Annotated in this window: 32 protein-coding genes (2 of these 32 cut by a window edge); 16 read left to right on the top strand and 16 right to left on the bottom strand. The window is 47.8% G+C overall.

Features of this window, described 5'->3' with window-relative positions; translation table 11 throughout:
- The 11 genes from HF894_RS06470 to HF894_RS06420 all read right to left on the bottom strand — a co-directional run.
- A protein-coding gene (locus tag HF894_RS06470) for a DUF5054 domain-containing protein (RefSeq protein WP_246593156.1) crosses the window boundary here: on the bottom strand, positions 1-1424 show its 5' portion. It extends 595 nt beyond the left edge of the window; only the first 1424 of its 2019 coding nucleotides appear in the window; its start codon is at positions 1422-1424; its stop codon lies off the left edge, out of view.
- Between the two features lie 16 nt (positions 1425-1440).
- Positions 1441-3672 (bottom strand): glycoside hydrolase family 2 protein, encoded by a 2232-nt coding sequence (locus HF894_RS06465; RefSeq protein WP_394369824.1) that lies wholly within the window; start codon positions 3670-3672, stop codon positions 1441-1443.
- 248 nt (positions 3673-3920) lie between these two features.
- Complete coding sequence (locus HF894_RS06460; RefSeq protein WP_317196537.1) at positions 3921-6290, bottom strand: glycosyl hydrolase family 95 catalytic domain-containing protein; 2370 nt, start codon at positions 6288-6290, stop codon at positions 3921-3923.
- Positions 6291-6317: 27 nt separating this feature from the next.
- Positions 6318-8114, bottom strand: coding sequence for a right-handed parallel beta-helix repeat-containing protein (locus tag HF894_RS06455; RefSeq protein ID WP_204970484.1), 1797 nt, complete (start codon positions 8112-8114; stop codon positions 6318-6320).
- Positions 8115-8123: 9 nt separating this feature from the next.
- Complete coding sequence (locus HF894_RS06450) at positions 8124-9716, bottom strand: glycoside hydrolase family 43 protein (protein WP_204970483.1); 1593 nt, start codon at positions 9714-9716, stop codon at positions 8124-8126.
- Positions 9717-9961: 245 nt separating this feature from the next.
- On the bottom strand, positions 9962-12199 hold the full coding sequence (locus HF894_RS06445) for a glycosyl hydrolase family 95 catalytic domain-containing protein (protein WP_317196536.1): 2238 nt from the start codon (positions 12197-12199) through the stop codon (positions 9962-9964).
- Between the two features lie 295 nt (positions 12200-12494).
- A complete protein-coding gene (locus HF894_RS06440) occupies positions 12495-15326 on the bottom strand; it encodes a M60 family metallopeptidase (protein WP_204971492.1) in 2832 nt (943 codons plus the stop codon).
- 108 nt (positions 15327-15434) lie between these two features.
- Positions 15435-16301, bottom strand: coding sequence for a DUF4959 domain-containing protein (locus tag HF894_RS06435; protein WP_204970480.1), 867 nt, complete (start codon positions 16299-16301; stop codon positions 15435-15437).
- 18 nt (positions 16302-16319) lie between these two features.
- The gene (locus HF894_RS06430) at positions 16320-18122 is read right to left on the bottom strand and encodes a RagB/SusD family nutrient uptake outer membrane protein (RefSeq protein WP_204971491.1); all 1803 of its coding nucleotides are present in this window, start codon (positions 18120-18122) and stop codon (positions 16320-16322) included.
- 13 nt (positions 18123-18135) lie between these two features.
- The gene (locus HF894_RS06425) at positions 18136-21546 is read right to left on the bottom strand and encodes a TonB-dependent receptor (RefSeq protein WP_204971490.1); all 3411 of its coding nucleotides are present in this window, start codon (positions 21544-21546) and stop codon (positions 18136-18138) included.
- 215 nt (positions 21547-21761) lie between these two features.
- On the bottom strand, positions 21762-22844 hold the full coding sequence (locus HF894_RS06420; RefSeq protein WP_204971489.1) for a FecR family protein: 1083 nt from the start codon (positions 22842-22844) through the stop codon (positions 21762-21764).
- Between the two features lie 668 nt (positions 22845-23512).
- Here HF894_RS06420 and HF894_RS06415 point away from each other — a divergent pair.
- Together HF894_RS06415 and HF894_RS06410 are read left to right on the top strand one after the other, a co-directional pair.
- A complete protein-coding gene (locus tag HF894_RS06415) occupies positions 23513-24451 on the top strand; it encodes a hypothetical protein (protein ID WP_204971488.1) in 939 nt (312 codons plus the stop codon).
- A gap of 23 nt (positions 24452-24474) precedes the next feature.
- Positions 24475-24927 (top strand): hypothetical protein, encoded by a 453-nt coding sequence (locus HF894_RS06410; protein WP_204971487.1) that lies wholly within the window; start codon positions 24475-24477, stop codon positions 24925-24927.
- Between the two features lie 71 nt (positions 24928-24998).
- Here the strand turns inward: HF894_RS06410 and argS are convergent, their stop codons facing one another.
- On the bottom strand, positions 24999-26819 hold the full coding sequence (gene argS / locus HF894_RS06405) for an arginine--tRNA ligase (RefSeq protein WP_021846842.1): 1821 nt from the start codon (positions 26817-26819) through the stop codon (positions 24999-25001).
- 201 nt (positions 26820-27020) lie between these two features.
- On the bottom strand, positions 27021-27287 hold the full coding sequence (locus HF894_RS06400; protein ID WP_021846843.1) for an HU family DNA-binding protein: 267 nt from the start codon (positions 27285-27287) through the stop codon (positions 27021-27023).
- Between HF894_RS06400 and HF894_RS06395 the strand changes: the two genes are divergently transcribed.
- From HF894_RS06395 to secDF, 4 genes are all read left to right on the top strand, one after another.
- Positions 27259-28233, top strand: coding sequence for a rhomboid family intramembrane serine protease (locus tag HF894_RS06395; RefSeq protein ID WP_394369822.1), 975 nt, complete (start codon positions 27259-27261; stop codon positions 28231-28233). The genes HF894_RS06400 and HF894_RS06395 overlap by 29 nt on opposite strands.
- Entirely contained in the window at positions 28214-29104 is an 891-nt protein-coding gene (locus HF894_RS06390) for a rhomboid family intramembrane serine protease (protein WP_204971486.1), read from the top strand. Before HF894_RS06395 ends, HF894_RS06390 begins: the two co-directional genes overlap by 20 nt.
- 9 nt (positions 29105-29113) lie before the next feature.
- Entirely contained in the window at positions 29114-30217 is a 1104-nt protein-coding gene (locus tag HF894_RS06385; RefSeq protein WP_204971485.1) for an endonuclease/exonuclease/phosphatase family protein, read from the top strand.
- 132 nt (positions 30218-30349) lie between these two features.
- The gene (secDF, locus tag HF894_RS06380; RefSeq protein ID WP_204971484.1) at positions 30350-33343 is read left to right on the top strand and encodes a protein translocase subunit SecDF; all 2994 of its coding nucleotides are present in this window, start codon (positions 30350-30352) and stop codon (positions 33341-33343) included.
- A 65-nt stretch (positions 33344-33408) separates the two neighbouring features.
- Here secDF and HF894_RS06375 read toward each other — a convergent pair whose 3' ends face one another.
- Positions 33409-34374 carry a sensor histidine kinase gene (locus tag HF894_RS06375; protein ID WP_204971483.1) on the bottom strand — a complete coding sequence of 322 codons (966 nt, stop codon included), beginning with the start codon at positions 34372-34374 and terminating at the stop codon, positions 33409-33411.
- A complete protein-coding gene (locus HF894_RS06370) occupies positions 34371-35741 on the bottom strand; it encodes a sigma-54-dependent transcriptional regulator (protein ID WP_204971482.1) in 1371 nt (456 codons plus the stop codon). Before HF894_RS06370 ends, HF894_RS06375 begins: the two co-directional genes overlap by 4 nt.
- A 231-nt stretch (positions 35742-35972) precedes the next feature.
- On the opposite strand from HF894_RS06370, the gene HF894_RS06365 reads away from it, so the two are divergent.
- From HF894_RS06365 to HF894_RS06320, 10 genes are all read left to right on the top strand, one after another.
- A complete protein-coding gene (locus HF894_RS06365; protein WP_246593158.1) occupies positions 35973-37403 on the top strand; it encodes a TolC family protein in 1431 nt (476 codons plus the stop codon).
- A gap of 54 nt (positions 37404-37457) precedes the next feature.
- Complete coding sequence (locus tag HF894_RS06360) at positions 37458-38705, top strand: efflux RND transporter periplasmic adaptor subunit (protein ID WP_204971480.1); 1248 nt, start codon at positions 37458-37460, stop codon at positions 38703-38705.
- Between the two features lie 71 nt (positions 38706-38776).
- Entirely contained in the window at positions 38777-41173 is a 2397-nt protein-coding gene (locus HF894_RS06355; protein ID WP_204971479.1) for an ABC transporter permease, read from the top strand.
- Between the two features lie 29 nt (positions 41174-41202).
- Positions 41203-43476, top strand: coding sequence for an ABC transporter permease (locus tag HF894_RS06350; protein ID WP_204971478.1), 2274 nt, complete (start codon positions 41203-41205; stop codon positions 43474-43476).
- 18 nt (positions 43477-43494) lie between these two features.
- Entirely contained in the window at positions 43495-45876 is a 2382-nt protein-coding gene (locus HF894_RS06345) for an ABC transporter permease (RefSeq protein WP_204971477.1), read from the top strand.
- Positions 45877-45894: 18 nt separating this feature from the next.
- The gene (locus HF894_RS06340) at positions 45895-48198 is read left to right on the top strand and encodes an FtsX-like permease family protein (RefSeq protein WP_204971476.1); all 2304 of its coding nucleotides are present in this window, start codon (positions 45895-45897) and stop codon (positions 48196-48198) included.
- A gap of 23 nt (positions 48199-48221) precedes the next feature.
- Positions 48222-50546: an ABC transporter permease gene (locus HF894_RS06335; RefSeq protein ID WP_204971475.1), complete on the top strand. Its 2325-nt coding sequence runs from the start codon at positions 48222-48224 to the stop codon at positions 50544-50546.
- Positions 50547-50757: 211 nt separating this feature from the next.
- On the top strand, positions 50758-53124 hold the full coding sequence (locus HF894_RS06330; protein WP_204971474.1) for an ABC transporter permease: 2367 nt from the start codon (positions 50758-50760) through the stop codon (positions 53122-53124).
- A gap of 11 nt (positions 53125-53135) precedes the next feature.
- A complete protein-coding gene (locus tag HF894_RS06325) occupies positions 53136-55529 on the top strand; it encodes an ABC transporter permease (RefSeq protein WP_204971473.1) in 2394 nt (797 codons plus the stop codon).
- Between the two features lie 96 nt (positions 55530-55625).
- On the top strand, positions 55626-56300 hold the full coding sequence (locus tag HF894_RS06320) for an ABC transporter ATP-binding protein (protein WP_204971472.1): 675 nt from the start codon (positions 55626-55628) through the stop codon (positions 56298-56300).
- 86 nt (positions 56301-56386) lie between these two features.
- Here the strand turns inward: HF894_RS06320 and HF894_RS06315 are convergent, their stop codons facing one another.
- Positions 56387-57671: the 3' portion of an alkaline phosphatase gene (locus HF894_RS06315; protein WP_204971471.1), read on the bottom strand. It continues 119 nt past the right edge of the window; only the last 1285 of its 1404 coding nucleotides appear in the window; its start codon lies beyond the right edge, outside the window — the gene reads right to left on this strand; its stop codon occupies positions 56387-56389.

Below are 57671 nucleotides of genomic sequence, written 5' to 3'. Positions count from 1 at the left end.
TTACTCAAATCCTCCAAAGCCCATTGTGGATTATTACGCAAATAATTCTTTAAGAATCTTTTATAATCATTACTATCAAACATTTGATAACACAACCCTCCAACTCTCAAATTACCATCCAACAATTCACATTGCCAAGGGGCGTAATCTCCCTTTGACGCATTTATAGTAAATGATGGAATAGAAATCTTTTCCGTTTCTTCAATTTTCTCCCAAGCCTCGTTCCGCAAATGCTCAGGCAAATAAGCAATGGCCAACCCGATATAATCATCTATTTCTTTCCAAGATTGTTCTACTCGCTGAAACGCCAGTTCTTTCCTCGCAGGTATAAATTTATCCATATCATATTTATCCCAATTCCGCAAATGAGTCTTGATATCCATACCTTGTGTATGTTCCCCAATCAGGCCTAATTCTACTGCAAAATTAAGAGCTTCATCACTCTCTGGATCCAACTTTCCATCTCTCAACCACTGAGAATAAAGCCTGGATAAAGCGCGAAACTTAGCCATACGCACAGGCGAACTACCGTATCCATAAATCCATGTATCACCTATTTCTGAGGTTATGACTGGCAGACGCTCTTTCATGTTGAGTAAATCTTTAGCTATTTCATTAAATGAAGCCGGTATCAACTGAGCATTGGGATAACGCCTTCGTAGATTTGCATAAATGGACTTGATCGCTTCATAACTATGCGGACCGTGATTATCTCCCGTAAAATTCACAGCAATAGCAGTCTTTCCATCTGGCAATATACTCTCCGAACCATATTCTTGCTGATATACTAAGATTACTTCATTGCCTTCTATATCTCGCCAACGACAAAAAGGTGGTACGTCAGGTACCGGACAAGCGAAATTGACCCCAATATGAAGAAAACGGATTCCCGCACGACATAAAGGAGCAATAATACTCCTCGTATGCCCTGGCACGTCAGTCATTTTAGCTGCTATAGTATGCTTACCAAACATTTTATCCAGCCTTTTTGTCAAAGACAAGCAAGTACCGAATAAGTCTAAATTCATCGTTTCTGATTCCATTGTGTAAGGTACGCCATTCCACACTATATCACCATCAGCAATAGCTTTTCTCAATCGTTCTACAGCCTCGGGCGTCGCAGTTTGCAGATAGCGCCATATCAACCAGGAACCTGTAGTCCAAATGTATCGTTCGCCTTTACCATCCTTCTTCAACTGTTCAGCCACCTCCAAAGCCTTTGGAATAAACTCTTCAATATAATTACGTTCCACTACCGAACTTAAATCTGTAAAACCTACGTCAAGATGGGTTTTAAATACCACATATACTTTAGAAACATCTTGATTGGCCCTAATATATCCTGTCAACAAAAAACAGCAACAAAACAGAAGTAGAGGTTTCTTCAAAATCTCATTCATAAAATGATTCAGAATAAATTTCATAATATGATCACTAATATTAATATTTCTCCAACCGTATTTTATGGTCTGCACTTAATCCCTCAGAAAACGCTCTTAAAACCAATGATCTACACATATCAGTCTCTACCAAGAAAGAGGCAACACCTGCTTCAGCCTTAATACGTGACGGACCTGATATCCAGCCACCATCCAAAACCTCAAGACTGACTTCGCGCGTATTCTCACCAAAACAAACGGTTCCGTTTTCATCCTCCAACCTTACGTATACTATGAGCAAATCATGGTTTGAGGCAGGCTTTCCACTCTCAAAATAATCAATCTTCAGATTACATGCCTCATCAGGAGTATGTACTACATGTTCAGCAACAGCCTTACCTTTTTTGTAACCTACAGCCTTCAATTCACCCTTTTCCCATTTTACATTCATAAAAGTAAAGGGAGGGCAATTGATATTCTCGGCATTACCACCGTCTGGACGAGATACATATTCTTTGGTCGAAGGCCTATTATCCGGATATTGACGCGCAACAGACTGACCGTTCAATAACAATTCCACCTCATCCACATTTCCATATACCACCACCGTATCCGAAGAGTCCTTCAGCCAATGACTATTAATAAACACCTCATAAGGCATAGGACCATCAGGAGTAAAACTTCCGGCAGGTATTTGTGAGCGGAAATAGGACAAACTAAACTTCGGCAATCGGAACAAATCAGCCAAACCACTATAACATATATTATCACAACATCCTCGATTATAGTCATACATACTCCATATAGCACCTCCAATTGTCCAAGGATAATATGCACGATAACGATTATGACTCCATTGAGCATTCCATGCATTCTGTACCAAAGCACGATCTCCATCCTTTCTGCTTATTCGAGTAGTACTGTAATGTCCTCCAAACTCATAATCATAATATTCACGTATAAATCCAGGTTTCTTTGTTTTGTTGGGACGATTAAATCCTTCCTCCCAATCGTTATAACATACATCAAACCCATCATAACCATAACTATCTCCTGATGTAAAGCACTGATTACCGGGATATTCTTCATGAGCAATACGTACTGCCCCATCTTTCCATTCCTTGGGGGGCCAAGACTCATTCAATGTCGTTTCCCACATAACAACAGAGGGATGATTGCGATCGCGACGTATCAAATCACGAATGTCCTGATACGTATGGTCGATAAAAGTCTGATTCTTATTATAAAACTGCCAACCGGGAATAGGTTCAATAACAAGTAAGCCTAACTCATCACAAGCATCAAGTACAGAAGGATCCTGAGGATAATGTCCCAACCGCACAATGTTAAAACCGTTCATTCGTATCTGATACATATCTCTATACTGAGCCTGGTCAGACAAAGCATTTCCTACATAAGGATATTCCATATGCCGATTAGTTCCTTCTAATTTCAATGGTTTACCATTAATCACAAATCCCTCCTCACGAGACATCTCTATACGCCGAATTCCAATACGCGTATCTTCACAATCCATCACCTTCTTTCCATCCATTACTTCAGTTCGCAATACATATAATGAGGGCGAGTCAGGAAACCATAATTTAGGTTTATCAACCATAAGATGTTGTATCTGATGCTGTGAAACACCAGCCTGCAAGTTCAACAACGCCTCAACTGAAACAACTTTCTTACGACATCCTTTCTTTTTACTCCATTCATATAACGTATGCCGAACCGTAAGCTGCTTAAACAGGTTGGAGTTATTGACAACATGTGCCTTAACCTCTATTTCAGCTTTTTGATCTGACACTTCCGGATAACTCACAAAAATGCCTCCACCAGCCACTTCATCAGCCATCATGCAGTGACTAATATGTATCGGTTCATTAACTATCAGATTCACATCGCGATACAATCCCCCATAATAGCAAAAGTCAAGCGTATTTTGAGGCTTTCCAGGAGGAATTAAAGAGTTATTTCTATTATCCAATCTGACCAAAATCTCATTATCAGTCAGACGCAACATCCCCGTAAGGTTCAACACAAACGGAGTATACCCGCCTGCATGTTGTACTACATACCGTCCGTTCACCCATACATCGGCCAAATGCATTGCACCCTCAAACTCCAACCACAATTCCTTGTCAACCCACTCAGAAGATATATCAAATTTCTTGCGATAATAACATATCCCCTGCCAAGGGTTCAGCACAACAAGGGGTTCCACAAAAGATGTGTGAGGCAAACGCACGTTTTCCCACTGCCCATTCGACAATTTGTCAAATTCCATACGCAAAGTATCTGGATTTATTGCAAGATTTCCATTCCGCCCCTCTATATGTTGAATATTGAATTGCGAACTCCAATCGGAGCCTTGATTCTTAATTTCAACACCATGTTGCTTCTCACTCAAACGTTGGAATTGCCAGTTCTCATTCATAGAAACCGACATTTGTGCCGACAAAGCCAATGAAAGCCAGACACACCAAACAAACAATATAAAACGATTTCGACCCATAAATATATTTAGTAAGATGATCAATTGTTCAAGCCATTTCTTTTCCATTGATAACAGGTACCCTTTACCAACTGCACCTGATACTGTTTTCCATCACATTTCATCACCAATTTCTCATCGGCTACCGCATAAATTTTCAAAGATTCCAATTTTGCTTCTTTCCATGTCAAGTCCAATGTATGCCCACCATATATACGCATTCCCTTCAAACTCCCATCCGGATAAACAGCCGGCCAAGCTGGCATTATCTCCAGATACCCCTTCTTCGTAAAGGCCAGCATTTCCATGAGCAGACGTGGAAAACTCAAAATAGCATCCAAATTATATATTTGATGATTCGGTTCATGAGACGTCACCAGACTACCATATAAATATCCACGCCTACTGAAACGGTCAATATTTGCCAGTACAATATCCAAACGTCTCAAGCGAACAGCCTGAAGGGCCAAATGAATCAGTCCGTGGGCCGAAGTTGTATCAAAAGCAAAACGTTTATCCAGCGCAATACCAGCTGCTTTCTGTAATTCCACATCAGCATTTTCACCTACAAGCTCAAAACCTGGGAATACGGGATATAAGTGTGAATTATGGCGATGATTATAAATATCAGAATAATTATCATCTATCCATTCTGCTAAGGCCCCATCCGAATTAACACGATAATCAGGTAATTTCTCCAAATATCTTTGCCATTTCTTCATTTCCATAGGCGTAGCCCCACAAACTTCCCCCATTTCACCCAGCAGGTAAAAGACTTCTTTTGCTATCGCCACATCCATCGTTGCATCTTTACTCAACCAAGTATTACTACCAACTGGAGTATTCTCTGGAGAAATACTTGGACTTATATGAAACATACCATCTGCCTCCATACGTAAATAATCCTCATAGAAATTAGCCATTTCTTTGTATAATGGAAAAACCCGTTCTTTCAAGAAGGTTTCATCACCCATCAACATTGCATATTCATACAAAGGTCGTATATTCCATCCAGCCCCTCCAGACCAAAACATCCAAGGGAAACCATGCCCAAAATGAGTCAAATATCCGTTAAGCGGATCATTGTAATGGGCAACAATAAACCCTCTACACCCCAAATAGTTTTGGGCATTCAGCCGCCAGCCTGGCAATAAACGTTCTACATAAGTAGCATACGTTTCAGCACATTCCTGCAAATTACTCATAGAAGCAGCAGAAATAGCCAAATTGAGATTTGAATCCCATACAAATCCACCAATCCAGGCCGGTTTCCAAGTTCCTCCCCAAATGCCTTGTAACGGGGGCGGGTATTTCCCACAAGAAGAAATTAACAAATAGCGCCCCATAGCCGCAACTTGTTCCAAAAAGACTGGACTTATTCCGTTTTCACGTACAGACCGTAATATTTCTTCTACAGAACTCTTTTTCCATTCTTTTGCACCACCTAAATCAAACTGCATCCTACGAAACATTTCCCCTTGTTCTTCTGCATGAGTCTCTAACAATGATCGATAATCCGAGGGCAATTCTGACAAATTCCTTTTTATCGAATTTATATCAGACAATTTCTCTTTTTCCCAAGGAACTATTCGAATCAAAACCAAAACCTCTTTTGCATCCTCTATTTGTAAAGCAGAACCTTTTTGCGACATACGCCCTCCTCGAAGTATCACCCGGGCCACTCCATCATATCCTCCGGAATCCTGGCTATAAGCCGCATGATAGGTCAACCAACCCAAATCGACCTCTTTTTTAATGTCTTTAAAAGCATTTGCCAAATCATGTTCAAAATGCATTCCATCACGCCCTGGAGTTTCTTTTAAAGACAAAAGCAGATTCAGACGTTTTCCATTCTCACCTTTAAAACGTACTACATTCACATGATGAGTCCGAGAAGAGAAATAGGATTCTTCCAAGAAACCACCCGTATATTGCCAGCGGCTCTTCCCTTCTCCAATTTCCAGATCAAGCTGTCGTCGAAAAGCATTCCGCTCCTTTCCTTCCCAATCCACACAAAGGTCAAAAGCCGGATGTGGTATCAATGGCCAACGTTGCAGAGCCCCCATCTCCCGCAGCTGACGTTCAGCCTCCCCTGTCAACAATTCATCTGCTTCATCCGTTTTTCTCATTTCCATTAAATGACGAACTTGAGGAAGCAAATGCGCCGTTTTAGGGACGGCAACTTTGCGACGATCCCAACCGCGAATAAACAATTCTTCATGGGTACATATAAAACGTTCACTTGCAGAATCATTCACAGCCATCATTCCCTGAACGCCATTCCCTACCACGAAGGCATCTTCCCATGCAGAAGCTGCATTCGAAGACCAAACGACCCAACGCCCAGAAGACAGACCTTTTGCATAAACAATACTACAATCCATCACAAACACAATGGATAACAGATACATCCAATACTTAGTAACCCTCATGTTTTTCTATTTACAAAAAATTTTCACTTTTAAATCATTTTCTCCATTTAGTTCCAATGCACCCGGGCAATTCCCTTGACGTTTACGTTTGTTCCCTAAATAATCATGGGAAAAGGTCTTTGCATTCATGGGCAAAATGATCTTTTGCTGTGGTATTAAAGCCATAGGCAGGTCATCAATGGATACTAATTGACATGTACGTTTGGATTTCCAATCCAAAGGAAGAGACATAGTCAAATACCACCCATCCCTTTCTTCTTCAACATTAAAACGAATTTGTTTATCCAACAAATTACCTTTTATTACCACCGGTAACGAAGAATCTTCATAATCTTTCAAATCTTCCCGAACAAAAAGATTGTTCAAATAACCCACATTACCACAAGGGCAATCATGGTAACCGGCAATACGAGTATCATGCGGATAAAGATAAGGCGTCTCACGTTCATCTACTTTACCCGTAGGCCATATTTCCCAAGCTATCAGATTATGAACAAACGCCACACCTTGAGACAACTTCACTTGTGCCAGTTCCGATGACAAAAATAAATTATTATCAACCAATACTGGACCATGATTCACCTCCAAAGAAAAATCCTGAACTTTATTATCATGAAGCAAGTTACGAGTAACCCTTGTTCCTTGTGCCATCCAATCCAGCCAAATGCCACCTTCTGTACGGTAAATATGATTATGTTCGATCAGCACATCAATAGCGGCATGAATCTTTATACCTGCCAATTCATATCCCCAAAATGTTTTTTGCTGGCCTATATCATGAATAATATTATCACTAATTTGACTGAAAATCGCTCCCAAACTACCAGCGATTCCAGCTTGTCCACAATAAGATATTCGATTATTTCGCACTACATGACTTCCAATAAAATCACGATGCCATTTATTATGAAGCGCTCTCTTCGTCGTACCAATATATCCTTCAACACTTTCCGCTCTATTATCCCACTCATCACCATATTTTCCCAATGTAATCCCCACACACTTAGAATGAGTTATTATATTATCTTCTATCACCCAACCCTTACTCCAATGTGTACCAATAGCCCCTGGCTGTTCTGCAGTAGGAGGTGCCCACGGAGTAGCAGCTTGACTAAGATGTAATCCTCTAACCGTTATATAATTTACAAAAGGTTTATTCGGATAAAAAATAGTACGCCGCACATTTATTTCCACCAATTCTTTATTAGGATCCGCCCCACGGAAATCAGCCCATATCCAAGTAGTATCCTCCGCTACCCGGGCATACCATAGAGGAGACTTCTTGTTGTTCAACAAGATATTTTCCAAATGAGGAGTCTCGGTCAAAGCCTCATCATTCAAATAGATTTCACCAGTATGCGCCCATTGTCCTCTTGCCAACCAATCTCCATGAATCGTATCTGAATAAGGATTGAAATCTCCGAACAAGCTATTGGGTACTGCAACTTGCCAAATCGTTCCGGTAATATTTTTCCAATCTTTTATTACTTCTGACCCTTTAATCACAACTTTCTCCCCATCTGCAGCTTGATAGACAATAGGTTTCCCTTCCTCTCCACCACAAACAGGAACTACACTTTCGCGATAAATCCCTTCATGGATAATTACCTTATCACCTGGTTGAGCTTTATTCGCAGCATATTGAATATGCCTCAATGGGAACTCCAATGTCCCACTATCATTATCATTACCAGAAAGCGAAACATGCCATTCCCGTGAAGCTGCCTCAATCGAATTGAGTACCAATATTCCCCAGACCAATACGAAAGATACTATTACCCTCTTTTCAAAAGTATTTTTCATATACACCAATTATTTATCATTAAAATGAAACCAATTAAAATCCGCATGTCCATCTACGCCTTCTGCGGTTTTACTAAAATTAAACAATGCAAAACGATTAGCAGTCCAAGGCAAGCCTAATCCCATTTTCAATGTATCACCTATTCGTTTATAATTTATTCCATCAAGACTATAGTAAAACAAAGCACGAAAGTCCTTATCCATTACTCTGGCGCGTATCCATAATCGAGTATTATTAAAATCATTTATTGACTCCACAATCTTTCCATCATTACACATTACGATACGCCGTTTATTATCCATTTGTTCAACGGCCACATAAGCATAAGGAAATTCAAATATTCCAAAACCTGCTATATTACCATTTTTCAACCCTGAAATATCAATCTCCACAGTTCCTTCAGAAGTAGGTCCTTGCACACGTTGAGTCAGGGTATTCCGAGCCTCCTTTAATGTCCCGGCCTGAGATGCCTTTAAACGCATATACCCTTTACGTTCTTTCAATGTCCATTTGGAATTATCAGGATTATGGTTCCATTGCCATTGCAACCCTAACTTAGGTGCATTGAATTCATCAGATGTGGCTGGACTTTTAAATTTAGAACGTTTTCCAACACTTGGTTTCGGATAAGTTATCAAATCCTTCCCACCCTCCCCTAACATGGGCCAACCGTCAACCCAAGTTACAGGGACTAAACAAGGTACTCGTCCTATCGGACCCCGATCCTGCATAATCATAAACCACCAATCACCATTCTTCAGTTGCACCATCCCTCCTTGATGAAGGCCATTCTTAGGGTAAGAAGAATCATCATGCATGATGAGTTTATGCTCATACGGACCATAAATATTGTCTGAACGCAAACAAATTTGCCACCCTTCTGTTCCACCCGCAGGACAAGTAATATAATATTTACCATTAATTTTATACATGTGCGCACCTTCCATGCCATAGGCACCACCCAATTCATAGGCGTTTTTAAATCCTCCCTCCCAAATCTTAACAGGGCTTCCCTTTACAGAACGAACATCCTCGTTTAATTCTGTCAAATAAAGTGTACCTTGACCATGAACAACATAAACCTTACCATTATCATCAAAAAATAATCCAGGGTCATACATATATTCTGAGAAGATTACTCGTTCCCAAGGGCCTTTTACGTCATCAGCAATGCAAACAGAAAAATTCCCCTTTTCTCTTCCCCATCCATAAGGCGTACAAAATCCCACATAAAACTTGCCATCTTTATGCCGTATAGTGGCAGCCCATGAGCCATTCAAATAAAGAGTGCCTCCTTGCATGTCATACCGCGGATCTTCCTCATATCTTTCCACAGCATAACCAGCCATTTCCCAATTTATCAAATCCTCAGAAACAGCGATTGGACAACCTGGGACATAATGCATACTTGTAGAAACAAAATAAAACTTATCATCCACACGAATAATATCCGGATCCGGCCAATCTCCCCAAAAAATAGGATTGGTAAAAGTCCCATTTCCGTTATCTGGATTCCATACATTATCCTTTTGTGCAAAAACGTTGTACACTCCTAAACAGTTCAATAAAATAACTGTAATAATAAGCCTATCTATTCTCATAATCATTATAATTTTATAAATCAAATCACCCTGTGTTTCTATTTTTCCTCTATCCTATATAGCCATCATATCCATTTGGCCTCCTTTCCGATAAAGTCTTTTATTCTACTCTTCTTCAATGAGCCGAGAAACATCTAAATAAACAACTTCCCATCGGCACTACTATAAATTAAAAGAGCTGTTATAAGCATGTTTATTCCCTTCCTCATATTTTGCACATAAAACATTAATCAATTAGCAGAGTTCTAATCTGCGCAAAAAAGTTCATACGTTCCACCTGTCTCAGTCAAAAATGAAAGAATACGGTTTTCGAGCTTAAAATCAACTTCTTCCCCATTGCACAAAACTTTTACATTTCCCTTATTTGGCCATGGATTATTAATACGGCATATTCCTCCTTTTTCACTTAACAAATTTAAAGAAACGACCTCCTTACCATCATAATCCGCCGAAACGACAAAAGCGCCTTTCGCCCTTAAACGTGTAAAAGATGCCGGCGAATCAATCCAACAAGGAAACAAATATAAAACACCTTCTACAGATTGAAGCATCATCGAATTAATCGTTTCTACAAAAGTGGTCTTTTCAAGACAATGATGCCCGTCCAATATCAAAAAGTTTGTTCCAGCTCTTCGAATCAAGACTTTCATTTTGTTTATCAGAATATTGGGATTAAAACCAATACGGGTTCCCATTATAAAGGCACTTAATCCAAGTTCATTCATAGTCTCTGTCAAACCCTGTTGATCAATTCCGTAATAATACAACGTATTCCGTGCCAATTGTAAGGTTGTACTATCTGAATGTAAATTCAGCACTTCGCAAGGATAAACTGGTTGAAGCTGAATAACATGTGCGGGCCAGTCCCATCCTTCCTCATTTTTAGCATAAATCGGTAAACCTTGGTTAGGAGTTTGAGTAGGCATAATGACCTTATATAAAGGCAAATGATCTACAATATCTTTCCACAAAGCTCGTCTTTCAGAATCTACATCCAACACTTCACTGTAACGCAACAAAAGCCTAAACGTCATTTCTACAAAGCCCAAATCTGAAGGAGGGTTCAAGTCCCACGAATTTTCATGGCCACCAGTTGTAATTGTATAATGATATGTATTATCGGATACATCCTTCTCCAAATAATCTTCATAGAAATCGCCACACTCCCGTATAAAAGGATAGGCCCGTTCCCGCAAAAACTCCTTGTCACCTGTATATTCATAATACCAGCTGAACAATGGTATATTAAAAGGCGCATTTACAGTCTGTTGCCAATATTGACAATAAAAATATCCATTCCCCAAAGCACTGACCGGGAACAACAAACCTCTACAAGATTTTCCTTTCAATGACGGGTGAACTGAACCTAAATCTTCACGCGCTCTCCTCCGCCCTTCTGGAATCATCTTCTCTAAAAATTCATAATAAGGCATTGCAAGTTCAGGACGATTAGCGGAAAAAACGCTGTAAAAACCGGCCTGACTATTATAATTCAAGTGGATGTCACCATGATAATTCATCGTATCATTCATATTCCATACACCATACATACCCCCACAGACCGGACTATGCAAATTGCAAGCCGACGCCATCAGATAAATAGATGACAGATACTGACGATTTAACAACGAATCATTCGTTTCTACATAAGAGCGGGTCCACATATCCCTCCACCAAGCATCCTTGCTTTCTTTGAGCAAAATCAGACTATCCCCGTCCAGCCCACACAACTTTTCGTAAGCTTCAGACAGATTAGCATTATCATTCAGGCTTCCCGACACATAGGTGACAATATGGATTGGATGTCCAGACCGAATCAAAAAAGTAGATGTTACCTGCGAAGAAGAAGCCTGTTCCCAAATAACTTCTGTACCTATGATGCGGGTCGAAATACCCGCACGAGCCGTCCAACGAACTTTTTCCCCTGTTCGAGTGCGCCGCGTCACCTGTCCTATCCCATCATGTATTTCAGCAGTAGTCTCATAATACGTATCCTCACAACCTGCATAAGTTTCTACCGTGACCAAAATGGGGCAAGAGGCTCGAGTAGCCAACTCTGTTACTACATAATTATCGTTCATCGACATCCATGTACGCATTTCCACCGGTTCTACAGTTCCTGTTTTCATATAAAGTTCGGCCTCCAGCAACCGCATCTCGTATAAAAAGTCGTCATCCGTTTCCGCATGAATCTGAATAGATACTCCTCCTACCGGTAAGGCAGCCGGTCCTGTTCCGGTCCAGTCTGTCCAATCATCCGTAATGAAATCCACTTTAGACAATTGTAACGTTTGTCCTTTCTCCGATGTATAGCTCACAAGCCCCACATCGCCGTTTCCAAGGAAAGGCCCTTTGGGAGCATGACTGCTCTCCACATCCTCCTTACCAAATGGGGCAGTCCATCGAGCAGTCAGCATACCTCGTTTGTTTTGGAAATACCGATCATCCAAGTTAACGCCAAAAGGATGACAAGACGTCAACATCAGCAACAGTACCAATATTCCCACTATTTTTTTATACGAATTCATCATCTTTATGCTTTCTATCCATTCTTTCATTCAGTCTCTTCTTCTTGCCTATCCAAACTGGAATCTTATCTTCCCAAAACAGAACTATAAAAAATAATTCTCAACACAGTTGTCTCTATTCATATCCTTCTAATTGAAAAACAAGAAATACAAGAACAAAATCATCCAATCAGGGAAGCAAAGAAGCGGAAGCCGAATACCCGGCTCCCAACTTCTTGTCCCTTTTTGAATAAAAATTTGCGAGATTCTATCAGCGTTCTCCATATACCAATGTTCGGGTACCATCCCAAGCTACTGCTTCAATACGGGTACTACCAGAAGGATAACGTACTAAAGTCGAACTCAAATCGGATGAATCAGTACCAACCAAAGCCACATATTTCAACTCATCTCCCTCATAAGTTTCAAATACTGCCGCATTTTTCCACACATCATGGCTAACAACGATATTCCCGTCACTCTTTATCCGAAGACCTTCGCCATAGGTACCCTCTACCGGCAGCTTCTCTTTGAAAGCTTTCTCACTGTTGCCTGACAGATAATAGAGTACTGGAGTAGCAGGTTTCGGATAACGGGAGGCATAACGTACCATCTCGTCACATTCTTCCTGTGTGATAGTCAGCCAGCCACGCGCATAGTCATCCAATTCCTTATCAATGGGCTTCAACATACCACACTTGATAAAGAAGTCCGTCAAGTCCTCTTTTACCACATCCATCGTATTGCGCATGAAATTCAAATTCAACTGTCCATTACTAAGATTAGTTTCATCTGTATTCCGAACGATTTCAGCTACGTCTCCATACCAATCACGTTTTTCACCACCCACAATTTCACGATAATAAAGAAGTAGCTGCCACAACGGACAAAGTTTCACAAAGTGATCTCCACCATTGGGATAGGAATTGGGATCCATATTGTCCTGCCCCTTTTGGCAAAGCCAATGTTCACCCTTGACAATACCATAATTTAAATAAGAATTAAAGCGACCGCCCAATACGTTATTATTATCTCCATCATTGCAGCGTTCTTGCTCCAAGTTTAAATATTCACGATTGAACTTATATCTGGCACAAACAGAATATACATTATTCGTTACCTCTGTAGTAGAAACCCATTTCAACCCCGGACGAATCTGATTGACATGCCCCAATTCATGAGCAATACACCACACACCTTCTTTTATAGATTTTGTAGGGCTAGCCAATTCGTTCATTGCCCATTCTCCGAATCCGGCCCCCCATCCATCCGCAAACAAACCATCCTTCACTACCCTTGCAAACATGTGGTTCTTAGGAAGTCTGTTATATTTCTTCAGACCCATTATTTCATATTCCAGATCTACAATTGCATCGTAATTCTGAATTAACTTCAGCCCATCATCACAATATTGTTTGAGGCTATTCACACCATAGACAAGATTAATATAATCTCCTTTTATATCCAAACAACCATAGGTAGCACTATTCAAGATCTGCTTCCAATCGGCAGACGAATCACGTTTCTTGTCAAAATAGCCATTTATCTTACCCGAAGCGATATGAACCTTAAGACGAGGAGCTGTTTCCCAGCGAGAAGTGTAATAATCCACATAAGCCAAACCGCCGTGAGATATACGTAATTTGTTTATCCCCTGTTCTAACGGGTAAGATGTCGGTTCTGGCGTAGACAATCCTTGCCGTGTGCCATCAAAATCATAGACTTTAAGTGACAAAACTTCACCTTGCGTTTCACCAACAATAACAATAGCCTCTTCATCGTCTGCAAAATAAATTCCTGTAGGATTTTCAAACGGATTATAGCCGCTCGTTTTCATTTCAGCAGCCAAATCATTCAAATCCCGATAAGGTTCATATTCCTGTACGCGATATTTCAAATCGTAAGTTTTATCAAACAGACTTTGGGCTATGCTACGAAAAAAGGTATTCTCTATACCATCAATCTTACGCTGATTGACATCCGACTTCAATTCAGAATAAAGTTCATCGGCAAACACCTCTTCCAACCCTGCAACAGGAGCTGCCTTTCGGTAAAATTCCATTTCACCACAACTTACCACATCTCCTTTTGCACTTTTGACTGAAAAACGAAAAGATTTCACTCCCTCCAATGGAGAATCAAACATAATCTTCGATGTTTGTGTTGCCCCCCCCAACTGATAGGTTCCAACTTTCGTATAGTTCTCATTATTGGCTGTAGATACAAATAAATCAAACTCATCAAAATTTCCATTATCACCCGAACCACGAGGTTTGTAGATAAAATAATCCACAACTTGTGGCGTAGCGAAAGAATACGTCAATTCAACCGGGAAAGAGGTACTATACCAAGGAGAATGATACCAAGTGGAAGTTGTTCCATCAAAGGACTTTTCTACGCTTTCTTCCTGCGAATTACTTTGGTTTGCCTCAGCGCTTTCTATAGCTATCAAGATATCACCCAATTCAGAAGGGTCTCCCGGTACATAATCCCTGTTACGAAAATCCTGTCGGAACATCAGCTTTCGTTCTACCTTACCATCCGGCGAATGGAATGAAACATTAGCATAACGCACTGTATCTGATTCATTTTCAGAAATTTGAAATCCACAAGTACTTTCTGTCATAGTACGCGTATCAGGCATAAAAGTAATCCAATCAACATCATCTGGAATAGATACTTCATAATCAACATTACTCAAGATCTTTACAGCGACCAATGTGTCACCATAATACAAATCTTGCCGTTCTTTCTCAAACAAAATATCAGGATTTTCTCCCAACTGCTTCACTTCCACCTTTTCAATCAAAGGTCCGGCAGTAACCGTAACCTCGGTCTGACGTACCTCTAATCCTGTATTCTCTTCCAAATCCACTAAAAGCCTGTCACCCAAGTTACTGGCCACACACCAAAATGCATCGCCAGGAACCGAAACCGTCCAGTCCACGTTACTTTCCACTTTCACTTCATACTGAGCTGCTTCTTGGATACAGTTCAATGAAGTCTCCGACAAAGACAATACAGGTTCTGCCGCAACCTTGTCTTCACATCCCAACACAGGTAACAGCAAGCCCAATAGGCTCACACAAATATTTTTTTTCATTGTGTATTCATGATATAATTAATAAACCAACTAAGTTTAGAAAAACAGGCAGAGCCTTTCAGCAAACCTCTGCCTGTTATATACAAATAGACGAAGTCCTACAACACGCTAATCCGTCTCATTCTCAGGATCATAAACAGTTTGAGTTACTTCATAGAAAGTCCAATCCATTTCAGCCATATTCCAAAAACTATTACCTCCGTTGCCTTCTATCGCATTATAACGGAAATATGTATAAGATGTGTTCAAATCATAAATTAACGGACTGTCATAACGACCTTTATCTGTTTCCGGAATATCATCTGTACCAGAAAATTCATACAATTTGGTCCAAGTCTCACGATCATTACTAGCTAATATCTCCACATAGCCGGGACGACCTGAACCATTTCCACGATTAACCGTATAAAACATTACACCATTGACAGGTTGTGACACCTCTATCTCTACCCATTGAGGCCAAGGGGCACTAAAAGTCCATGGAGTATGAAAGAATGTATCATTATCCCCATCAAACAAATCGTCCAATGGACCTTCGGACGGTTCTTGAGCATTTGTTTCATAATGAATCATATCGGCATCAACTTCCTTTTGCGAAGTGGTGACCACCGGCTGTACAGGAAGACAAGTACAAGAAACTTCTGCAGACAAAGCACTCTCTTGTCCATTCGCATTAACAGCTGTCAATCGAAATGTATAAGCTCCATCACGTGCCAAAAGGCCATCTATGACCAAAGAATCTGCAAAAACGCTTTTATTCACAACATAATCCTTCTTCTGACGAATATTATAATAATCGATTCTCACATACAGCAGATTTGAGTCTTGAGGAAGTTCCCAATTGAGCTTAATGGCCCCCTCACGAGCTTCAGCCGTCAAATTAACCACTTGAAATGTATAATCAATTGAGTCATCCTCACTACAAGAGACACACAAACCAATACACAAACACAAATAAAATATCAGTTTCTTCATAAAATCACATTTTTAAGGTTAATAACCAGGATTTTGTACCAAACGTGAATTTATATTCAATTCACGGGTTTCAATAGGCAACAAATAATTGGCGGGACTAGTAAACGCCCAACGCATAGAAACCTCTACAGGTTGAGAGAAACTTTCATCATCTTCCCCATAAATGTTCAAACCATGAGGATTATGATTCATTGCAGCTTCCGATTCCAGCCAGCGGTTCATATCCCAACGATAATGTCCTTCCAAGAAAAGTTCAATATTACGTTCCCGATGTACAATCTCCCGTAACTTGTCTTTATCCAAGGTTGCAATACCTTTCCAAGCCACTTCCACATCCGGTACACCCGCACGTTGACGAACTACATTCAAATACTCCTTGCCTTTATCCAAATCACCTGATTCAATGGCAGCTTCAGCTGCATTCAGATAAAGCTCGGCCAAACGAATCAAGGGCCAAGGATATTTCGTAAAGCCATTGCGCGTACTATAAGCAAGGCCTACACCTTTTTTAGCCAAATAACCTGATTTTGAAAAATTACGCGAACGGTTTCCCACACCTTGTTCATCGTCCTTTCTAAACTTTACACGGATCCGGCTTTGGTCATTCCGCTGCATCTCATACCAACTGTTATGAAAAGCAATCCAAGCATAAAAACGGGGTTCACGTTTCAAATGCAGATTGCTGGTAGGTTCACCATCATATTCACCCAACTTGAACCAGTCACCTTCCGGGAAATAAGCCGGATCCTCATCAATCGGCAAACCATTCTCGGAATAAAACATTTCAACTGATTCCAACGACGGGCCATTGTTATTCCACGATGGATCACCCTGTTCCGGATCTCGAGGAGTAGATTCATTCTGCCAATCATAATACCCTTCCTCACGAGCATCCCAGAAAATGACCTCCTTATTCTCACGATCCACAAATGTCATGCGCAAAGCGTATTCCGTCTGATCTTCGGGATAAGGCAGGTCACTACTACGATCATCGCCTTTATATAACTCAAAACCTGCATCCAATGCGCTCTTAATTGCAACTTCGCTGGCATCCAACGCCTTTTTCCATTTATTCTCATCATATTCCAAAGGCATCAATGGTTCACCCGTTTCAGGATCAAGCAAAGTATTCTGAAAAAAAGTCTTATTCCCATTAAACAAAGGAGAAGCGGCATACAACAACACACGCGAACGTAAAGCATCGGCTATCACCTTCGTTGCACGCCCCTGAGCAGAAACAGACTGTGCATCCAACAAATTGGGATAAGCCTCATCCAACCGGTCCAAAATCCATTGCACACAATCATCAAATTTTGCCCGTTTGGGATAAGCATCTGACGGCATGTTATAATCAAATACACCATCTGGAATAATAAACGGTCCATAAGACTTCAATAAATAAAAGCCATAATAAGCCAATAAGAATTGAGCTTCAGCCTTATAAACGAGTTTGGTTTCTTCTTCCAAACGAGGAACTGCATCTACATTATCCAAGAAGGTATAGCACCGCCTGAAGGCGCCATACATTCTAGACCAATATTGAAGATTACCCAAATTAGCTGCCGAGATATTCCCCAACAGAATATGGGTAGCCTCATTTTTGGTAGAGGAAACTGTCTGGCCATGATTTACAATATTATCTATCTGCCTTTCCTGAGGCATAAAAGCATAACAAGAATACAAATATCGTTCTGCCGCATATTTATCCTTGAAAGCATCTTCCTCTGTAGGCCTTTCATCCGGTACCACATCCAAATAGTCACAGGAAGCAAATCCCAGCAACATTGACAAAACAACAACTATAATATAATTTTTCTTCATAGCTTTTCTTATCTTATTTATTTAAAGAGAACTGAATTCCCACATTAAAACTCTTTTGAGTAGGATAAAACAAACCATTACCATTCCCTTGTTCCGGATCCCACAAATCAAACGGAGAGAAAGTCAACAGATTGGAGCCACGCAAATAAACGCGGAACATTTTAAACGAATAACCCAATTCGATATCCTTCAGTTTCAGGAAAGCGCCATTACGCAGCCAATATGTAGACCCAACAGTATTATTCTGATTATACTGCTTGCTCAAACGAGGATAGGCCGCATAAATGTTCTGATTAGATTCACTCCAATAATCATCCGCGATGAACTTCTGCACATTGCGCAAACCGTCCGTTCCAAAAGGATGAATATCGCCTACAACAATAGAAGTCCGTGCCGCCCCTTGGAAGAAACAGGAGAAATCCCATTTCTTGTATTGGAAAGAAGGACCAAACCCGTAAACGATTTCCGGCACCGTAGGGTGTCCTGTATACACGCGGTCATTGGCATCAATAACGCCGTCACAAACGCCTTCTGCATTTGGAATATCCTTATACTTAATATCACCGGCCTGTACAAAACCTCCCAAATTCTGTTTGGGACTATTGGCAACCTCTTCATCGTCTATAAACAAACGCTCGGCGACATACAACAAAGGTTGATTAATAGAATGACCTACACGTGACAAATTCGGATACTCTTGATAATCAGGCTCATCATATTCCAGCACTTTATTTGTCGCATAGGTGAATGTACCTTTAAACGACATGGAGAAATTCTTATTGAAGGTATGGTTATAATCAATGGAAAAGTCCAATCCTTTGTTTTCAACCTTACCTAAATTTCCATACAACTTGGTAGAAAGGTCCATCCACATGTCCGATGGAGAAGTGCCTATAAAGCTTGGAATACTTTGACGCTCCATAAATATGTCATGACGGATTTCCTTAAACACGTCGAATGTCAGATTAAAATCATTGAACAATGTCAAATCCATACCAATGTTGAATTTGCTGCCTACTTCCCACGTGATATCCGGATTGGGATAACGCAAGTACTTGGGTCCCCAATAGGTTGTATTCTGATCTTTACCTGTCGTAAAACCAAGATCACTATTCTGCAATTCTATGTTGGACATATAAATATAGCGCTCAGCTCCAATCTGGTCATTTCCTACCAATCCCCAAGAACCACGAATTTTCAGGTTGGTGATGACATCATTCAATGGTTCAAACCATTTCTCTCGACTTATGGTATAGCCCAATGCCAACGACGGGAAAAAGCCGAAACGGTGTCCTTCCGCAAAATTCTCCGACCCATTGTAACCAAAATTAAATTCTGCCAAATAACGATAATCGTAACTATAAGTCAAACGACCGGCCAATCCCTGCTTACGCTGTGGTAAAGATGCAATCAGATCACCCGGGTTATTCACATTATACTGATCCTGATTATAAAGTAACATGGCACTCACATTGTGTTTACTTCCAAATGTACGATCATAATTAATCATAGCTTGCAAATAGATACGACGGTCTCCCGTAGAACTACTACTCGTACTCAACGTAGGATCCTGCTCCTTACCTACACGCCGAAGCGTATAGCCCGTATAATTACCAGCGTCATCATACTGATACTTATCCACTTCGAATTGATTATAACCGCCCGAACGTTTGGTTTGAGTTTGTGACCAGTTCTTGAACGAGAACAGCACATTGGCAGACAACCCCGGTGTGATAAAATCCAACTTCTGATCAAACTTCAAGTTGGAAACAACCGTACTCTCGAACTGTGATTTATATCCACGGGCCATTTCCGCATAGGGATTACGAAAACCATTATTGAACTTACCACCTGACTTACCTCCCCAAAGGATATAGTCCATTGTGGGATCAGACGGCCAACGGACAGGAAAATCAACAGGATTAGCCTCCATAACCATGCCATATACCTCACTGGCACTGCTATGAGGCCCATTATAATCACGTAATTGAACATTCAGACGCAAAGACAGCGTACTGGTTTTACTCAAATGAGCATTAATGTTGTTTTGAAAAACATAACGCATGATATTGATATTGTTGTCGTATGAGAAGTCGTTATTGTTCTTCAACACGCCACTATCGTGATTAATGGATACACTACTGAAATAATCGATACGTTGACTACCTCCACGGATATTAAAATTAAGGTTCTGATTCATAGCTCCTTTACGGAACAGTTCATCATACCAGTCCACATTAGGAAATGCATATGGATCAAGGCCAGCCCGTGTTCCGTCTATTTTGCTTTGCGGATAAAGCACTTCTCCCGTTCCACGAGTAGTTACCGCCTCATTATACATCTCCATATAGCGCACACCATCTACAAACTCAGGAACTTGAATTGGCGTATTATAGGTATTCTCCAAACGAAAGTTAATTGTGGCCTTTTCCTGGTTCCGTCCGCTCTTGGTCGTCACAATCATCACACCATTGGCACCACGCGAGCCATAAAGAGCCGTAGCTGTAGCATCTTTCAAGATTGAAAAGCCCTCAATGACTTCTGGATCCAAAGCATTCAAGTCTCCCGAAGAAGCCTCAACACCATCAATTACGATCAAAGGAGACGTCACCCCACTGAACGTTGACACACCACGTATCCAAAAGTCCGCTCCATCAGCACCCGGCTCACCAGAACGCTGTACTGCTACCACACCGGCCAGACGACCTGCAAATCCAGAGGACAGATTGGAACTCGGAACTTTCAGTTGTTCAGGCTTTACCATCTGAACCGAACCGACCAGACTTTCTTTCTTTTGGCTACCATAACCCACAACAACGACTTCGCTCAACATCTCTGTGTCTTCTTCCAACACTATATTTAGTTCCTTTTTACCTTTTACTGAAATGACTTGTGCTTTATAACCTACAAAGGTTACTTTTATTTTTCCATTCTCTGGAACATCCGACAATTCAAAACGCCCGTCAATGTCGGTCATCACACCATTGGTTGTACCGTCTACCACAACATTAGCACCGATGATAGTTTCACCCGTCTTGTCAAGCACCTGACCTTTCACCGTTTTACCTTTTTGTTGTTGCAATACAGCTTGTACATTAGTCTTGGGTTCCTTTACAATAATCTGCTTCCCATCAATCTCATAAACTAGCCCAGTATGTTCCAACACTTCGTTCAAGATCTGTTTGACATTCTTATCCTTCACATCCACATTGACCTTCTTCGACAAGTTTTTATTAGAAGCATAGAGAAAAACATATTCACTGTTCTTCTCGATGTAACGGAACACATCTTTGACAGTGACATCGCGCAGTTCGAATGAAAAGTTCTTGTTATATTGTTCCGCAGCAGGAAGTGCTAGCGGGAAAAGCAATGCAAAAAATACTAACATTGCTGAAATCAGTTGTTTTCTTACAGAAAAATCCATATTTTTGCATGATTGATTAGATACTTACAGCTAAGTATCACACTTTAAGGGCTCGGACAATGGGGGTTGTCCGGGCTTTTTTATGGAGTGAGACTCTGCCATAAGGGTTAATAAAAAGTTTTTGTATAAGATTAAATAGACAGAACCAAACCTTGGGTTTCTCCTGTCAGATGTGTGCATTTCATATTTCCTTTCTCATAGGCAGTCTGTGCTTTTTAAAGATTAGTATTTGGGGTTATAAACAAATGGTAACCATCGGTCGTCTGGCGAATGCCGATGGGATGTATTTTAGCAATTCGTTCGAGCACCTTGGGAAGGGGAACGCTCATATCAATGGTACCCTGTAGCGACAAGTCTTTGACAGAAGGATCACAAGTCAGGTCACAACCGTAATAGAACGACAAGCGCTGAAGAATGCTTTCCATGCTGCGTCCCTGCAAAGGGAAATATCCTTGTGTCCAAGCTGTATATTCAGAAGCATCGACCTGACGTTTGGAACGGGCCACACCGTCGGTCAGGCGAAGAAGTTCATTGGGTTTCACAGCTGTTTCACGCTCGGCATGGTCGGTCACAATGATGGAACCACGCACCAGCACCACTTCCGACTCGCTCATCGACTTATAGGCATTCACGTTGAAGGCTGTACCCGTCACACGAATATCGAAGCCGGGAGTTTTGACAATAAACGGCTGCTCTGTATTCTTCTTGACGTCGATATAGATTTCGCCTTCCACATAGATTTCACGGGTCTTGCCTGCAAATACGCTTGGATAGACCACTTTCGTACCGGCATTGACATACAACGAAGTTCCATCGGCCAGTAACAGCTGGGACGACTTGCCCTTGGGCACAATCAGCTGGTTGTATTCCAACTTCTGTGGAGCCTCTTTCACCTGGCGCTGGTTCACCGAAACCTTACCTTTCTCCGAATAGGCTATGCGGGCATTCTTACCGGCTTCGATACGCTGTTCGGCATGAGTGATAAGCAGCACCTGACTGGCCGTATCGATGGAACACTGGTCAAGCTGGGCAATAGCCTGTTCCAAAGAATGGGACTGACGGTCCATATAGAGTTTTCCACACCAAAGCACACCCGCCAACAAAGCGGCCGCACAGGCCACTTCGGCATACAAGCGCCACACCTTACTCCGACGGGGAGCGGATTCACGCTGCAAGCGGCGAGCCAGATCGTTCCAGCGTCGGTCGATCTCTTCCTCGGGCACTTCCTTTTCCCGAGACTTGAAGTAGGATACCAACGGATGGCGCCGTGCTTCTTCTATGGGGTCTTGATTCTGCATAATTTCAGATTTCGTTCTGTTATAAAGACGGACAGGAGAGAAAAACCTAATCCTATTTTTGAAGATTTCTTTGTAAAAAATCGCAAAACGCTGAAAGCCAGCTACAAGGAATCATCCAAATAGACAATTTCAACAAGGGTGTGACACCTTGTCACGCAAAAAACAAACTTTTATTATATAAATAACAAATTCACTACTCAACTGTTAATGTTAAATTAGAATTAACAGTCACTCTCGCCCGCGCGCGCGTGGATTCTATAAATATAGGGTGTCAAGGTGTCACAGAAAAATATCCTTCACAGGTGTGAAGGATTATCTTTCACAATTATCCACTGTAAAACAGCAGCTTATACTCTCGTGAAAGCATGAAACCAATTTAAAAGGAAACACAAAAAGTCTGTACACCCTTCACCCATTCATGAAATTCCTTTAAGAAAACGATGTTTTCCCCCATAAAAAGCAATGCTTTACACACGAGAAAACGATGTTTTACCGAAAACGATTGGCAGAAAAGAAAATGCCAAAGCCTACTTTACGACGCTAACTATGGACTTGAGCGGGCTAACTATGAACTTGAGGAGCGTAAAGAGGGATATTATTAAGCCTTCAAGCGCTTGCAGGTATTTGCTTATTTCTGTACATTTGTAGTAATGAAAAATAATTCTGTCATGAAACAATTCATAAACACTTTGCTTCTATTGATCTTTCTTGCCTTTTGCTCCCATCCGTCCAAGGCTCAAGAACAAAGGCCAGCCGCCACAATCGACTCGCTGCTCAAAGTAGTCTTACACAACGACCAGAAAGTGAGACACGATTACAATCAAAGCCATGACCCGAAAGAAAAGGAGGCCTATTTGCGCCAATGGGACAGAACCGACTCCATCAACCAATCGATAGTCCTGCCCATCGTCAACTCCATCATCAACGGCCGGCTTGAAGGCCTGTCGGACAGCAGCTGGAGAGCCTGTTTCATGGTGCTGCAACATGCCGATTCCCAAACTCAACTCAAATACCTGCCGTTCGTAACCGAATACTACCGCAAGGGCCATATCCTGAACTACGAATACCTGATTTATGTGGACAGAATCCACGCCAACCAACGAAAGGCACAACCCTTTGGCAGCCAAAGCGCCGAGTTCCCTAACGGGAAACACATCTTTCTCCCCATGCTTCCCAAAGCCAAGCGTGACTCCTTGCTACAGACACTCGGCATCGCTCCCAAGAGCGTACAAATCAGAAACGGGAAATTCACATTTACCTCCACCATAACAGACGCATCCCTCTCCGCCCTCTCCGCTTTCCAAAGCCAACCAACCGACACTTGTACAACCCGGCAAGAGGTCAGCTGGCTCGAACTAGAGGACAATGAAAGAGGCTTCATCCTGATGGTCAAAACCAGCCCTTCCCGCCCCCAAACGGGAAACATAAAAATCTATGCTAACCGGCAATACAGAGGAACAACGGACAAAGACGGCCTCCTCATGTTCAAAACCGATAAAAAGGAAGACATCCAGTCCCTGCGATTGGTTTCTTCCGACGGAAAGGAATGGACACATACGCTGAAACCCTTCTCCCAAGAACAAGACTATATCATAGAAGGTATCTGACAGAAACAATAAAAAGAATCAATATGAAGAAGTTATTCAAAACAGAAAAACGTAGAGACCAGGCAATCGTTCTTTTCTTAGCAATCCTGCTGGCAGGGATATTCTGGGGGATAGTAGGGCCTTTCAATATGACTCACTTAGATAACGTTACTATAAGCCAAGAAACAATCACACTGGAAGGAGGAGATGCAATCCAAATTCCGACCTCCGACATTGCCGAGGTATCCTTAATAGACAAAATGCCACCTGTATCCTTCCGACTGAACGGATCCTCGTTCAAAGGAATCAATACAGGATACTTCATGCTGGGAAACGGAGAAAAATGCTTTCTTTTTTTACGAAATGGCACTCCACCATTTATTCACATCCGTTGCAAAACAGGTGTACCCGCATTCTTCAACCGCAAGAAACCAGATGAAACCAGACAAGTGTACCAAGAAATACTATCAGTCTGCAATCCTAAGAGCAACATTTAAAACAAGAAAAAAGAGGGTGTGCTATCCGCACACCCTCCCTGCTGAAAACTATATCAAATAAGCACTACGGCTTACATACGTTCGGGAACTTCGATACCCAGCAGTCCCATGCCCAGACGGACTACCTTGCCCACCTCGCGCGACAGGGCGAGACGGAACACCTTGACGTCGGCATTCTCCTCGCGCAGGATACTGAAGTCGTGGTAGAACTGGTTGTACTCCTTCACCAGGTCGTAGCAGTAATTGGCAATGCCTGAAGGACTGTAGTCCTCGCCTGCCTGCTTCACCACGCCGGCAAAGTCGGCCAGCATCTGAATCAAACCTTCTTCCTTCGTACTCAGTTCAATGCCCGAATGAAGCTGTTCGGGGATAACAATGCCTGCTTCGGCCGCCTTGCGCAGGACGGACTGGATGCGGGCGTAAGTATATTGGATGAAAGGACCGGTATTGCCGTTGAAGTCGATGGATTCCTTGGGGTTGAACGTCATGTTCTTGCGGGCATCTACCTTCAGAATGAAATACTTCAGCGCACCCAAACCTACGATGCGGGCGATGTCGTCGGCCTCGGCCTGCGTCAGACCGTCCAGCTTACCCAGCTCGCCACTGGTTTCCTTGGCGGTGTTGATCATCTCCTCCATCAGGTCGTCGGCATCGACTACCGTACCCTCACGGCTCTTCATCTTGCCTTCGGGCAGTTCCACCATACCATAGGAGAAGTGTACCAAGCTCTTGCCCCACTCAAAGCCCAGACGGTCGAGCAGGATGGACAGCACCTGGAAGTGATAGTTCTGCTCGTTGCCCACCACGTAGATCATCTTGTCAATGGGATAGTCGGAGAAACGCTGTTCGGCCGTACCGATGTCCTGCGTCATGTAGACCGACGTACCGTCGGCACGGAGCAGCAGCTTGTGGTCGAGGCCTTCGCCCGTCAGGTCGGCCCACACGGAGCCGTCTTCCTTGCGGTAGAAAAGACCTTTCTCCAGTCCTTCGAGCACTTTCTTCTTGCCTTCCAAGTATGTGTTCGATTCGTAGTATATCTTGTCGAAGCTGACACCCATCATCTTGTAAGTCTCGTCGAAGCCGGCATATACCCAGTCGTTCATCTTTTGCCACAGGGCACGTACCTCAGGGTCACCAGCCTCCCACTTCACGAGCATCTCGCGAGCTTCCTTCATCAGGGGCGATTCGGCTTCTGCCTTAGCCTTGGCTTCTTCCTCGTTCATGCCTTCGGCCTGATACTTGGCCATCAACTCCTTCACTTCAGCCTTGAAATGTTTGTCGAAAGCTACGTAGTAGTCGCCGATGAGGTGGTCGCCCTTCTTGCCACTCGACTCGGGCGTCTCACCGTTGCCATACTTCAGCCAAGCCAGCATGGACTTGCAGATGTGAATACCGCGGTCGTTCACGATGTTGGTCTTCACCACACGGTTGCCGTTGGCGGCGATGATGTTGGCCAAGGCGTTACCCAACAGGTTGTTGCGCACGTGCCCCAAGTGGAGAGGCTTGTTGGTGTTGGGCGACGAATACTCGATCATCACCAGCGGCGACTGATCTGTAGCTTCAGTCAATCCGTAGTGCGGATCAGCCTGAATGCCGTTGAGCAGCTCGATCCATGCCGACGAAGCAATGGTGAGGTTCAGGAAGCCCTTGATGACGTTGAACTTGGCCACGAGTGAAGGCTCGTTTGCCAGCAGATATTCACCGATTTCCTGCGCCGTCTGCTCGGGTCCCTTCTTCGACATGCGGAGGAAGGGGAACACAACCAGCGTCAGATGTCCTTCAAATTCTTTCTTGGTTTTCTGCAACTGCACCTGTGCGGCAGGCACATCCTGCCCATAGAGTGCTTTCAGTCCGCTGATGACGGACGCTACCAGTTTCTGTTGTATATCCATAGTTTCTAATTATTTCCTGCTGCAAAGATAGTGCAAACCGAGAGAAGCGCAAAGCGGAAAACGAAGTTTTCAAGCTTTCCCATATAAGCGCACCCTAACCCTCAAACAAGAATGGGTCACAAGCCCTCCACAGAAAGAACCGCGAACAAGCCAGCAACCCATATTTCCCTAAAAAACGATACGATCCAATAAATACCTTTATCAGTCGAACGATAATTCCGAACCTGCCTTAAATTTGACAACTTTCTTCGCCGGAATCTCAATCATCTGCTTCGTAGCCGGATTAACTCCTGTACGAGCCGCCCTCTCAGTCACCGAAAAAGTCCCAAATCCCACCAAAGTCACCTTATCGCCCTTCTTCAACGCATCGGCCACTGCCTCCATAAATGCATTCAAAGCCTTTGCAGCATCCGCCTTCGCCATTCCACCACTGGCAGCCATGGCAGCAATCAAATCAGTCTTATTCATAACCTTAGTTCTTTTGAAATGTATATTGTTTAACAAGAAAAGTATTCCGAGCCAGTCCCCACAAAAATATAGCAAATATTCTGAATATCAAATAAAAAGAGAAGAAAAAAGAGCCCAAAAACTGAAAAAGAATCAACAAGATACACTTTTCCTGTTGCATAACAGAATTTATTCGTATTTTTGCAGTCTTGATAAATCAAAAGAATTCTATATGAACAACATTCCGACAGTTACCAAAAATCTGCTGATTATTAATGTACTGATGTTTCTTGGTACGCTTGTAGCCGAAAGCTATGGAATAGATCTTGCCGATTACCTGGGACTGCATTTTGTATTATCCGACCGGTTCAATGTCGGCCAGCTCATCACCTACATGTTTATGCATGCCGGCTTCACACATGTTTTCTTCAATATGTTCGCCGTATGGATGTTCGGACGCATCCTGGAGCAGGTATGGGGTCCCAAGCGTTTTCTGGCCTACTACATGATTTGCGGTATTGGCGCTGGCCTGATACAGGAAGCCGTAACAGCCGTCCGCTACTTCACCATCGAATCGGGTATGAGTCCGGAAGCAATCCAAGCCGTTTTTGAACAGGGATCTAAAGCATTGCAATCGAACATGAATTTTGTAGATCCTGCGATGGCCAGCCTGAATCTGGTGCTAAACTCATCTACGGTAGGAGCTTCGGGAGCGGTATATGCCATCCTGCTGGGTTTTGGCATGCTGTTTCCCAATCAACCCATGTTCATCTTCCCCTTGCCTTTCCCCATCAAGGCCAAGTATTTCGTCATGGGCTACGCACTGATAGAACTCTACTCGGGACTGGCCAACAGTGCCGGCGACAATGTTGCCCATTTTGCCCACTTGGGTGGAATGATTTTCGGATTCCTTTTGATTATGTACTGGAGAAACAAAAACAGAGGAAATGGCTACTATTATAACTGATTTAAAAGAAAAGTTCCGTAGAGGTAACATCTGCCTGCGGTTGGTCTACATCAACGTTGCCGTCTTTGTTGTAGTCACGCTGGTCAGAATCCTGTTCCAGTTGTTCAACCATTCATTAGGCAGCTGGATCAGTTGGTTGGAACTTCCGGCCTCGTTCAGTCGCTTCATCATGCAACCCTGGACGATCCTGACCTACATGTTCATGCATGCGGGACTACTGCATATTCTGTTCAACATGTTGTGGCTCTACTGGTTTGGAACCCTTTTCCTGCAATTCTTCTCTGCCAAACACTTGCGTGGCGTATATTTGTTGGGAGGTATCTGCGGAGGATTGCTCTATATGGTGTCTTACAATGTATTCCCCTATTTCCAATACATGATAGAAGGCTCTTTCCTACTGGGAGCATCGGCATCGGTATTGGCCATTGTTGCCGCTACCGCATATAGAGAACCTAACTATCCGATACAGCTCTTCCTGTTTGGAACCGTTCGGCTGAAATACCTGGCCCTGATTGTTATCGGTATGGACCTGCTCTTCATCACCTCCAGCAATGCAGGAGGACACATTTCCCACCTTGGTGGAGCATTAGCAGGTTTGTGGTTCGCAGCTTCCCTTAGCAAAGGAAAAGACATCACCGCATGGATCAACCGTTTGCTGGATAGCATAGAAGGTCTCTTCAGTCCCCGCCCTCGCAAACCGAAGATGAAAATAAACTATGGCGGAAACCGTCAGAAAGACTACGAATACAACGCACGGAAGAAAAGCCAGTCGGACGAAATAGACCGCATCCTGGAGAAGCTGAAGAAATCGGGATACGAAAGCCTGACTGCTGAAGAAAAGAAAAGCCTGTTCGATGCCAGCAAAAGATAAACAACGCACATGAAACTTCTCCGAAATGTTGCAGCACTCACAATCGGAGCCGTGAATGCCGCTTTCACAGTGGCATTTCTGCTCACGGCCTACAGTCCTTATATTCAACCAGTCGAGCATCCGTTGCGATCCTGTCTGGGCCTGGCTTTCCCTATTTTCCTGATAGCAAACATCTGCTTTTTGTTTTTCTGGCTGATCATACGACACTACAAGCTGGCTCTATTGCCGTTGGCTGGAATGTTGCTGGCATATCCGCAGATACGCAGCTACATGCCCGTCAATTTCCATACCGACCACCTGCCGGAAGAAAGCCTGAAAATCCTTTCATACAATATCATGGGCTTTGACGGATGCACGAAAAAAGACGGGAAAAACCCTATACTCACCTATCTTCAAGAGAGCGGAGCTGACATTCTGTGCCTGCAGGAATATGCCACTTCCAACTCCAAACAACATCTGACACAGAAAGATATCGACCACGCCCTGAAAGATTATCCCTACCACCGTATCGACAAATTGGGAAATTCGCAAGCTACCACGAACCGCATAGCCTGTTACTCAAAATACCCCATCCTATCCACTCGCAAACTGGACTACAAAAGCAACTACAACGGCTCGGTCGTCTATGAACTGAAAATAGGGAAAGACACACTGACCCTCATCAACAACCATCTGGAGTCGAATAAACTGACCAAAGAAGACAAAGTCGTCTACGAAGACATGCTGGCCTCTCCCCAACGCGATAAAGTGGAAAGCGGTGCGCGCCTGCTGCTGGGAAAGCTGGCCGAAGCCTCAGCCCTGCGCGCCCCACAAGCCGATGCTATAGCTCAGGCTGTCGAACAGTCGAAATATTCCACTGTCATCGTCTGCGGCGACTTCAACGACACCCCCATCTCGTACACCCATCGCGTAGCCAGTCAAGGGCTGAACGATGCCTTCACCCAATCGGGACAAGGACTGGGCATTTCGTACAATCAGAACAAGTTCTATTTTCGCATTGACCATATCCTGACCAGCAAAAACCTGCAAACCTATAACTGCACAGTGGACAAAAGCATCAAAGATTCTGACCACTATCCCATCTGGTGTTACTTCACTTTCAAAGAGAAATAACAGCGTCAAGGCTTCTGAGATTTAAAAAAATAAGGCCACGAAGTAATATATTGTGAAAAAAGAACTATATTTGCAGCCTTGTAAATGCGTAGAAATTAATCAATAAAGTAATCATAATAAACTAAAAGTAACATGCAAAACAAAGGATTTGTAAAGGCTTTTGCCATACTGCTGACCTTGGTATGCGTGTTCTACTTATCGTTCTCTTTTGTTACCCGCCACTACACAAACAAAGCACGGGAGATAGCAAACGGAGATCCGAGAGTGGAGCAAAGCTACTTGGACTCACTGGCCAATGAAAAGGTTTGGTTATGGAACTGGAGCCTGAAAGATTGTAGAGAGATGGAAATTGGTTTAGGTCTGGACCTGAAGGGTGGTATGAACGTCATTTTGGAGGTGTCTGTACCTGATGTCATCAAAGCTTTGGCTGACAACAAGCAGGATGAGACATTCAACCAGGCATTGGCTACAGCCGCCAAGCAAGCTACTACCAGCCAAGATGACGTCATCACGCTTTTCATCAGAGAGTATCACCGTCTGGCTCCGGACGCTCCGCTCGCACAGCTGTTCGCTACCCAGCAACTGAAAGACAAAGTCAATCAGAAGTCGACTGACGCAGAAGTAGAAAAAGTACTGCGCGAAGAAGTAAAAGCCGCTGTAGACAATTCATATAATGTACTTCGTACCCGTATCGACCGCTTTGGTGTGGTTCAGCCCAACATCCAAAGTCTGGAAGACAAAATGGGACGTATCATGGTAGAACTTCCGGGTATCAAAGAACCTGAACGTGTAAGAAAATTGTTACAAGGTTCTGCAAATCTGGAATTCTGGGAAACTTACAACGCCAACGAAATCGCTCCTTATATGCAGTCGGCCGATGCCAAGCTGCGCAGCCTGCTGGCCGCCAACGACACGACCAATACAGCCGCTGCCATCGACACAACTGCTGCCGTTGCCGCAACAAGCGCAACCGACAGTCTTGCAGCTGCTCTGAAAGGTGAAAGCACTGCTGCACAGGAAGCTGACCTGGCTCAGTACAAGAAAGATCACCCACTGCTTGCTATTCTGCAAGTAAATCCCAATGTTGGTCCGATTGCAGCCTATGCGCTGGCTAAGGATACAGCTGAGGTGAACCGCTACCTGGCTATGCCCGAAATACAAGCCGAGTTCCCGAAAGATCTCCGCCTGAAATGGGGTGTATCCGCCGCTTCTTTCGATCCCAAGAAACAAACCTTCGAACTGTATGCCATCCGGGCCACCGAGCGTAATGGTCGTGCTCCATTGGAAGGCGATGTTATTGTAGACGCCAAGGACGACTTCGACCAATATGGTAAGCCGTCTGTAAGTATGTCTATGAATACCGACGGTGCACGCCGCTGGGCACAGCTGACCAAGAAAGTGGCTGTTACGCAAGGTTGCATCGCCATCGTATTGGACGGTTACGTATATTCTGCTCCGACTGTATCGAATGAAATCACCGGCGGTAACTCACAAATCACCGGCCATTTCACTCCCGAAGAAGCCAAAGACTTGGCCAACGTGCTGAAGTCCGGTAAGATGCCTGCCCCGGCTCACATTGTTCAGGAAGATATTGTAGGACCGTCACTGGGTCAGGAGTCTATCGAAGCCGGTATCATTTCCTGCATCGTCGCCTTCATCCTGCTGATGGTATACGTGTGCTCCATGTACGGTTTCACAGCCGGTATGGTTGCCAATGGCGCCCTGCTGCTCAACTTCTTCTTCACCCTCGGTATCCTTTCTTCCTTCCAGGCCGCATTGACCATGTCCGGTATCGCCGGTTTGGTATTGTCACTGGGTATGGCCGTGGATGCCAACGTGTTGATTTTCGAACGTACCAAGGAAGAACTTCGTTTAGGCAAGAAAGTGAAAGATGCCTTGAAAGACGGTTATTCCAACGCCTTCTCCGCCATCTTTGACTCCAACTTTACGTCTATCATCACCGGTGTCATTCTGTTCTACTTCGGAACGGGTCCTATCCGCGGATTTGCCACGACGTTAATTATCGGTATCGCCATTTCGTTCTTTACCGCCGTGTTTATAACCCGTCTCGTGTTCGAGCATTTCATGAACAAAGACAAGTGGTTGAACCTTACGTTTGAGACTCCTCTGTCCAAAGGCGTGCTGCAAGATACGAAGTACAACTTCATGAAGTATAATAAGACATGGCTTTCCAGCGGATTGATAATCGTCCTGATTTGTGTAGGCTTCCTCTTCGTTCGAGGCTTGAGTCAAAGTATTGACTTCACTGGTGGCCGCAATTATCAGGTGCGCTTTGAACAGTCCATCGAGCCCGAACAAGTGCGCGAACTCATAGAAGGCCAATTCGAGGATGCCAACGTAACGGTTATCGCCATCGGCACCGATGGTAAGACAGTGCGTATCAGCACCAACTACCGCATCAACGAAGAAGGCAATAACGTAGACTCTGAAATCGAAGCCAAGCTGTATGAAGTATTGAAGCCGTTGCTCACGAAGAATATCTCGTTGGAGACCTTCATCGACCGCGACAATCACACGGGCGGCAGTATCATCAGTTCGCAGAAAGTAGGTCCGAGCATTGCGGATGACCTTAAGGTAGCAGCCGTATGGGCCGTTATCTTTGCCGTGCTGGGTATCGGTCTTTACATTCTCTTCCGCTTCCGCAACATCGCTTACAGTGTAGGTTCCATTGCAGCATTGACATTCGACACGATTTTGATATTGGGTGTTTACTCCATGTTCTGGAACATTCTTCCGTTCTCCATGGAGATTGACCAGACCTTTATCGGTGCCATTCTGACTGCTATCGGTTATTCTATCAACGATAAGGTGGTTATCTTCGACCGTGTACGCGAATACTTCCACCTCTATCCCAAGCGCAGTACATTCCAGTTGTTCAACGATTCACTGAACTCTACGCTGACCCGTACGTTGTTCACCGGTTCGTCTACGTTGATTGTGCTGGTTGTAATCTTTATCTTGGGTGGAGAAAGCATCCGCAGCTTCTCGTTCGCCATGATTTTGGGTGTCGTATTCGGAACCTTCTCCTCTTTGTTCATCGCTTCGCCGATTGCTTACAAGCTGATGAAAAAGAATGCTGCAGCACCGGAGGACTCTAAGAAATAAGCAAATTATTTCTAAATATCAGAAAGAACGGGGACACTCTGCGAAAGAGTATCCCCGTTCTTTTTTCATCCGAACAGGAGGGTGAAACAGGAGCCCTGCCCCACGGCAGACTGCACCGTGATATTCCCGCCATGACGGTTCATGATTTGTTTACACAAGCTCAGTCCGATGCCCTGCCCACCGGATTTAGTGGTAAAGAAAGGAACAAAAACTTTGTCCAACACCTCAGGTAAAATTCCCTCACCGTTGTCACTGACCGCAATGCGGCATTGCCACGACTGTACAGGCAGCACTTTAATCTCAATTAAAGGATGCTCACACTTGGCACATGCCTCACGCGCATTCTTTATCAAATTGATAAGCACCTGTTCAATCTGTGTACGATCTATCTGCAAAGTACGGTCTTCGGTCGGGAGTTCGATGTGGATGTAGTCCTCAGGAAAGAGCTTGCGCAGGTCCAGCAACAACTCAGTAAGTAATACCGGACGACGCACGGGAGCGGGCAGGCGAGTCAGTTTGCGATAATTCTCTACGAACTCCAACAAGCCCTTGCTACGCCGGTGGATGGTCTGCATACCCTGATACATCAGGCTGTAACTACGCTCGTCTACCTCACGTTCGCACAGCGTCTCGGACAGGGAAATGATGGGCGTCAGCGAATTCATGATTTCGTGTGTCAGCACACGTATCAACTTCTGCCAGGCAGCCATCTCGTTGTGTTCCAACACGTGGGTACGGAAGTTCCGCATGGCTTCACACAACTCGTCCACCATCTGCTCCATCGAACGGTTGCGATAAGGGGAGCGAAAAGAGAGCATCATGTCATCGAAACGCAGGCTTTCGGCCAGGTGACGCATCATGCGTATCTGGACCATCTGCATACGGTAGAGGTTGAAACCTACAGCTACCAACACAAGAAACACCATCAGGGCACTGAACCACAGCTCCCTGACAGCCAACAAGTAGACGCCTACCGCCAGCAGAGCGATGGCAAGAACGTGAAGAACAACGATGAATGAATAGCGTCTCATAAGCCTAACTTTTCAATTTTTCGGTATAGGGCAAACCGCGTAATACCCAAGTATTCGGCCGCCTTCGTCATGTTTCCCTCGCTCAGACGCATGGCACGCTCCACAGCCTGCCGTTCCAATTGTTCCAAGTTGAGCACTTCCTTTTCCTCCTTATGCGGACGAGCGACAGAAGAGGCCTGAAATACGAAGTTCTCGGGGCGGAGCAAGGAACCATCGCCCAGGATGACGGCGCGCTCCATCGTATGTTGCAGCTCGCGCACGTTACCCGGCCAAGCATATTTCAATAGCTTGTTCTTGGCCTCGCGCGTCAGACCACGCATCTCCTTCCGGTACTTGCGGGCATAACGTTGCAGGAAGTGATCGGCCAATAGCAAGATGTCGTTGCCTCGCTCGCGCAAAGGCGGAATGTGTAGTTCAATGGTATTGATGCGGTAGAGCAAATCCTGCCGGAAACGCCCTTCCTCCACCATTCGTCGGATGTCGGCATTGGTGGCGCAGATGAGCCGCACGTCGATGGGCGTACTCTGTGTACTGCCCAACCGACTGATTTGTCGCTTCTCGATGGCGGTGAGCAACTTGGCCTGCATAGGCAGAGAGAGGTTACCTATCTCGTCGAGAAACAGCGTACCGCCTGTGGCTACTTCCATACGTCCTGCCTTGGCCTTGCGGGCATCGGTAAAGGCGCCTTTCTCGTAGCCAAACAACTCGCTTTCGAACAGTTGTTCGGGGATACTACCCAAGTCGATGGTGACGAAAGGCTTTCCCGAGCGAGGTGAATGGCGGTAGAGCAGGCGGGCGATGATGTCTTTTCCCGTACCGTTCTCACCAAGAATCAGGATGTTAGCATCCGTGTCGCGCAGCTTCTCCACCGTATCAAAGATGGCCCGCATGGCATCCGATTCGCCGATGATGCGTTCGTCGGCATTGCCGTCGCTCAGGGCTTCCACCTGCTCCTTCAGCAGGTTTACTTCGCGTTGCGAGCGGCGCAGCTTCATACCCGAAGACAACGTGGCCAGCAGCTTTTCCTTCTCCCACGGTTTGGGAATGAAGTCCGTAGCTCCCGCTTTGATGGCCCGTACAGCCTTGTCGGTGTCCGAATAGGCGGTCATGAAGATAACCACCGCCTGCGGGTCTATGTGCAAGATTTGCTTCAGACAGTCGAAGCCTTCCTGTCCGCTCACCACATCGCGGCTGAAGTTCATATCCAGTAGCACGACATCCGGCTGAAAGGTCGTCATGAAATATTCCAGCCGCTCAGGACCGGTGATGACCTTTATCTTCTCGGCGTAAGGCTCAAGCAGTAAATTGAGGGCGAAGAGTACATCTTCGTTGTCATCTACAATCAATATCTTACCAAATTTCTCCATAATCATGATACATTGTGTGTCGGGACAAAGATACGTATAATATCCGTGTGCTGTACGTGCGCTTCCGCACTATTTTTGTGCGATAGTGCACGTAAGCCCCCACAGAATATTTCGCTTAATTACTGGTCAACAGTCAGTTAACCATTTGGCACGGATTTTGATATCTATTTATAAAATAATGGAAAAACTATGTTCAAACGTATCCTTTTACTGATAGCGGCCACTTGCGGCATGGGGACAGTCCTCCACGCCCAGGAGGCCCTGGAACTGACCCTGCAACAGACTATCCACCATGCGCAGGAAAAGTCGCCCGATGCACAGAGTGCCCGCCACAGCTTCCGTTCCTCCTACTGGAACTATCGCTACTACCGAGCCAACTACCTGCCCAACCTGACGCTGACGTCCAACCCCTACCTGGATCGCGCCATCAACAAGGTGACAATGGGCGACGGCAGTGTGAAGTTTGTGGAACAGAATCTGCTCGCCAGTGACCTGACCCTGAGCCTGACGCAAAATGTACCCTGGACAGGCGGTACCTTCTTCGTGGAGACCTCGGCCCAACGCATCGACCTCTTCAGCGACGATAGTCACTCTTACCAGACATCACCCGTCAACATCGGCTATCGTCAGTCACTCTTCGGCTACAACTCGCTGAAGTGGGACCGCCGCATCGAACCCGTGCGCTATCGCGAGGCGCGCAAACGTTACGTCGAAACGCTAGAACTGGTGGCGGCTGCTGCCACACAGAAGTTCTTCGCCCTGGCTACGGCACAGAGCAACTACGAGATAGCCAGCACCAACTACGCCAATGCCGACACACTGTATATGTATGCACGCGGCCGCTACGACATCGGCACCATCAGCGAGAACGAGATGCTGCAACTCGAAATCAACAAGCTCACTGAGGAGACCAACCGCATGAACGCCCGCATCGAAGTGGACAACGCCATGCAGGAACTCCGTTCGTACCTGGGCATCCAGCAGGACGTGGAACTGAAGGTCCGAATTGAGGACTTTGTGCCCGATCTTCAAATCGACCTCAACGAGGCGCTGCTGCTGGCCGCCCAGAACAGCCCCGACATCGAGAACATGCAGCGCCGCAAGTTGGAAAGTGAAAGCACCGTGTCCCAGGCTCGTGCCAACGCCGGCCTAAAAGCCGACATCTACCTGCGATTCGGCCTGACGCAGACAGCCGACCGCTGGAAAAACGCCTGGCGCAACCCCATGGATCAGCAATACGTCAGCCTCGGCATCTCGCTGCCTATCCTCGACTGGGGGCGTGGCAAGGGCCAAGTACGCGTAGCCAAGAGCAACCGCGACCTGGTACATACACAAGTGGAACAGGACAAGACTGATTTCGACCTGAACATCCGCAAACTGGTGAAGCAATTCAATCTGCAAGCCCAACGCGTACACATTGCCGCCCGTACAGACGCTACCGCACAGCGCCGTGCCGACGTAGCCCGCCGCCTCTACCTGCTGGGACAGTCTACCATCCTCGACCTCAATGCTTCCATTACCGAAAAAGATTCTGCCCGCCGCAATTATGTGACAGCCCTCTACGACTATTGGAGCCTGTACTACACCCTGCGCAGCCTTACGCTCTACGACTTTGGGCAGGACCAACCGTTGGAGGAAGATCTGGAACGACTTATCAAATAAATTCTCACTACAAAATACTATCCCATTATCAATTTTCAATTATCAATTAATAAAATGGATATCAAACTCGAAAAGAAACCCTGGTACATCCGTTACCGTTACTATCTGGCAGGCGGAGTGGTATTTGCCACCTTCCTGATTTATGTCATCATTCTCTCGGCCGGACCGCGCAAGCTGCGTATCGATCCCGAGAGCCTGCAAATGGCTGAAGTGAAGAACGACAAATTCATGGAATATGTCGACGTCGAAGGACTCGTGCAGCCCATCCTCACCATCAAGGTCAACGCCCGTGAGGCAGGTAGTGTGAGCCGCATTGTGGGCGAAGAAGGCAACATGATGAAGAAAGGCGATACCATCCTCGTGCTGGAGAATCTCGACCTGCTGCGCACCATCGAAGACCAGCGCGACGAGTGGGAGAAACAGCTCATCACCTACCGCGAAAAGGAAATCGAAATGGAACAACAAAGCCTCACCCTACAGCAGCAAGCCCTGCAAACTGACTACGAACTGGAGAAGCTGCGCAAGAGTTTTGAACTGGAGAAAGAAGAGTTTCGCATGGGTATCAAGAGCAAGGCTCAGCTCCAAGTCTCCGAAGACGAGTACCGCTACAAGGAAAAGACAGCCCGCCTGCAACGCCAGAGCCTGCGCCACGATTCGGCTGTCTCCATCATCCGCCGCGACCTGCTGCTGAACGACCGCGACCGTGAACAGAAGAAGTACGAACGTTCGCGTCAACGCCTGAACGACCTGGTAGTATGCGCCCCCATCAGCGGGCAGCTCAGCTTCGTCAGCGTGACGCCTGGCCAGCAGGTACAGTCCGGCGAAAGCATCGGCGAAATCAAGGTACTCGACCAGTTCAAGGTACATACCTCGCTCAGCGAATACTACATCGACCGTATCACCACCGGCCTGCCCGCCACCATCCTTTATCAGGGAAAGCGCTATCCGCTGAAGATCACCAAAGTGGTGCCCGAAGTGAAGGACCGCATGTTCGACGTCGACCTCGTTTTCACTGCCGACATGCCCGACAACGTCCGCGTGGGCAAGAGCTTCCGCGTACAGATCGAACTGGGGCAGCCCGAAGATGCCCTCGTCATTCCCCGCGGCAATTTCTACCAGGCTACGGGTGGGCAGTGGATCTACAAGCTGAACAAGGACAAGACGCGTGCCGTGCGCGTGCCTCTCACCATCGGCCGACAGAACCCACAACAGTACGAAGTTACCGACGGCCTCCAGCCTGGCGACTGGGTAATTACAACCGGATACGATAACTTTGGCGATGCCGAGGAGCTGGTGTTGTAAACGGGACATACCTTTTCGATTTTGACACTTTTCAGAAAAAGGACTATAAGAAGAATATTGCAGAATAGAATATGATACTACATTACCTTACACTTGCCATCAGAAACCTGCTGAAATACAGAACGCAGAATATCATTTCCATCATCGGACTGGCCGTGGGCCTGTTCAGCTTCTGCGTCTGCCTGTATTGCAGCCGTTTCATACAGTCTACCAACCATTGTTTCGACAATTACAAGCGGATTGTACTGGTTAGTTTGTATGATAGCGAACAGAACCATTATTTCTCCGGCACACCCGCACCGCTCTGCGAGGACATGCACGGCTGGGCAAAGGGGGTAGAGGCCCTTTCGTTTGTCACCTATCCCCGCCAAATGCCCTTCGACATCGAGGTAAGGCCAGGCAAGACCTTGCCCTACGAGCTGAAGCGGATGGAGACGGACAGCCTCTATGCCCGCATCTTCACGCCCCGCATCGTGGCCGGAAGCTGGCAGACGGCCAGCCATACGCCCAACGCGCTGGTGATGAGCCGTTCGACAGCTGTCCGCATCTTCGGCAGCGAGGCCGAAGCCATCGGAAAGACGTGTGTCATGACCCGCCGGCTGCCCACTTCGCCGTCGACCACTCCCCGCGACGGAGGCATCACCTATACCGTGCAGGCCGTCATGGACGACACGCCGCTCAACAATTCCCTCCACTTCATGGAGACGATGGACATGCTGGTGCTGAACGACAGCGAAGGCCTGCTGCAAAGCAACAGACGCCACGAGATGACGGGAGGCAACACATTTGCCCTGCTGGCACCCGATGCCGACATCCGTCAGTTGGAAGAGCAGTTCATGCAGCGCGACTACCGCTGGCGGCTGTACGACAGGGACTATGAAGCACAAGTATTTCCCATCGGCCGCTTTCCCTACGAGCACAGGCAACTGTCCGTCACCAGCTGGATTACAGGCACCATGGGACTGCTCATCCTGCTGGTGGGTCTGCTCAACTTCTTCCATTTCCTGATCGGTTCCTACTTCAACCGCACGAAAGAGTTCAGCGTGATGAAGGTGAACGGATGCAGCGGCGGGCAGCTCTTTACCCTGCTCTTCGTACAATCCTTGCTGGTGGTACTGGCAGCCTCGCTGCTGATGCTTTGGGGCATCGAAGTGACCGACGGACGGCTGGACTATTCCGTCGAATTCATGTCGATGACGTTCAGCAAGTCGCTGCTCATGCGTCATGCCGTCCAATACATCGGGTTGCTGGTACTGCTTTGCGCAGGTATCTGCCTGGTGGCCACGCTGCGCATCCGCCGCATATCGGTGCAGGACGGACTTGGCGGCGGACGGCGCAGACGGCAGAGCCATCGGGGGCGCAACTTCATGCTGGGGGTACAGTTCTTTCTCTGCTGGCTGTTTGTCGCGCTGTCAGCAGCCCTCTACCTGCAGTCCGAGAAGACAAGCGGCACCCTGCTGCACACCCTCTCCATGCAGGAGAAGGCTTCCATCCTCAGCATCCCGCTGGATTACTCCTGCCTGAACAATGCGGAAAAGCAGAGCCTGGTCGGCCGCTTCAAGAGCCTGGCTGCAGTGAAAGATGCCCTGCTGGCAGACGTCAGTTATCTGGGAGGTTCGTCGGGCAACCTGATGATGACCGAGAAAGGCAACGACAACTCATGGATAGAAGTTGAGGTGATGCGTGTCCCCGCCAATTTCTTCTCCTTCATGAATATCCCGCTGGAGCAGGGACGCGCTCCGAAGACGGAAGCCGACATCGTGGCCGACCGTACCTGGCAGCAACGGATGGAGAAAGACATACTGGGGATGCCTCTTTACGACTCGCAACGCGACTATAGCGTATGCGGCATCTGTGCGCCTTTCCAGACCGACACCTATTCGAAGAGCATCGGTTACGTCTTCCTCCCTTACAATCCGTCCGACTACATCGGTCACTGCTATCTGAAGTGCCACAGTGGCCAGGTACAGGAAGTCCAGGCGCGGGTGGAGCAACTGCTCCGTGAGGCTTTGCCCGAAAGCGTGCCTGTGCGGGTAGGCACGCTGCTCGACGACATCCACGACCGTCAGCCGCTGGAATACACGATGAAGAACATCGTGCTGTTCTTTGCCGTGGTCAGCATCCTCATCACGCTGCTGGGCGTCTATTCGAGTATCACGCTCGACACCGAACGCCGGCAGAAGGAGGTAGCCATCCGCAAGGTGAACGGAGCGGGAGTGCCGCAGATCATGCTGCTCTTCGCCCGCCTGTACATCGTGCTGCTGGCCGTCAGTGCCCTGCTGGCCTTCCCGCTGGTCGGATTCGCACTGCAGCAATGGAAGCGGATGTACATCGTGTTTTTCGACTGCGGTTTCTTCTATTGGGCCAGCGTATTTGTTCTGGTGGCAGCTGTTACGGCGCTGACGGTTATCTTCCGCATCCTGCGTACGGCGCGACAGAATCCGGCGGAGGTGATAAAGAGAGAATGATAAACACAGAATAAATAATGATACAAAGAATGATACTACATTACCTGAAAGTGGCTGCCCGCAGCCTGATGAAATACAAGATGCAGAGCCTGATATCGGCTCTCTGCCTGGCTGCCGGCATTGTATGCTTCAGCTATACCTATCAGTTTGTGGAGACGGTAGCCCCCACCGACCACCGTCCCCACTACGACCGCCGGTTGAATCTTTCGTTGGCAAACAACTGGGCGTTTTCCATCAACCAGATTACCCGTATGGAGGAAGAACTCCGGCATGCGGGTGTAGAGGCTGTGACAGCCTATTCCAAAGGATTGCATACCCGGGAAGTGGTATTCTTCGACCCGGAAGGGCGGGAGCGTCCTTTCCTGGTCCGTTATCGCAATGCCGATGCCTATTACTATACCTACAACGGCATTTCGATAACGGGGGCAACGAATGAATTCGGACCTACGGACGTCGTGCTGTCCGAAGCCTTTGCCCGGAAAGCTTTTGGTAACACCGATCCGACAGGCATGACCTTGCGCGTCGTCAACGACCAGTCGGGCCAATTGTTCAAGGTAGCAGGTGTGGCCACGGGGAAAGATCCGAATACGGTTCCCGACTGTTACTTTCCTGTAACAAAGCCGTCAGACAACCATATCCTGTACGCCAGTTGCTACCGGCCCGAAAATATGGACCTGAACAGCTTCCGAGCCTTGATGGAAAAGATTGCCTGGCCCGATTCGCAAGGCAAACCGATAAAGTTTCAAGTCGAGTCGGAGAGCAGCCAGCACAGGCAGACCTTGCTTGCCAAGCTGTTGTTTCTGCTGGTCGTCTCCCTCATTCTGGTGTCTGGACTGATCAACTTCCTGAAGTTCACCATCCAAATGTTCTTCAACCGCCAGCGCGAACTGGCCTTGCGCAAGTGTCTGGGTTCCGATACCAAAGGCCTGTATGGCCTGCTTGCGTCGGAAGTCATCCTGATGATGACGGCTGCCCTGCTTCTTTCGTTCCTGCTGACGGAATGGACATTCGGTCTGGCATACAGCCTTCTGCCCATGGACGAAGTTCCCGATATCCGTTTGCAGGATGTCTATCTGACCCAACTGAAGGTTTACCTGGTCGTCGTGGCGGTCTGCCTGCTCATTGTCAGCTTCCCGCTGCGTAAGCTGCGTCAGGTATCCCTGTATGCCTTCCTCCAGCAGAGCCGCAAGAGGCACACGTTCCGCAATGCGATGATTGGTCTGCAACTGGTCATCTCCATGTTCTTTGCGGGTGGTGTCGCACTGACCTGGCTCGCATCGAACGAATTGCTGTTCGACAAGATGTACAATCCTTTGTCCGAAGGAGAACAGGAACGGATTGTGGTGCTTCCCCTGAAGACCCAATACCTGGAAAACAACATACAACCCATTCTGACAGAGGTACGCAAGATGCCCGAAGTGGAAGACATCATCAGTTATTGCATTTCCAACCCAATCAATTTCCACGTTTACACCGAATACGAACGTAAGGACAAGAGCATAGCCCGTATCGTCATGTCCAGCGGCAGTCCCCGTTACTTCCGTTTCTTCCATATACCGATGCAAGGGAAGGTAGTCCCCGATGATGCTTCAGGCGAGGTTTATGTAAGCGAAGCCTTCAAGCGGCTGCTGGATGCCGACGGCAATGCGGGAACTGTCCGCCTGGATAACAAGGATTATCGGATAGCAGGCATTTACAAGGCATTGTTCAACGAGGTGGAAGACCCCAAATACACGGGTTCTGTTTTTATGCCCAGTACCGATGCACAACTCTATTATATAAAGGTAACCGAAGCGACCGACCTGCCTGCCTTCCTGAAGCGGCTGGACGACCTGTGCCGCGAATTTGTACCGTCCACCCTGCCGATTGACCTGATGATGTTGGATGAGTCCGACGAAGGTCTGAATATCATCAAGACCATGCGCGTGGCCATGTCGGTACTGGCAGTTGTCAGCCTGCTGTTAGTGGTACTCAGTATTTTCTCCGCCATCTCCATGGACACGGTAGCCCGCCTGAAGGAAGTGGCCATCCGCAAAATCAACGGAGCCACTCCGAGAAACATTGCCTGGATGTTCGGCAAGGTTTACATCCTGCTGTTTGCCTTCACTTTCCTGCTGGTCTATCCGCTGCTTTTCCTCTCCATGAAAACGGTGCTGGGCCGTTATACCCTGGACTGCATTTATCGTTGGGAATGGCCCTTGCTGATGTTCATTTCGGTAGGCAGTCTGGTAGTCGTTACCTTAGGTATGAAGATTTGGCAAGTCATGAGACTCAATCCGGCGGAGGTGATAAAGAGAGAATGATAATTAAAAAACAAAGATATGATACTACACTACCTGAAAATCGCCTGGCGCAACCTGCTGAAATACCGCACACAGAGCGTCGTCAGCATCCTGGGACTGGCTGTGGGCCTGGCCTGCTTTGCCCTTTCAGCCTTCTGGGTGCATTACGAGATGACTTATGACAGTTTTCACCGCGATGCCGACCGCCTGTATCTGGTCGGGGTGAACGATGACAGTTTCGGAGGCTCCTCCGCAAGCTACACGCCCCAAGCGCTGGGCCGTTACCTGAAAGAACACTATTCGGAGATTGAGGACTATTGTCTGTTTGAAACAAGTATGCTTTTTGTCGTAAAAGACAACCGGATGCTGGAGCTTCCCATGCTCATGCCCGACACAACCGCCCTGCGTATGCTGGATATCCGGACGCTGGACGGTGACGAGAGTTTCCTCCGCTCCGCCGGTGCGGCAGGCAACCGTATCGCCATTACTGAGAAAACCGCACGCCTGCTGTTCGGTACAACGGATGTCATCGGCCAGACTGTGACCGACGCCAACTGGAACAAGGAATACACCATCGGCTCTGTCGTGAGCGACTGGGGAGTACACACCAATTTCCCCTACGCCTTCCTGGGAAACGGAAGCAGCCGGGCAGGCTGGGACGACTACACCTACCGGACGCTTGTCAAGGTGAAGCCGGGTACGGATGTCTCCCGTCTGCTGGAGAAGATGAATGCCCACTTCCCCGAAGAGCTGACCAAAAGCAAGTACCGGGCAACTACAGGACTGACCCGTTTCTATCTGGAACCGCTGACGGGTCTTCGTGCCACGGAGGGCTTTATCCTCAAAAACAATCAGACGGTGCAGTTCCGTTACATCACCTGGTTTGCCGCCGTGGGTGTGCTCATCATCGTCTGTGCCTTCCTCAATTACCTGACCATCTACGCCGACCGCTTCCGTACGCGTCGCAGGGAAATGGCTTTGCGGCAAATCTGCGGAGCAGGCCTGCGTTCACTGGTGGCCCTGCTCTGCACCGACTTTCTGCTCACCGTGCTGGCCTCGCTGGTAGTGGGCATGGTGCTGGTGGAATTGCTGATGCCGGCTTTCCTGCGCTATTCTCTCATTCAGGACGCCGATTTCTCGGTCTATCGTTCGGCGCTGCTCTACATTACGTGCGTCTCGGCAGTCATGATGGCTGTTGTCGTCCTGTCGGTGTGGCTGTTCCAGAAGCGGTCGTTGCACGGAAACATCCACACGGGTAACGCCCTCTCGGGCACGGTCTGGCGCAAGGGAAGTGTCGTCCTTCAGCTGACGGTCTGCCTGGCCTTCATCTTCTGTACGGTGGCCATGCAGATGCAGCTGCACCATTTGCGTAGTGTGGATACAGGGCTGGACTATCGCGGACGGGCGGCCATGAGCATCTGGACGGATGTGGATATGAACGTATGGGCCGAGAAAATCAAGGCCTTGCTTATGGTGACGGAAGTGGTACGCCCGGCCTATTGGCCGCTGCTGGGCGAGGGGGCCTATTCGTCGTACCAGATAGATGGATACACGGGCATGGAAGGCCGGCTGGAGCAACCTTTGACTTTCGACGAAGTGCTGGCCGGTGAAGAGTTCTTCCGTTTCTACGACATGCAGCTGCTGGCCGGTGAATGGGTATCGGCCAAGTCGGAGTACCGGCAGGTGAACATCATGGAGAGTACGGCCCGCCGCATGGGTTGGAGTCCCGAAGAGGCAGTGGGCAAGCAGCTGTTCTTCGTCAACCGCAAAGTGGAGCCGATGACCGTCATCGGCGTGCTGAAGGACTGTGCCTACAAGTCGCCCACCGCCGAACTGCCCAACACGGTATTTGTCAACACTGACCGGATGGAGTGGATGCATGCCCGTTGCTTCGTCCTCTTCAAATACCGTCCGGGTACGTGGGACGAATGTCGCCGTTGCATCGAGGAGATGCAGCGTGCCGAACTGCCCGACCGCAAGCTCTTCCTCTTCAGCGAGGAAGAACGCTACAACGACTACTTGAAGTCGGAAGACGCCCTGTCATCGCTGCTCGGGTTCTCGTCGGTGGTGTGCATCCTCATCTCCATCTTCGGCATCTACTCGCTGGTGACGCTGGCCTGCGAACGGCGCCGCAAGGAGATTGCCATCCGCAAAGTGAACGGTGCCACGGTGAGAGACATCCTCGCCCTGTTCTTCCGCGAATATGCCCTGCTGTTGGTCGTTTCCTCGCTGATCGCTTTCCCCGCCGCCTGGTGGGCGATGAAGCGCTGGATAGAGAATTATAACCGTCAGGTGGAAATCGGCGTACTACCATTTCTGCTTATCTTTGCCGGCATTGCCGTCTGTGTGGCTGCCAGCATCGGTCACCGCATCTGGAAGACGGCGAACGAGAATCCGGCTGAAGTGATAAAGAGTGAATAATAAGAAAGATAAACAAATATGATACTACACTACCTGAAAATCGCCTGGCGCAACCTGCTGAAGTACCGCATGCAGACTGCCATCAATGTGGCGGGACTGGCCGTGGGCTTTGCCTGCTTCGCCTTTGCCAACCTGTGGATGCGATACGAAGCCTCGTTCGACAGCCGTTACGAAGCGGCCGACCGCATGTATCTGCTCTACGCCGAAACGGCCATCGAGGCCGGAGGCCTGTCACCCCATGTGCCTTACCCCGTCTCTACCCTGCTGAAGCAGGAGTTTCCCGAGGTGGAGGCGGCCTGTGCCTTCACCCGCTATACGAAAGCTGACAAATTGGAATTGGAGGGACAACCTGAGGTGGAGCTGCCCAGCATACAGTTGGACTCTTGCTTCATGAACCTCTTCGGCATCCGTGTATTGGCAGGCACGAACGATTTCCTTTATACCAACGGACAAATAGCCCTGACGGAGCGAACGGCCCGACGGCTGTTTGGCACAACGGACGTGCTGGGACGCACCGTAACGTGCAATGATGAAGAGGTTACCGTCTGCGCCATCGTCAGCGACCTGCCACACAGTAACTTCTCGTTTGGCTTCATCTGCGAGGGAGCTTACTTCCGCAAATGGCAGGACGTGTGGTACAACGCAGGCTTTGAGGTGGTGGTACGCCTTGCCCCAGGTGTATCACCCCAGGCACTGGAAGAAAAGTTCCGTGCTTATGCCGAGCAGACAGACGACCGTTACCGCAAGATTACCGGTCGCCTGCGCCTGATGCCTCTTTCCGAAGTCCGTCAGGCTCCGTTCAACGAGGAACGGCTTGTCAGTTTCTCCTACCTCGTGCTGTTTGCTGCGGCGGGTGGGCTGGTCATCCTCTGTTCGCTGTTCAACCACCTGGCCCTGTTCCTCTCACGCATGGACATCCGCCGTCGCGAGCTGGCCTTGCGGTGCACATGCGGTTCTTCCGGCAGGGGGCTCTTCGCGATGCTCACCACCGAATATTCCCTGCTTGTCCTGCTTTCGGGCTTCCTGGGCTTTATGCTGGTCGAGCTGTTACAACCATCCTTCCAGCGGCTTTCGGGCGTGGAAGGCAATGTATATGGCGAGTCGCTGCTCTATTTCCTGATGGTGCTGGCGCTTTCTCTGGTATTGTTGCTGCCTTTCGTTTTCCGCTATTCTTCCCTACGCCCTGATCGCAGCCGATCGGGCCGCCGCCTCAAGGCGATGGTGGGCCTGCAGCTCTTCATCAGTCTGCTAGCCATCTTCTGTACGGTGGCGCTGATGAAACAGTTGAACTATCTGCAACACACCGACCTGGGCTGGGAACGCCGCAACATCGCCGCCTTTACCTTCCTCTATCCCGACAATGCGAAAGATGAGATTGTGGACCGTGTCCGCCAGATGCCTTTTGTCAGTCGGGTACTTACGGACTATACAGGCCTTTTGCCCGAAGGAGCTGTGGCCGCCACTTCCATCGACTGGGAAGGAAAACCGGAAGGCCTTGAAATCAAAAACATGCGCATGGCCTGTATGGACGATACACTGGCCTCTTTCTATGGCATCCGCTTAGCGGCAGGCAAATTTATCCGACCTAATAGCGGCAGGGGAGAGATTATGCTGAACGAATCGGCTGTGCGGGTGATGGGAATAGCCAATCCGGTAGGAATGACCGTTACTTATCGCGACAAACGGCAAGCCACAGTAATCGGTGTAGTACGTGATTTACATATTACTGCTCCTACCATTCCTATACAACCGACGCTTTATGTATGTCAAACTGAATGGATTGCCCATGACGATATTCTGTTGAAGTACCACGAAGGAGCCTGGCCCGAACTTCGTCATCGCGTAGACAGCCTCTTTGCCAAGGACTATCCCGAAGTGCATTACCGGCTGGTGAACGTCATGGACGAGTATAATGCCTATCTCAAGGCCGAACACCTGCTGATGCGTTTGCTGGCCTTTGTTTCCACCGTCTGTATCCTGGTATCAGCTTTCGGCATCTTCTCCATGATTACCCTGAGCTGCGAACGCCGCCGCAAGGAGGTGGCCATCCGCAAGGTGAACGGGGCACGGGTGGGCGACATCCTCGGCCTCTTTGCCCGCGAATACCTGTTGCTGCTCGCCGCAGCTGCCGTGGTAGCTTTCCCCGTGGGCTACGTGCTGATGAAACGCTGGCTGGAGAGTTATGTGGAGCAGACACCCCTCAGCTGGTGGCTCTATGCCGTCATCTTCCTCGGCATGGCGCTGCTGGTAGCCCTCTGCATCGGCTGGCGCGTGTGGCGGGCGGCGAACGAGAACCCGGCGGAAGTGGTGAAAAGAGAATGATGCCTACTAAATAAAAAAAGAATATGATACTACACTACCTGAAAATCGCCTGGCGCAACCTGCTGAAGTACCGCATGCAGAGTTTCGTCAATATATTTGGATTGGCTGTTGGCTTTGCCTGCTTTGCCTTGTCAGCCATGTGGATGCGTTATGAACTGAGTTACGACAACTACCATGAAGGCGCAGACCGAATCTATTTGGCCTATCGAATCAGTACAACACACACGGGTGGATATGATTTGCAGACAACAGATGTTATCCCCCTGCTAAAAGAGAATTTCCCAGAAGTAGAAACTGTGTGTGGTATCAGCCGAACAAAGAATCGGGAGTTGGAGGTTGAAGGACAAGTACCCATCAAAGTGACTGGCCTGGTAGCAGACACTACTTTCATGAATTTGTTTGGTATTAAGGTCTTATCGGGTGATACAGATTTTCTACATAACGACCGGAAAATAGCAATAACAGAAGAAACAGCTTTGCGTCTGTATGGTACAACTGATGTCATAGGAAAAGAATTAAGAATTTTCCGAAAAGTGACTGTTGGGGCTATCATCTCTGCACTACCTCACAGCAATTTAACCTTTGATTACTGGACAAGCGAAGGGAACAAATATTTCGCCAGTTCTGGCAATCCACTCCTCATCCGCTTACGGGAAGATGCAGATATAGAGACACTAAGCCGTAAGCTGGAAGCGTTTCGACAAATAAAGGATGGAAAGGAGGCATTTCCATTTAAGAATATACAATGGATGCCATTAACGAAATACCGTTGTTCAAAGATCAATACGGAGCAGACAGTCAGATTCACGTATCTGTTAATGTTCTCCACAATCGGAGGACTAGTAATCATTGTCACCTTGTTCAACTATTTATCGTTGTTCGTAGTACGCATGAGGATACGCAACCGCGAGATACAGCTTCGCCGCGTCAACGGTTCTTCCCGTAGAAGTCTATTCCTGCTTTTTGGAACAGAATATACAGCATTGGTATTGTTTGCCGGATTGTTAGGGATGGTATTGGTAGAAATCATCTTACCCTCTTTCCGCAGTATGTCAGGCATCAGTGGAACGGTCTATCAGGAAGCCTTTTCTTTTTTCCTGCCGGTGCTACTGTTGTCTTGGTTAATGCTATTGCCATTCATTGTCCGTATTCGAAATATCTGTCAAACCGGACGTAGTTTCTTCCGTCCATTCAGTATAGGCTTGCAGATGAGCGTCAGTATCTTTTTCGTCTTCGTGACGGCTGTACTGATGAAACAATTATATTACTTGTCCAATACAGACTTGGGATGGGAACGCAAAAACATAGCCTCGCTCCTGGTAGTAAGAATGAACGACACGGAAAACATCTTTAAAAATATAGCAGCCTTGCGAGATGATATAGCACGTCTTTCCTACGTTACTCAGACTATGGACAATCATTGGAGTCTTCTCGCACAGCCAGCAATTATGCGGGGTGAGGTAACAGACTGGGACGGACGTCACCCGGATGAAGCCCCCATACAAATGGTGATGCCGCAGGAAAGTGGTGTCTTTACCGACTTTTATGGCATGAAGTTACTGGAAGGGCATATGATGACACCAACCGACAAACGCTATGCCGTTATCAATGAAACGGCAGCACGTATGATGGCCATACGCCAACCAATAGGTAAACACCTTACGGTAAAAGGAAAGACATTGGAAATCGTAGGGCTGTTGAAGGATTTCCATATCAATGCGCCCACAATGCCTGTCCAACCTATGTTGTTTATTGGTGAAAATGGTTTGGGATGGAAAGAGGAAATGGCAGCAATGGGATTCATGGATTCTCATAACGGACGGATTCTCATCAAATATCAAGACGGATACTATAAAGAACTACAAAAAGATTTGGAGCTGTTGTCACAGAAACATGGACTGCAACGTTACGACCTGGAACGTACTGAGGACTTGTATCAAGAGTACTTACAGTCGGAACATCTGCTTCTCCGTCTGCTGGCCTTTGTTTCCACCGTCTGTATCCTGGTATCAGCTTTCGGCATCTTCTCCATGATTACCCTGAGCTGCGAACGCCGCCGCAAGGAGGTGGCCATCCGCAAGGTAAACGGGGCACGGGTGGGCGACATCCTCAGTCTCTTTGCCCGCGAATACCTGTTGCTGCTCGCCGCAGCTGCCGTAGTAGCCTTCCCCGTGGGCTATGTGCTGATGAAACGCTGGCTGGAGAGTTATGTGGAGCAGACACCCCTCAGCTGGTGGCTCTATGCCGTCATCTTCCTCGGCATGGCGCTGCTGGTGGCCCTCTGCATCGGCTGGCGCGTGTGGCGGGCGGCGAACGAGAATCCGGCGGAAGTGGTGAAAAGAGAATAACTGCATGCCTGACAACAACACGCTTCGTGGCACCAGTACAACCCGTTTAAACCGGCAGTTTACTCCGTTTAAACTGATAGTTTAGTCCGTTTAAACTGATAGTTTAGTCCGTTTAAACTGGCAGTTTAAAGCCATTAAACTGACAGTTTATTTCGGATAAACAAAAATAAACTGATTAACGACTGAATAACAACATATTACAATAACGACTATGATACTGAACGTAACACTGAAAATGATTCTCAGGAGCTGGTGGCGGAACAAGGTGTTCTTCCTCGTCTCCGTAGCCAGTTTGGCCTTGGGGTTGGCATGTACCAATCTGCTGATGACGTATTTCGTACATGAACACGGGCTGGAGGGGCGCAACCCCGACCGCGACCGCATCGTCTTCCTGCGGCAGGACGACCCGATGACTGAAGGAAAGCGCGTGGCCTACGCCGCTGCCGAAATCCCCCAGCGGCTGAAGAACAGCTATGCCGAAGTGGAAGACTACCTGCGCATGGGCACGCTGCACCTGCTCAGCTGCAAGGTGGACGGGCAGAAGGTGGAAAGCAACTTCATCGTCCTCTCGACCGACACGACGCTGACCCGTTTCTTCGACTACCGTGCGGCGGAAGGAAACCTGGAGCAGGCACTTCGCCAGCCGAACAAAGTGGCCTTGAGTGCAGCCTGTGCCCGCAAGCTCTTCGGAAGCAGGGAGGCCGTGGGACAGCACATCGAGGTACAGATGGAAGGCGGGGACAGGCAGACGTACGAAGTGGCGGCGGTGCTCAAGGAACGTGAGCAGTCGCTCCTGCGCTTCGACATGCTGACGGCTTCGGCCGCCAACTACTGGGGCGGCCCGACGCTGCTGAAGCTTTCGAAAGGAACAAACGCCGCCCGCCTGGCCGACAAGATAAACGCCGACAAGGTGCCCACCATGCTGCCCGACCAGACGAAGTATTACCTCGACCCGCTGGAAGCCGTCTGCTTCACCACGCCCGACGACGCTTCGCAGCAAGTCCTCAGCTACATCAGCCAGACGCCCGTGCAGACGCTCTACATCAGTCTGCTGGCGGCGGTGCTGATACTGGTCATCGCCTGCTGCAACTACACCAACATGAGTCTCTCGCGCCTGCTGCAACAGCTCCGCATGATCCACGTGGAGAAGCTGATGGGCAGCACGCTGCGCAACATCCGCCTGCAACTCTTCGGCGACGCCTTCCTGACGGTGGTGCTGGCGTTCCTCCTCTCCATCCTGCTGGTGAACGACTGCCTGGCGGTGTTCAACGGCCTGCTTGGCTCGCGGCTCACGATGGGCTTCTTCTTCAGCAGCCAGATGCTGCCCTGGCTGTTGGTGTTCATTCTGGTGATGTCCGTCATACCGGCCTGGTACATCAGCCGCCGCCTGTCGCGCCTGTCGTTCAGCCAGTACCGCACGCTTTATGGCGGACGACGCAAGCAGCGCTTCGTGGCCGTGCTGGTGACGGTTCAGTTTGCCATCTCCATCGGCCTGCTGCTGGCCACCCTCGTGGCGCGCAACCAGATGTCCCTGACTGAACGGCAGGCCTCGCGCTACGAGAACTGCATCGAGATAGGGGATGCGTTTGGCGCCCCACTGGCACCCTTCAAAGCCGAGTTGGAAAAACGGGTCAGGAATATTGAGTCTATGACCCTTTCGAAATCATCCATATTGAATGCCTGGATACGCCAGCTGAGTATTCAGACCGCCGGTGGCGAAGAAGTACGTACAAACCTGCTGACGTTGGAAGGCGATTCGACCTTGCTTGGTACCATACGTATCGAACAGTTGAGTGGTGACCGGCCGGACCGTCTGCTGGATCGGCAAGCCCGCCCGATACTGGTAAACGAAAGTTTTGTCCGTTTGCTGATACCTGCGGGTACAGAGTTTATCGGTCATTCGTTGCGTGAATTTGATGCGGAGGCGTCTGACAGCTTAGCGGTGATAGCTGGCGTGGCACGTGACTTTCCTGTAAACTCGTTGGAAGAATCTGTAACGCCGCTTATTATCAAGCTGCTTTCAACAAATGATTTACAAAAAGGATTTTATGTACAAATCCGCCTGCGCCCCGAAAACCGTGCGGAGACACTACAACAGATTGAAGCCGTGTGGGACGAGCTTCATCCCGGCCAACCCTTCCAATACACGGACATGCACCAGGACTTCATGAAGCGTAACGGGAAGGTGCTTTCGCTGTCGCGCATCCTGACGTTCTACGCCCTCATCGGCTTGCTGCTGACGGGCTTCGGCCTGTTCGGCATCGCCTGGTATGCCACCCGCCAGCGGATACGCGAAATCAGTATCCGCAAGGTGCACGGCGCCACGCGCGGACAGATCATCTGGCTGCTCAACAAGCCCTTCTGCCTCTACGCCGCAGTGGCCTACGTGCTGGCCATGCCCGTCGCCTGGTGGCTGATGCAACGCTGGCTGGAGCAGTTTGCCTACCGTGCCTCACTCTCGGTTGGTATCTTTGTGTGGCCGTTGGTTGTGGTGTGGGGCGTGTCGGCCCTCATCGTCTGCCTGCAAGGCTGGATGCTGAGCCGGGTGAAGCCGGTGGAGGCGATGAAGAATGAATAAATAATGAATATATGAAAGCATTACTCTTATCCATCCGTACCATCCTGCGCTTCAGGACCTACACCGCCATCAATGTGCTGGGACTGGCCCTGAGCTTGGGTTGTGTCTTTGTGCTGGTGCGCTACATCCACCAGGAGCGTACCGTCAATCATTTTGTGCCCGAGGCCGACCGGACCTTCCTGACAGCCGTTTTCAAGGAAGGAGAACCGAGAGGGTCATTGGGCGAGAGCGGGGACCGGAACAACGACCCCAATTACCGCAATCCGCTGGATCATCCGGCAGTGGAGGCGTTCAGCCGGTTTATGATGTTTGACGATGACTTTGTGACGAAGGACGACTATCGTTATGCGGTAAACACCATGGTGGTGGACAGCCTGTTCTTCGACCTGATACCTTACGGCTGCAAGGAAGGCAGCCTGCAACTGAAACCCGACGAAGCCCTGCTGACGCCACAGGCCGCCCTGCGGATATTCGGGACCGAGCATGCGGTGGGCAAGGAGCTGGTTACGTCGTCGGGCAAACCCGTCCGTGTGGCAGGCATCCTGAAGGAGCCGTCCACGAAGTCCTCTTTCCAGTTCGATGTCGTCTTGTCCGTGTACCTGATGAAGGACTGGAGCCGGGTGGCCTACGAAGTGGTACGCCTGCATCGTCCGGAGGACGGGGACGAGATAAACCGGGCCAACCGCACGCCCATGAAACTGTTATGCTATGGGCAACAGGCCGTCTATTACCAGCTCGTCCCGCTCAAGGACTTCTACCTGAGCAGACAGATATCTGCTTATGCCGACTCGGTAACCCAGGGCCGGCCGGACGTGCTCCGACTGCTCGGACTGGTGGCGGGGCTGATTCTGCTGGTGGGCCTGCTCAACTACATGAACCTCTATTCGGTCGTGATGCTGAAGCGGGGACGCGAACTGGGCATGAAGAAGGTGTTGGGAGCCGGCAAGGGACAAATCTTCCTCCAGCTCTATGCGGAGAATGTCTGCCTGAACGCGGCGGTCGTCTTCCTGGCCTGGCTGCTGGTAGAGGTGACGCGGCGGTTGGTGGACGCGTGGTTCGACATCCCCGTACAGGGCGAGCTGCGCTTCGACCTGCTGCTGTCCGCGGCTGTACTGTTCCTGCTGCCGCTCTTCACCATGCTGCCGCCTTACTGGCGCTATGCGCATGCCGCACCCATGCGTTCGCTCAGCCAGGTGGGGGTAGGAGGTAAGGCAACCCGCTCGCGCACGGTGTTCCTCTTCCTGCAATACGTCATCGCCTTCTGCCTGACGGTGGCCGCCATCTACCTGAGCCGCCACTTGCAGTTCCTGCTGCATACGGACGTGGGCTACCGCACGGAGGACATCATTCAGTGCCCGTTCTGGAAAGAGAATCCGGCAGCCACAAACGACTGGGAAATCAGACAACAGGAGACGAAGAAGAAGGAGGCCGCCTTTGCCCTGCTGGAAAAACGCATCGGGGAGTCACCCTTGTTTACGGGGATGACTTATGGCATCCCGCCCTACAATCTGCAACCGGATACCCGCTTCCGTACGGACGACGGTCAGGAAGTGGAGGCCTGCTACCTCTGGGCTTCGCGTGAATACATGGACTTCTTCGGCTTCCGGCTGCTGGAAGGCCGGGGATGGAACGAGGACGAGGACGAATATGCCTGCAAGCTGATAGCCAACCGGGCTTTTCTCCAGGCCCTGCACATCCGGGACTGGCGGACGGAGAAGGTCACGCCGAACCAACGCTTCTGGTACCGTTCGGGTGACGACTGGAACAAGGTACCCTCCTACGACATCATAGGCGTGGTGGACGATTTCCGCACCGGCCACTTGTCGGGCGGGAACCAGCCGGTTGTCTTCATTTATCAAGACGGCTGGCGCGACTTCACGTTCCTCTCCATCGCCCCCGGCAAGCGGAAGGAAGCCATCGCCTTCCTCAGCGACCTCTACCAGGAAGCTGTGGGTAGGGGCGACTTTGAGTATTCGTTCATCACGGACGAGATAGCCCGCCTGCACGAGGATGACCGGAAGGTGACGCGCATCGTCATTACTTTTGCCCTGATAGCCATCGGTATCTCTTGTCTGGGACTGTTCGGTCTGTCGCTCTACGACATCCGCCAGCGCTACCGCGAGATAGCCCTTCGCAAGGTGCATGGTGCACAGGTGGCCGACATTTGCCGCCTGCTGCTGCGCAAGTACTTCGTCTTGCTGGGAGCTGCCTTCGTGACGGGTGCCGCTGTTGCCTACGTCGCCATCCACCGCTATATGGAGGACTTCCCCCATCATGCCCCGCTCTCGCTGTGGATTTTCCTCGTGGCAGGTGTGATAGTGGCCGTCATCGCCCTGCTCACCGTGCTGTGGCAGATACGCCGGGCGTCGCAGGTCAATCCGGCGGAGGTGATGAAGAGGGAATAAAAAAGAGAACATTGAAGAACTGATAATTATAAATTAACCAGTATATTTAACCCGTCTTTCCCCACCTGAACGGGAAAGACACAAAACTTTAAGATTATGATCAAGACAGTAAACTTGCAGAAAGTATTCCGTACGGAAGAAGTACAGACATTGGCCTTGAACAATGTGAACATCGAAGTGAACGAAGGCGAATTTGTAGCCATCATGGGACCGTCGGGTTGCGGTAAGTCCACCCTGCTCAACATCCTGGGCCTGTTGGACAACCCCACGGCGGGAGAATATTACCTGAACGGCACGGAAGTGTCGAAGTACACCGAAGCCCAGCGCACCAGTCTGCGCAAGGGTGTCATCGGCTTCGTATTTCAGAGCTTCAACCTGATTGACGAGCTGAACGTGTATGAGAACATCGAACTGCCACTACTCTACATGGGCGTGCCTGCCAGCGAACGCAAGCAACGCATCGAGCAGGCAATGGAGCGCATGGCCATCAGCCACCGTGCCAAGCACTTCCCGCAGCAGCTCTCCGGTGGTCAGCAGCAGCGTGTGGCCATTGCCCGTGCCGTAGTGGCCAACCCGAAACTGATTCTGGCCGACGAACCGACCGGTAACCTCGACTCGAAGAACGGTAAGGAAGTGATGGATCTGCTGAAGGAGCTGAACAAGGAGGGTACTACCATCGTCATGGTGACGCACTCGCAGCACGATGCCGGCTTTGCCGACCGTATCATCAACCTGTTCGACGGGCAGGTAGTGGCCGAGGCAAATCTGTAACAACAAAAAAACACTGCATGTTTCCCTGTCTGATTTCTCTTTCAGGGACATGCAGTGTTACATGAAACAAACATATAATTATTATGCTATTTGTATCTTCCAGCCTTGGCTATGCGTTTGGGAATATCCGTATTATCCATCTTACCCATAAATAATTGAGATCCGGCTCCTATGGCATAAACAGGAACATACTCTGCCGTATGACTTCCACTGGTCCATCCCAAATGAGCGATCTGACTCATTACTTTTTTGGCTGCTGCAGCCAAGGGTTCGGTCTTGGAATAAAGACTTTCCTCAAAAACGACCTTATTCTTTACAAACGAATTTTCGAACTCGTCACGCAACAGTCTTTCTTGCTCCCAAGTCAGTTCCAGATCTTTCCAAAAGCCCATACGCTCCGTCAACAAAGCCTTCATTTCTTCCCATGTCACCTTGTTGCCTTTAGCTTTGCGCAAATCGGTCATGGCACGCGACAATAAATCAACAGACTGTTTCTGATAATCCAACGCTTTCAGGTTCAGTGTGTATGTACCGGTACCCATACCCAAGCCACCAGTTTCATGATCAGCAGATACGACAATCAGGGTTTCCTTCGGATGTTTCTGATAGAATTCGTATGCCACACGAATTGCATTGTCCATGTCGATCACTTCCTTCACGACTGTAGCTGGATCGTTGCTGTGGCAAGCCCAGTCTATCTTTCCGCCTTCCAACATCAGGAAAAATCCCTTGTTATTATCCTTAGTCAGAAAATCTATCGCATTTTTCGTAATATCCGCCAAAGCCAAATCACCATCTTTACGGTCAATGGCATAAGGCAGACAATCCGCTGAAGCTCCTTCGGCTTGAAGGAGTATCATTTTTTTAGCAGAAGCAACTTTTTCTTCATACTCTTTCAATCCACGTGCAATGGTATAACCGGCCTCTTCCATGATAGGATAAATAGAAGGAGCTTCCTGCTTGTCATAAGTCGTCGCAGGCTTCAAGAAACCAGCACCGGCAAAAAAATCGAAACCGCTCTTAGGCAATTCCAAAGCAATCTCATAATACATGTTACGATCGGGCTGATGTGCATAAAAAGCTGCCGGCGTAGCATGGTCTACACTAACCGTGGTGACAACACCAACCTTCTTTCCACTCTTTTTAGCCTTATAAGCCACACTTTCCAGAGGTTCTTTATCAACGCCTACACCGATGGCACCGTTATAGGTCTTCGAGCCTGTAGCCAACGCAGTACCGCCTGCCGAAGAGTCTGTTACCGAATTACTAGCAGAATAAGATGTAGCAATACCGGCAGCAGGAAACGAGCCGAACAAAAGCTTCTGAGTACCGATACGTCCATTTTCCATTTCAGCCTGAAACATTTCAGTG

The organism is Caecibacteroides pullorum, assembly GCF_019239235.1.
Taxonomy (GTDB): Bacteria; Bacteroidota; Bacteroidia; order Bacteroidales; family Bacteroidaceae; genus Bacteroides; species Bacteroides pullorum.
This window is presented reverse-complemented; position numbering and strand designations above follow the sequence as displayed.

Bases quoted from the DNA above. Each gene is read 5' to 3' on its own strand.
- HF894_RS06465 (WP_394369824.1), bottom strand. From the start codon at position 3,672: ATGGAATTTGACAAATTGTCGAATGGGCAGTGGGAAAACGTGCGTTTG.
- HF894_RS06460 (WP_317196537.1), bottom strand. From the start codon at position 6,290: ATGTATCTGTTATCCATTGTGTTTGTGATGGATTGTAGTATTGTTTAT.
- HF894_RS06455 (WP_204970484.1), bottom strand. From the start codon at position 8,114: ATGAAAAATACTTTTGAAAAGAGGGTAATAGTATCTTTCGTATTGGTC.
- HF894_RS06450 (WP_204970483.1), bottom strand. From the start codon at position 9,716: ATGAGAATAGATAGGCTTATTATTACAGTTATTTTATTGAACTGTTTA.
- HF894_RS06445 (WP_317196536.1), bottom strand. From the start codon at position 12,199: ATGTTGACGTCTTGTCATCCTTTTGGCGTTAACTTGGATGATCGGTAT.
- HF894_RS06440 (WP_204971492.1), bottom strand. From the start codon at position 15,326: ATGAAAAAAAATATTTGTGTGAGCCTATTGGGCTTGCTGTTACCTGTG.
- HF894_RS06435 (WP_204970480.1), bottom strand. From the start codon at position 16,301: ATGAAGAAACTGATATTTTATTTGTGTTTGTGTATTGGTTTGTGTGTC.
- HF894_RS06430 (WP_204971491.1), bottom strand. From the start codon at position 18,122: ATGAAGAAAAATTATATTATAGTTGTTGTTTTGTCAATGTTGCTGGGA.
- HF894_RS06425 (WP_204971490.1), bottom strand. From the start codon at position 21,546: ATGGATTTTTCTGTAAGAAAACAACTGATTTCAGCAATGTTAGTATTT.
- HF894_RS06420 (WP_204971489.1), bottom strand. From the start codon at position 22,844: ATGCAGAATCAAGACCCCATAGAAGAAGCACGGCGCCATCCGTTGGTA.
- HF894_RS06415 (WP_204971488.1), top strand. From the start codon at position 23,513: ATGAAACAATTCATAAACACTTTGCTTCTATTGATCTTTCTTGCCTTT.
- HF894_RS06410 (WP_204971487.1), top strand. From the start codon at position 24,475: ATGAAGAAGTTATTCAAAACAGAAAAACGTAGAGACCAGGCAATCGTT.
- argS (WP_021846842.1), bottom strand. From the start codon at position 26,819: ATGGATATACAACAGAAACTGGTAGCGTCCGTCATCAGCGGACTGAAA.
- HF894_RS06395 (WP_394369822.1), top strand. From the start codon at position 27,259: ATGGCAGCAATCAAATCAGTCTTATTCATAACCTTAGTTCTTTTGAAA.
- HF894_RS06400 (WP_021846843.1), bottom strand. From the start codon at position 27,287: ATGAATAAGACTGATTTGATTGCTGCCATGGCTGCCAGTGGTGGAATG.
- HF894_RS06390 (WP_204971486.1), top strand. From the start codon at position 28,214: ATGGCTACTATTATAACTGATTTAAAAGAAAAGTTCCGTAGAGGTAAC.
- HF894_RS06385 (WP_204971485.1), top strand. From the start codon at position 29,114: ATGAAACTTCTCCGAAATGTTGCAGCACTCACAATCGGAGCCGTGAAT.
- secDF (WP_204971484.1), top strand. From the start codon at position 30,350: ATGCAAAACAAAGGATTTGTAAAGGCTTTTGCCATACTGCTGACCTTG.
- HF894_RS06375 (WP_204971483.1), bottom strand. From the start codon at position 34,374: ATGAGACGCTATTCATTCATCGTTGTTCTTCACGTTCTTGCCATCGCT.
- HF894_RS06370 (WP_204971482.1), bottom strand. From the start codon at position 35,741: ATGGAGAAATTTGGTAAGATATTGATTGTAGATGACAACGAAGATGTA.
- HF894_RS06365 (WP_246593158.1), top strand. From the start codon at position 35,973: ATGGGGACAGTCCTCCACGCCCAGGAGGCCCTGGAACTGACCCTGCAA.
- HF894_RS06360 (WP_204971480.1), top strand. From the start codon at position 37,458: ATGGATATCAAACTCGAAAAGAAACCCTGGTACATCCGTTACCGTTAC.
- HF894_RS06355 (WP_204971479.1), top strand. From the start codon at position 38,777: ATGATACTACATTACCTTACACTTGCCATCAGAAACCTGCTGAAATAC.
- HF894_RS06350 (WP_204971478.1), top strand. From the start codon at position 41,203: ATGATACTACATTACCTGAAAGTGGCTGCCCGCAGCCTGATGAAATAC.
- HF894_RS06345 (WP_204971477.1), top strand. From the start codon at position 43,495: ATGATACTACACTACCTGAAAATCGCCTGGCGCAACCTGCTGAAATAC.
- HF894_RS06340 (WP_204971476.1), top strand. From the start codon at position 45,895: ATGATACTACACTACCTGAAAATCGCCTGGCGCAACCTGCTGAAGTAC.
- HF894_RS06335 (WP_204971475.1), top strand. From the start codon at position 48,222: ATGATACTACACTACCTGAAAATCGCCTGGCGCAACCTGCTGAAGTAC.
- HF894_RS06330 (WP_204971474.1), top strand. From the start codon at position 50,758: ATGATACTGAACGTAACACTGAAAATGATTCTCAGGAGCTGGTGGCGG.
- HF894_RS06325 (WP_204971473.1), top strand. From the start codon at position 53,136: ATGAAAGCATTACTCTTATCCATCCGTACCATCCTGCGCTTCAGGACC.
- HF894_RS06320 (WP_204971472.1), top strand. From the start codon at position 55,626: ATGATCAAGACAGTAAACTTGCAGAAAGTATTCCGTACGGAAGAAGTA.